At 64.7% G+C, this 40,849-nt stretch carries 36 protein-coding genes, 1 tRNA gene and 1 pseudogene (2 of these 38 cut by a window edge); 23 read left to right on the forward strand and 15 right to left on the reverse strand.

The window, feature by feature from the left end; translation table 11 throughout:
- The 4 genes from QXZ85_RS16675 to QXZ85_RS16690 form a co-directional block, all read right to left on the reverse strand.
- Window positions 1–44, reverse strand: the beginning of a protein-coding gene (locus tag QXZ85_RS16675; RefSeq protein WP_315707271.1) for an SDR family NAD(P)-dependent oxidoreductase. Its footprint begins 688 nt before the window's first position; only the first 44 of its 732 coding nucleotides appear in the window; the start codon lies at window positions 42–44; the stop codon falls past the left edge of the window.
- Window positions 37–1,431 carry a fatty acid--CoA ligase family protein gene (locus tag QXZ85_RS16680; RefSeq protein ID WP_315744280.1) on the reverse strand — a complete coding sequence of 465 codons (1,395 nt, stop codon included), beginning with the start codon at window positions 1,429–1,431 and terminating at the stop codon, window positions 37–39. Before QXZ85_RS16680 ends, QXZ85_RS16675 begins: the two co-directional genes overlap by 8 nt.
- The gene (locus tag QXZ85_RS16685) at window positions 1,418–1,663 is read right to left on the reverse strand and encodes an acyl carrier protein (RefSeq protein WP_315707301.1); all 246 of its coding nucleotides are present in this window, start codon (window positions 1,661–1,663) and stop codon (window positions 1,418–1,420) included. Before QXZ85_RS16685 ends, QXZ85_RS16680 begins: the two co-directional genes overlap by 14 nt.
- Before the next feature lie 144 nt (window positions 1,664–1,807).
- Window positions 1,808–3,625: a long-chain-acyl-CoA synthetase gene (locus QXZ85_RS16690; RefSeq protein ID WP_316174477.1), complete on the reverse strand. Its 1,818-nt coding sequence runs from the start codon at window positions 3,623–3,625 to the stop codon at window positions 1,808–1,810.
- A 177-nt stretch (window positions 3,626–3,802) separates the two neighbouring features.
- Here QXZ85_RS16690 and QXZ85_RS16695 point away from each other — a divergent pair, with 177 nt between their 5' ends.
- The gene (locus tag QXZ85_RS16695; protein ID WP_315707302.1) at window positions 3,803–4,828 is read left to right on the forward strand and encodes a Bug family tripartite tricarboxylate transporter substrate binding protein; all 1,026 of its coding nucleotides are present in this window, start codon (window positions 3,803–3,805) and stop codon (window positions 4,826–4,828) included.
- On the opposite strand, the gene htpG is transcribed toward QXZ85_RS16695, so the two are convergent.
- Window positions 4,825–6,699 carry a molecular chaperone HtpG gene (htpG, locus tag QXZ85_RS16700; protein ID WP_315768640.1) on the reverse strand — a complete coding sequence of 625 codons (1,875 nt, stop codon included), beginning with the start codon at window positions 6,697–6,699 and terminating at the stop codon, window positions 4,825–4,827. The genes QXZ85_RS16695 and htpG overlap by 4 nt on opposite strands.
- Window positions 6,700–7,437: 738 nt before the next feature.
- Here htpG and QXZ85_RS16705 point away from each other — a divergent pair.
- From QXZ85_RS16705 to QXZ85_RS16720, 4 genes and pseudogenes are all read left to right on the forward strand, one after another.
- Complete coding sequence (locus QXZ85_RS16705; protein ID WP_315707275.1) at window positions 7,438–8,094, forward strand: Mpo1-like protein; 657 nt, start codon at window positions 7,438–7,440, stop codon at window positions 8,092–8,094.
- A 152-nt stretch (window positions 8,095–8,246) separates the two neighbouring features.
- Window positions 8,247–8,657 (forward strand): hypothetical protein, encoded by a 411-nt coding sequence (locus tag QXZ85_RS16710; protein ID WP_315707276.1) that lies wholly within the window; start codon window positions 8,247–8,249, stop codon window positions 8,655–8,657.
- Between the two features lie 237 nt (window positions 8,658–8,894).
- Window positions 8,895–10,031 (forward strand): annotated as a pseudogene (locus QXZ85_RS16715) (MFS transporter).
- A gap of 75 nt (window positions 10,032–10,106) precedes the next feature.
- Entirely contained in the window at window positions 10,107–10,493 is a 387-nt protein-coding gene (locus QXZ85_RS16720; protein ID WP_315707277.1) for an MAPEG family protein, read from the forward strand.
- 24 nt (window positions 10,494–10,517) lie between these two features.
- Here QXZ85_RS16720 and QXZ85_RS16725 read toward each other — a convergent pair whose 3' ends face one another.
- The 3 genes from QXZ85_RS16725 to QXZ85_RS16735 are packed head-to-tail and all read right to left on the reverse strand — an operon-like array spanning window position 10,518 to window position 12,735.
- A complete protein-coding gene (locus QXZ85_RS16725) occupies window positions 10,518–11,090 on the reverse strand; it encodes a peroxidase-related enzyme (protein ID WP_315707278.1) in 573 nt (190 codons plus the stop codon).
- A complete protein-coding gene (locus tag QXZ85_RS16730) occupies window positions 11,087–11,578 on the reverse strand; it encodes a hypothetical protein (protein ID WP_315707279.1) in 492 nt (163 codons plus the stop codon). Before QXZ85_RS16730 ends, QXZ85_RS16725 begins: the two co-directional genes overlap by 4 nt.
- Window positions 11,575–12,735, reverse strand: a complete 1,161-nt coding sequence (locus QXZ85_RS16735; protein ID WP_315707280.1) for a PLP-dependent cysteine synthase family protein — start codon at window positions 12,733–12,735, stop codon at window positions 11,575–11,577. Before QXZ85_RS16735 ends, QXZ85_RS16730 begins: the two co-directional genes overlap by 4 nt.
- A gap of 128 nt (window positions 12,736–12,863) precedes the next feature.
- Here QXZ85_RS16735 and QXZ85_RS16740 point away from each other — a divergent pair, with 128 nt between their 5' ends.
- The 3 genes from QXZ85_RS16740 to QXZ85_RS16750 are packed head-to-tail and all read left to right on the forward strand — an operon-like array spanning window position 12,864 to window position 16,667.
- A complete protein-coding gene (locus tag QXZ85_RS16740) occupies window positions 12,864–13,841 on the forward strand; it encodes a LysR family transcriptional regulator (protein WP_315707304.1) in 978 nt (325 codons plus the stop codon).
- Entirely contained in the window at window positions 13,838–15,319 is a 1,482-nt protein-coding gene (locus tag QXZ85_RS16745; protein ID WP_315707281.1) for an NAD(P)/FAD-dependent oxidoreductase, read from the forward strand. Before QXZ85_RS16740 ends, QXZ85_RS16745 begins: the two co-directional genes overlap by 4 nt.
- A gap of 25 nt (window positions 15,320–15,344) precedes the next feature.
- Window positions 15,345–16,667 carry a citrate-proton symporter gene (locus tag QXZ85_RS16750; RefSeq protein ID WP_316228309.1) on the forward strand — a complete coding sequence of 441 codons (1,323 nt, stop codon included), beginning with the start codon at window positions 15,345–15,347 and terminating at the stop codon, window positions 16,665–16,667.
- A gap of 33 nt (window positions 16,668–16,700) precedes the next feature.
- Here QXZ85_RS16750 and QXZ85_RS16755 read toward each other — a convergent pair whose 3' ends face one another.
- Window positions 16,701–17,477, reverse strand: a complete 777-nt coding sequence (locus tag QXZ85_RS16755) for a hypothetical protein (protein ID WP_316174479.1) — start codon at window positions 17,475–17,477, stop codon at window positions 16,701–16,703.
- Window positions 17,478–17,734: 257 nt separating this feature from the next.
- On the opposite strand from QXZ85_RS16755, the gene QXZ85_RS16760 reads away from it, so the two are divergent.
- Window positions 17,735–18,961, forward strand: coding sequence for an MFS transporter (locus QXZ85_RS16760; RefSeq protein WP_316174481.1), 1,227 nt, complete (start codon window positions 17,735–17,737; stop codon window positions 18,959–18,961).
- Between the two features lie 36 nt (window positions 18,962–18,997).
- Here the strand turns inward: QXZ85_RS16760 and QXZ85_RS16765 are convergent, their stop codons facing one another.
- Entirely contained in the window at window positions 18,998–19,801 is an 804-nt protein-coding gene (locus QXZ85_RS16765; RefSeq protein ID WP_315744266.1) for an MBL fold metallo-hydrolase, read from the reverse strand.
- A 309-nt stretch (window positions 19,802–20,110) separates the two neighbouring features.
- On the opposite strand from QXZ85_RS16765, the gene QXZ85_RS16770 reads away from it, so the two are divergent.
- The 3 genes from QXZ85_RS16770 to QXZ85_RS16780 all read left to right on the forward strand — a co-directional run bounded on the left by QXZ85_RS16770 (window position 20,111) and on the right by QXZ85_RS16780 (window position 23,771).
- On the forward strand, window positions 20,111–21,007 hold the full coding sequence (locus QXZ85_RS16770; RefSeq protein ID WP_315707286.1) for a LysR family transcriptional regulator: 897 nt from the start codon (window positions 20,111–20,113) through the stop codon (window positions 21,005–21,007).
- 151 nt (window positions 21,008–21,158) lie between these two features.
- Complete coding sequence (locus QXZ85_RS16775; protein ID WP_315767076.1) at window positions 21,159–22,088, forward strand: AEC family transporter; 930 nt, start codon at window positions 21,159–21,161, stop codon at window positions 22,086–22,088.
- A gap of 417 nt (window positions 22,089–22,505) precedes the next feature.
- Entirely contained in the window at window positions 22,506–23,771 is a 1,266-nt protein-coding gene (locus QXZ85_RS16780; protein ID WP_315767075.1) for an alkaline phosphatase family protein, read from the forward strand.
- A gap of 142 nt (window positions 23,772–23,913) precedes the next feature.
- On the opposite strand, the gene QXZ85_RS16785 is transcribed toward QXZ85_RS16780, so the two are convergent.
- Entirely contained in the window at window positions 23,914–25,908 is a 1,995-nt protein-coding gene (locus tag QXZ85_RS16785; protein ID WP_315768654.1) for a tetratricopeptide repeat-containing sulfotransferase family protein, read from the reverse strand.
- A gap of 138 nt (window positions 25,909–26,046) precedes the next feature.
- Here QXZ85_RS16785 and QXZ85_RS16790 point away from each other — a divergent pair, with 138 nt between their 5' ends.
- The gene (locus QXZ85_RS16790) at window positions 26,047–28,356 is read left to right on the forward strand and encodes a phosphocholine-specific phospholipase C (protein WP_315764765.1); all 2,310 of its coding nucleotides are present in this window, start codon (window positions 26,047–26,049) and stop codon (window positions 28,354–28,356) included.
- 307 nt (window positions 28,357–28,663) lie between these two features.
- Here QXZ85_RS16790 and QXZ85_RS16795 read toward each other — a convergent pair.
- Window positions 28,664–28,740: transfer RNA gene (locus tag QXZ85_RS16795), tRNA-Met, on the reverse strand.
- 457 nt (window positions 28,741–29,197) lie between these two features.
- Here QXZ85_RS16795 and QXZ85_RS16800 point away from each other — a divergent pair.
- Genes QXZ85_RS16800 through QXZ85_RS16810 form a run of 3 tightly spaced genes read left to right on the forward strand, consistent with a single transcriptional unit; the run spans window position 29,198 to window position 32,418 of the window.
- The gene (locus QXZ85_RS16800) at window positions 29,198–30,631 is read left to right on the forward strand and encodes a coniferyl aldehyde dehydrogenase (protein WP_316174484.1); all 1,434 of its coding nucleotides are present in this window, start codon (window positions 29,198–29,200) and stop codon (window positions 30,629–30,631) included.
- 52 nt (window positions 30,632–30,683) lie between these two features.
- Window positions 30,684–30,809, forward strand: a complete 126-nt coding sequence (locus QXZ85_RS16805) for a hypothetical protein (protein WP_315706377.1) — start codon at window positions 30,684–30,686, stop codon at window positions 30,807–30,809.
- 10 nt (window positions 30,810–30,819) lie between these two features.
- Complete coding sequence (locus QXZ85_RS16810) at window positions 30,820–32,418, forward strand: GMC family oxidoreductase (protein WP_315767073.1); 1,599 nt, start codon at window positions 30,820–30,822, stop codon at window positions 32,416–32,418.
- Window positions 32,419–32,482: 64 nt separating this feature from the next.
- Here the strand turns inward: QXZ85_RS16810 and QXZ85_RS16815 are convergent, their stop codons facing one another.
- Window positions 32,483–33,244 carry an SDR family oxidoreductase gene (locus QXZ85_RS16815; protein WP_315706379.1) on the reverse strand — a complete coding sequence of 254 codons (762 nt, stop codon included), beginning with the start codon at window positions 33,242–33,244 and terminating at the stop codon, window positions 32,483–32,485.
- Window positions 33,245–33,354: 110 nt separating this feature from the next.
- Between QXZ85_RS16815 and QXZ85_RS16820 the strand changes: the two genes are divergently transcribed.
- Both QXZ85_RS16820 and QXZ85_RS16825 read left to right on the forward strand, forming a co-directional pair.
- Window positions 33,355–33,870 carry a CvpA family protein gene (locus QXZ85_RS16820; RefSeq protein WP_315706380.1) on the forward strand — a complete coding sequence of 172 codons (516 nt, stop codon included), beginning with the start codon at window positions 33,355–33,357 and terminating at the stop codon, window positions 33,868–33,870.
- 152 nt (window positions 33,871–34,022) lie between these two features.
- On the forward strand, window positions 34,023–34,805 hold the full coding sequence (locus tag QXZ85_RS16825) for an SDR family oxidoreductase (protein WP_315706381.1): 783 nt from the start codon (window positions 34,023–34,025) through the stop codon (window positions 34,803–34,805).
- A 24-nt stretch (window positions 34,806–34,829) separates the two neighbouring features.
- Here the strand turns inward: QXZ85_RS16825 and QXZ85_RS16830 are convergent, their stop codons facing one another.
- Window positions 34,830–35,288, reverse strand: coding sequence for a DUF3775 domain-containing protein (locus tag QXZ85_RS16830; protein WP_315706382.1), 459 nt, complete (start codon window positions 35,286–35,288; stop codon window positions 34,830–34,832).
- A gap of 113 nt (window positions 35,289–35,401) precedes the next feature.
- Between QXZ85_RS16830 and QXZ85_RS16835 the strand changes: the two genes are divergently transcribed.
- The 4 genes from QXZ85_RS16835 (at window position 35,402) to QXZ85_RS16850 (ending at window position 38,861) form a co-directional block, all read left to right on the forward strand.
- Entirely contained in the window at window positions 35,402–36,250 is an 849-nt protein-coding gene (locus QXZ85_RS16835; RefSeq protein ID WP_315767072.1) for an MBL fold metallo-hydrolase, read from the forward strand.
- Between the two features lie 136 nt (window positions 36,251–36,386).
- Window positions 36,387–37,229, forward strand: coding sequence for a fumarylacetoacetate hydrolase family protein (locus QXZ85_RS16840; protein ID WP_315706384.1), 843 nt, complete (start codon window positions 36,387–36,389; stop codon window positions 37,227–37,229).
- 128 nt (window positions 37,230–37,357) lie between these two features.
- A complete protein-coding gene (locus QXZ85_RS16845; protein WP_315706385.1) occupies window positions 37,358–37,972 on the forward strand; it encodes a glutathione S-transferase family protein in 615 nt (204 codons plus the stop codon).
- A 19-nt stretch (window positions 37,973–37,991) separates the two neighbouring features.
- The gene (locus tag QXZ85_RS16850; protein WP_315744260.1) at window positions 37,992–38,861 is read left to right on the forward strand and encodes an MBL fold metallo-hydrolase; all 870 of its coding nucleotides are present in this window, start codon (window positions 37,992–37,994) and stop codon (window positions 38,859–38,861) included.
- Window positions 38,862–38,876: 15 nt separating this feature from the next.
- On the opposite strand, the gene QXZ85_RS16855 is transcribed toward QXZ85_RS16850, so the two are convergent.
- A complete protein-coding gene (locus QXZ85_RS16855) occupies window positions 38,877–39,419 on the reverse strand; it encodes a methylated-DNA--[protein]-cysteine S-methyltransferase (protein ID WP_315744259.1) in 543 nt (180 codons plus the stop codon).
- 153 nt (window positions 39,420–39,572) lie between these two features.
- Here QXZ85_RS16855 and QXZ85_RS16860 point away from each other — a divergent pair, with 153 nt between their 5' ends.
- Window positions 39,573–40,849, forward strand: partial view of an NAD(P)H-dependent oxidoreductase gene (locus QXZ85_RS16860; protein WP_315744258.1) — the 5' portion only. Its footprint extends 28 nt past the window's final position; 1,277 of the gene's 1,305 nt are visible here — the first part of the coding sequence; its start codon is at window positions 39,573–39,575; its stop codon lies off the right edge, out of view.

The following is a 40,849-nucleotide window of genomic DNA, read 5'->3' on the forward strand; positions in this document are numbered from 1 at the left end:
AGGCCGATGCCGCGGCTGCCGCCGGTGACCAGGACGTTACGCATCGGTGCGCGCCAGCTTGCCGGCCGGCGTGACGTCGAGCGCCGGCACGAAGCGGATCATCGCCGGCACCTTGTGCGGCGCGAGGCTTTCACGGCACGCGGCCATGATCTCATCGCGGATCCCCGCCGCGCGGCTCGCGTCACTCTCCTCCGTCAGCACAACGTCGGCGACGACGATGCCGCCGGTGATCGGGCTCTTCCGCGACTTGGCCCGCGACATCCGCACCTCCGGATGACGGTTGATGACGGCTTCGATCTCCTCGGGGTGAACCTTCAAGCCACCGACATTGATGATGCCGTTGCGGCGGCCCACGAAGTAGTACCGGTTGCCGCGCAGCTCCACCATGTCGCCGGTATCGACAAAGCCATCCGCATCGGTGAGTTCGGCCGCATTGCGGCCGATATAGGCATGCGCAGCGCGCTTGGAACGGATGCGCAGCGAGCCGTCGACGACCTTCATGTCGACGCCGCGCGCTTGGCCAGCACCTTCATCCACGAAGCTCGCCGGAAACCCTTCACGCCCGTCATTGACGGCGAAGCCGACCCCCGCCTCGGTGGAAGCATAGGCGTGCCCGATCGAGGCGTGCGGAAACGCTTGAGCCAACGCGTCGAGCACCGCCTGGTCGGCGATCTCGCCGGACAGGCGCACATAGCGCGGCGCGAAGTCTTTGGCGGCGCCGCTCATCAGCAGCTTGCGCCAATGCGACGGCGTGCCGGAGATATGGGTGACGCCGCGTGCTTTCAGCCGAGCGACATGATCGGACAGCGCCTCATCCGGATCGGACAGCACCATCGAGCCGCCGCCGACGATCGCACGCAGGAATATCTGCAGGCCGCCATAGCGGCGGATGTCATAGAAGGTGGCCCAAACCGGCGTTGCGCCCGGCGCCGGACTGTCGCCGATGATCGCGCCGCAGAGACCTTCGAGCGTGTGACCGACGATCTTCGGCACGCCGGAGGTCCCCGACGTCAGCATCAGCCATTCGGTTGCGCGCGTCGATTGCACGGGGCTGTCGGCGGGCTGCGGCAGGCCCACCGTGAGCACACGATCGGAGCCGAATTCCGCAAAGCGCTCCGGCTGATCGGTCACGACCGTATCGATTTCGGCATCGGCGATCACGCTCGCCAGGTGCTCGGGGTTGAGATCGGGCGGGCAGAGCAGCATCCGGCTCGCCACGCCGTCGATCTCGATCATCGCAAAGCCGGCCAGCAGTTGGCCGGAGGTGGCGAGCAGCACCGCGCGCCCATCGAGTTCGCCGCCGCGGCCGCCAATGCAGCTCCGCGCCGCGAGTTCGCCCAGCGACAACGGCTGCCGCGGGTCGGAAATCGTACGCTCCGTCAATCCGGCGCCGAGATGGTCGCGCAGCGCAAAGACCTCACGCGGGGACATTCTCATAGGCCTTGATGAAATCGCCCACGGTGTACGGGAAGATCGCATCTTCGGCGAGCGTGAAGGGATCGACGCCGAGATCATCTTCCAGGCGCGCCACCAGGATCGCGAAGGCAAGCGAATCGAAGCCGGTTTCGTTGAGCGTCAGATCGTCGGTGAGCGGGGGCAGCTCGACCTTCTGCTCCTCGGCAATCTGCTTCATCGCCGCAATGATCTTTAACCTTACTGACATGGATGAACCCGCTTTTGCATCAAAATTGACCGGACGAATCATAGGCGGAAAAGGTGAAGGGAACACGGGACCAGCCCGAGCTTTCATCGCCTTGGTAAATGCATTGCAGCGCTTGCTACTGAAGGTGGCCCTCGCCCGATCTCGTCATAGCCTGATCTCCCCGGCTGCGATCCTCCCATAGGTCGCCGCATCGAGCGGATGGTAATTCCCGGTCGCGGCATTTCTGACAAACAAAGGATCGCGGACGATTCCCGGATCGAAACCGTCGCCCATCAATTGCTGCTTCTTCTGCTTGAAAGTCTCGGTCGCATCGAGCGAAGGGACGATGCGCAAGGCGACCGGCTGGGCATAGGCCGGCAGCCGGCGCGCAAGCTCCACGGCGAAGGCTGAGAGATCGAAATCACCGCCGGTCACCAGTGCGGCCATGCCGGCACGCCCGTCGGCGCCCGGCACGACCACGCCGTAAGTTGCGGCTTCGATCACACCGGGACATTGCAGGATCGCGGCATTGACCTCGCCGGTCGCGACATTTTCGCCTTTCCAACGAAAGGTGTCTCCAACCCGATCGACGAAATAGAAGAAGCCCTGCTCGTCCTGCCGCATCAGGTCGCCGGTGCGAAACCAAGCGTCGCCGTGTGAAAAGACGTCACGCAAGATTTTCTTCTCGGTCTCGCCGGCGTCAGTATAGCCCTCGAAGCGGCCGCCGCCGGAATCGGCCGTGCCGATGCGTCCGATCGCCTCGCCTATTTCACCGCGCGCGCAAGGAATGCAAAGCCCATCCGTGCCGCGCATCGGTCCACCCGCATCCTGGTCGATCCGAACGATCGCGGCCGGGAAGCGATGAGCGAGCAGCGACGGCACGCGGCCGATCGAGCCAGGCCGGCCCTCGACATTGTAAAGCGAGAAATTGCCCTCCGTCGCGGCGTAGAATTCGAGCATCTGCGGGACCGCAAAGCGGGCCTGAAAGGCCTCCCAGATGTCGCCCCGCAGGCCGTTGCCGCAGGCGAGCCGCAAACGATGGGCGCGATCGAGCTCCGACGGCGGCGCCTTCAACAGATAGCGGCAGAGCTCGCCGATATACTGAAACAGCGTGCAGTCGTGGCGAACGATGTCGCGCCAGAAATGGCGCGCGGAAAATTTCTCGGTCAGAACGGCACTCGCGCCGGCACGCAGCATGCTGCAAGGCGCGACGATGCCGCCGACCGAGTGATAGAGCGGCAGGCAATCATAGAGCCGGTCCTCCGGCGTGGCGCCGGTGAGCCCTGCGAACCAGCCGCCCCAATTGAGGATGCGGCGGTGACTGATGCTGGCGGCCTTCGGCAGACCTGTCGTGCCGGAGGTGTAGATCAGCAATGCGCGGTCGTTGATGGTGGTGCCACGCCGTTCCGCCGCAGATAAGGGTCTATCGTCGATCAGCGCGAGCGCCGCAGCGATGTTTGTCGCGCTACGATGCTCGCCATAGGTCCAGATCGTGGGGGCAGCCGGGATCAGCGGCGCGGCCTCCTGATAGGACTCCGCGAAGTGGTCGGCGAGGATGACGTGCAAGGGCTTGGCGACGTTGATGCAATGCGCAAGCGAGGCGCCGACGAGATTGGTATTGATCAGCGCGACCACAGCGCCGACCCGGCTGATGCCAAGCCATGCCGCCAAATAGTCCGGCCGGCTCGGCACCATCAGGCAGACCGTATCGCCCGGCGCGATGCCGGTTGCGAGCGCCCAGCGTGCATATTGGTTGATGCGCGCCGCAAGCTCGCGATAGCTGAAGCTTTCACCTTCCGATATCAGCGCCGGCCGCTGCGGCGCCGCTTCCGCCCATCCGTCGATGATGTCGGCGAACAGCCGCGCCGGTTCGGCCTCGATGCGCGAGGTCAGCTCGATTGCCTTCAGCCAGGTCTTCGCCGTCGACGGCAGCCCGCCTGACCGCGGCCGTTCCGCCGATCGATCCCAAAGCCCTGAATTCATTGCCGACCACCACCTGTCTCGCCCCGATATAGGCGGCCACGGCCTGCATAGCCGTTAACCGGCAGGGTTAACCCGGAACGATCAGGCCAGACGCGAATGCGACGTCCTTCCTTTACGAAGTTGAGGGAATTCGCGTGTAGGCTGCATATCGGTGAAACATGCCAAAGCAAGGCCGGCATGCGCGATGGAACCTTAACGGAAACCACCAAGGATGTGACGTTTACCAGACGTGCCTGGCTGCGTTCCGCAGCGTGGGCCACCATGGCCGCGAGCCCCGTTGCCGCTGCGCTTCCGGCTTGGGCCCAGCCCTATCCCACCCGGCCGGTCACCTGGGTCATTCCGTTCGCACCCGGCGGAGCCACCGACCAGCTGTCCACCCCCATCAGCAAACTGCTGACGGCGCGTCTCGGCCAACCCTTCACGCTTGAACATCGTCCAGGTGCCGGCGGCAATGTCGCCACCCGAAGCGTGGTCGAGGCCGCGCCGGACGGCTACACGATCCTGGCGACCTCGACCGCCAATCTCATCGGGACCTCGTTCGATCCGTCGCTGCCGTTCGACGTCACGAAAGACCTCGCGGCGGTCGCCGGCATGGCCCGGATGCCGCTGCTGCTGCTGGTCAATAACGATCTGCCGGTGCGCAACCTGGCCGAGTTTGTCGCCTATGCGAAGGGCAATCCCGGCAAGCTCAGCGTCAGCACCGCGGGGCCCGGCACCGTCCAGCATCTGTCGGCAGAACTGTTCCGCAGCAAGGCCGGGATCAAGTGGACGATCGTCCATTATCGCGGCTCCTCTCCCGCGCTGGTCGATGTCGCCTCCGGCCATGTTCACGCCGCTTTCGACAACGCTGCATCCGCCTTGGAGACGGTCAAAGCCGGCAAGCTCCGCGCGATTGCGGTCACGACCCAGACCCGATCGGAGAGGCTGCCAGACCTGCCTCCCATCGCCGACGTGCTGCCTGGCTTCGCAACGTCGGGCTTCTATGGTGTGGCGGTGCCGCGCGATACGCCGCGACCGATCGTCGAGTTGCTGAACCGCGAGATCAATGCGGCACAAGCCGATCCCGCGATCAGGCAACACTACGCCGAATTGGGCGCAATCCCGCTCGCCGGCACTGTCAGCGAATACAACGCCGTCGTCGCTGCGGAATCGGTCCGCTGGCGCAACGTCGTCGCGCTGCTGGATGTCCGCAAGACGGATTAGGCCGTAACGCCCTGCACCACCAACCGGTTGAGCCGGGCCGCGAACGCCGCGGGGTCCTCGGGCAACTCGCCATCCAGAATCTGGGCCTGCTCCAGCAGCAGGAACGACATGTCGTCGACCTTGGCCTTGTCGGCGGCGGCCTTCGCAATGGCGACCACGAGTGGGTGACGCAGATTGATCTCGAGGATCGGCTTGGAGCGTGCACCGCGTGCCTGCTGCGACAGGATGCGCTCCAGCTCACGGTCCGGACCATGGCTGCCGGCGACGAGACAGGAGGCACTGGTGGTAAGCCGGGTCGAGACCTTGACGTCGGTGACGCGATCGCCCAGGCTCGCCTTGATCAGCGCGATGGTCTCGGCCTCATTGGCGGCCGGCTTGGCCTCGTCCTCGGTCTTGTCCTCGGTGAGTGGGATCAAATCGAAATCGATGTCGCCCTGGCTCAGCGACTTCAGCGGCTTGCCGTCATGCTCCAGCCGCGCCGAGGTCCAGAAGGCGTCGACCGGATCGGTCAACAGCAGCACCTCGATGCCGCGCGCTTTCGCTGCCTCCAGCCGCGGATTGGACTTCAGCCGCTCGACGCTGTCGCCGACCAGGAAGTAGATCTCGGTCTGGTTGGGCTTGAGGTCCGCGACGTACTGTTTCAGCGACCGCCGCTCGCCTGTCGTCGTCGTGAAGCGCGAGAGCGAAAGCAGCTTGTCGCGCCGCTCGAAATCTTCATAGAGGCCTTCCTTGATCACGGCTCCGAAGGCGTCCCAGATCTTGTCGAAGTTGTCGGCGTCCTTCTCGGCGAGTTGCTCCAGCTCGCCGATCACGCGGCCGGTGACGGCCTTTCTGATCTGCACGAGCTGCGGATTGTTCTGCAGCATCTCGCGCGAGATGTTGAGCGGCAGATCCTCGCTGTCGATCACGCCGCGGATGAAGCGCAAATAGGCCGGCAGGATATCCGCCTCGTCGGTGATGAAGACGCGTCGGACGTAGAGCTTCACCTTGCCCTTGCGCGCCGGCTCGAACAGGTCGAACGGCTTGGTCGAGGGCGCAAACAGCAGCACCGCGTAGGAGTAGCGGCCCTCGGCGCGGTAATGCAGCGTCAAGGCCGGTTCGTCGAATGCGTTCGCGATCGAGTTGTAGGCCTGCTTGTAGTCGTCGGCCGAGAGTTCCGATTTCGAGCGCTGCCACAGCGCGCTGGCGGAGTTGATCTGGCGCGGCTCGCCCTCCTCCGGCACCAGTTCGATCGGAAACTGGATGTTGTCCGAATAGGCGGTGACGATGCGCTCGATCTCGTAGGTCTCGAGATATTTCTTGGCGTCCTCCTTCAGATGCAGCACGATCTCGGTGCCGCGGGTGACGCGCTTGGCGTCCGCCTCGAAGGCCGGCGCAACCTCGAACCCGGCACCACCGGAGGACGACCAGGTCCAGACCTCATCCGTTCCGGCGCGGCGACTGGTCACGACGATGCGGTCTGCGACCATGAAGGCGGAATAAAACCCGACGCCGAACTGGCCGATCAGGCCGGTGCCGTCCTTGGCCTCAGCCAGTTTCTGCACGAACGCCTTGGTACCGGAACGGGCGATGGTGCCGAGATGGTCGATCAGCTCCTGCCGGTCCATGCCGATGCCGGTGTCGGCGACGGTCAGGGTATCGGCCGCCTTGTTCGGGATGATGCGGATCTTCGGCGCTTCGCCGCCGCCGATCAGTTCCGGCTTGGTGATCGCCTCATAGCGCAGCTTGTCGCAGGCATCGGAGCCGTTGGAAATCAGCTCGCGCAGAAAGATCTCGGTCTCCGAGTAGACCGAGTGCACCATCAGATTCAGGAGCTCGGAGACCTCGGCTTGAAATTGGTGGGACACGGTGGCGGTGTCGGTCATCGTCATGCGTCAGCTCAAGGAAATGGTTTTGGAAGGCACCGTCGATATAGCGCGGCGACCACCGGGATCAAGCCTTGGTATCCAGGCAATGCATCCAAGCCGCGATATCCAAGTCCCGACATTCAAGCCTTGACATCCAGGTTTGGCATCCAGGCATTGACATGCGGACTTGGCATCCGGACTTGGCATCCACCCGCTCAGCGAGCCCCCTCCCCGTTCGTACGGCGAATGGTGAGATCGACTGCAACCGCACCGGGCGCCGGCGGGCTGGCACCGACGGAGTGCCACATGGAGCTGTTGACTGCATCGCGGATGCGCCCGCCCACGCGCGGCGCGCCACACCGACCGAGAACGCCGTGACCTCGGCGCTGGAGGTGCCGGCCTTGACCAGCCGGTTGAAACCAATAGCGCCGGCTGCAACGACGCCTCACCGAGACCCACCGAGAGAGAAGCCGTTCGACCGCTCCCTCGTCTTCCGACCTGACGACCCGACTGCAGCAGCCATTTTCTTCGATGCCGCGGTCGCTTTGGCCGACGTCCTTTGACCTGGATCAATGACGGGATTGCTCCGCTGCGGGCACTTTGCCTGATCGGCGCCTCGATAGGGACCAGCTACTTAGTTGCATATGCAACAAATAATCCACGGCGCGATCGCTTTCATTGTGACAACATCATAATGTCACGCAACCTTCACTGAAGCGCTTTACGGCTCGCCTCGCACTCCACAACGGCACGGGGATTCGCATGGCGAGCTACTACAGGACCCTGCAAACGCAGCGTTTCGACGACTACCGCTACTATCATCAGAGCCGGATCAATCAGACGCTCCACCTGATCAGCGCGGTGATCTTCCTGGTCACCTATGCCCTCCTGTTCAAGGATCCGGCCATGGCCGGCCTGATCGGATGGCTCGCGATGCTGACACGGCAAACCGGCCACTTCTTCTTCGAGCCGAACGGCTATGACAAAGTGAACGAAGTCACCAACGAGTACAAAGAGACCATCAAGGTCGGCTACAATCAGAAGCGCAAGATTGTGCTCTTGCTGGTCTGGGGCATGGTCCCGGTGATGCTGTTCGTGTTTCCGACCCTGTTCGGCCTGTTCTCCTCGCCCGTGAGCCGGATGGACTTCGTCCGTCATGTCGGCCTGCTCTGGCTTGCGGTCGGGATCGGCGGCGGCCTGTTCCGGACCATCCAGCTGTTCGCGATCAAGGACGTCGGAACGGGACTGACCTGGGCGTTCAAGGTGCTGACCGACCCGTTCCACAATATCGCACTGTACTGGAAATCGCCTCTCGCACTTGCCCGCGGCGAACTGATCGATCCGACCATCAAGGACGCCTCGCATTGGGGCGCGGTCGATGACGAGATCGAGGCCGAAGAAGCCGCGCACCTGACCTGAGGGCGCGATCCGATCGCCCCGCCGCTGGCAAGCCGGCGGCGGGAGCGGTATCCGGCGAGAGCGACGGCGCCGAAAAGCTCGCTCTACATGGAACAACTCCCGATGTCTGCCGTTGCGGCCTTCAGTGCTGGTGGCATGAGGAGTTCTTCGCCATGTGTGACTACAGCTTGCATACCGTCTCGTCCCGCGATGCCGAAATTTCCGACGTGCTGATGTCCTGCCGCTTTCCGGGCACCGAGACCCGCGGCTTCTGCAGCAAAGAAGACCCTTTGACCGCGGTTTGCCTGCGTCCGGGGACCGAGCTCGCGTTCGACGACGACGTCCGCATCAAGGGCCTGTTCTTCCGGCGCAAGGTCGGTGCGCATCTCGCCCGCTTCCGCAAGGTCGATACCAATAGGCCGACCGAACATCACGACGCGCTGGAATTCTCCAACGGCCGGATCGTCAAGGTCACGGACCTCGCCACCGGCCAGCGCGCCCGCGTGCTGCAACTGCCGGCCGAGCACGCACCCAAGCGCACCGCCAGCCCGGTGACGATCGAGCTGCGGGCAACGCAGCCCTGAAGGCAAACGCCAGCGCACCGGTGTCAGGCGCAGCGCCTCAACGCAACGCCTGACCCGCGGCCGTTGCCCGCCGCAGGCTCGCGGCGCGGTGATCGGGTGGTGGCGCCAGGATAGGGGGACGGCCGCCGCATGCCGACGATCGCCGGTCACGTTTCCGCATCCGAAGCGGCGGCGCCCGTCGCCGGCTGGACCAGCGAGCAGAGACACGTCGTCGCGGCGAGCTTTCTGGGCTGAACGCTGGATGCATTCGACTTCTTCCTGCTCGTCTTCGTGCTGAAGGACATCGCCGCCGAGTTCCGCACCGATATTGCCGATGTCAGCTTTGCCATCCTGCTGACGCTCGCGATGCGACCGATCGGGGCGCTGCTGTTCGGTCGCGCCGCGGACCGTTGGGGCCGCCGTCCGACCCTCATGATCGATGTGCTGTTCTACTCCATCCTCGAATTTACCTCCGGCTTCGCGCCGAGCTTGACCGCGCTGCTGTTGCTGCGGGCGCTCTACGGCATCGCAATGGGCGGCGAATGGGGCGTGGGGGCTTCGCTTGCGATGGAGACGGTGCCGCCACACGCGCGCGGCCTGGTTTCCGGCCTGCTGCAATCCGGTTATCCCACCGGCTATTTCCTCGCCTCGATCGTCTACGGGTCGTTGTTCCCGCTGATCGGCTGGCGCGGCATGTTCATGGTCGGCGTGATTCCGGCGCTGCTCGTGCTCTATATCCGCCGGAGCGTGCCGGAATCGCCAGCCTTTGCGAAAGGCCGCGCCGCTGGCGGCGCAGGCACGCTGCAATTGCTGCGCTCGCATTGGCGGCTCGGCCTCTACGCGGTGGTGCTGATGACCGCGTTCAATTTCTTCAGCCGCGGCACCCAGGACATCTACCCGACCTTCCTGGAGCTGCAGCACAAGCTCTCGCCGCACCAGGTCAGCCTGGTCGCGATCATCTACAATATCGGCGCCATCTGCGGCGGACTGCTGTTCGGCGTGCTCTCCGAACGCTATGGCCGCCGGCGCTGCATCATCGCCGCCGCGCTCCTGTCCCTGCCGGTGGTCCCGCTCTGGGCCTATGGCAGCAGCATCGCACTGTTGGCGCTCGGCGCATTCCTGATGCAATTCATGGTGCAGGGCGCCTGGGGCATCATCCCCGTGCATTTGAACGAACTGTCGCCCGCCGATGCCCGCGGCACCTTTCCGGGCTTCGTCTACTAGCTCGGCAATCTCATTGCCTCGGTCAATGCGCCACTCCAGGCCGGCATCGCCGCGCATTACGGCGGCAACTATGCCTTCGCTCTCGCCTGTGTCGCGGCGGTGGTCGCGGTTCTGATTGCAGTATTCACGGCGTTCGGCCGCGAGGCGCGCGGCATCAGCTTCGTGAACTAGACGGCCGGACTGGCAACTCCGGTTCCGATCCTGCTATGTCTCCGGTTGCGTCCGTCAGACCGGGGGATTTTAGCCGTGACCATTGCCATCACCTGTACCGCTGTGCTTGGCCTGCTGCTGTTCGGGCTCGGCCTCAACGTCTCCATCACGCGCAGGCGCCACGCCAAGGGCATCGGCCACGATACCGAACCGACCGATCCGGTGCACCGCGCGGTGCGGGCACATGGCAATACCGCGGAATATGCGCCATTCCTGGCAGTGCTATTCCTGTGGTACGCGGCACATGGCGCCCCGGCCTGGATCAATGCGGTGATCCTCATCGCCACCGCCGCCCGCGTTTTGATCGTGGCGGGGCTGCTGTGGGGCGGGCCACTGAACCGGGCCAACCCGCTGCGCGCGATCGGTGCATTGTTCACTTACATTTGCGGATTCGTGCTCGCCGCCGCGCTCGTGGTGCTGTGAGGTCCCGCAGCTCCGGCAGGCACCTCAAGCCAGCGGTTCGCCGAGCGTATGCATCAGCCGGTTGGCCCAGCCGAAGATCGCCACCGAGAGCACCAGATCGAGCTGCTCGAGCTCGCTCAGCCCCGCTTCTTTGAGGGCGCGCACGTCCGCGACGGTGGCCTCGATCGGCGTCGTCGACAGCTTGGCGGCGAAGTCGAACAGCGCCTGGTGACGCGGCTCGAGCTTGGCCTCGCGCTCATCGGCAAAGATCGCCTCGATCACATCATTGCGCTTGGTCAGGTTGAGAAAGCGCGAGGCGTGCACCGCCGTGCAATAGATGCAGCGGTTGACGACCGAGGCGCCGGTCGCGCCAAGTTCGCGTTCCGCGGAGGCAAGGCCGTCCTTGCCATACATGATCAGGTTGAACAGCGGCGAGCGGACCTCGAGCGATTCAGGATCGTGCGCCAACGTGAGGACGTAGGCCGAGACGCCCTTGTTGGACGGTGTGACCTTCATCGCAGCACGCTGTTCCGGCGTGGCCTGCGCGATGTCGACCGGGGTCACATAAGGCGACCACTCCGGAACCTCGGCCGTGAAGTCGTGGACCGGCTTCTTCATTGCCCCTCAACCTCCTTCAACAGCTCAAGGCCGGCAATCACGCGCAGCTGATAGTTCACGAACGCGGCAAGCTCGGAGAGCCGGACGATATCGGGCTCGCTGACGCCGGCCGCCTTCAAGGCCTCGATATCGTTGCGCGTCGCTTGCCGCGGCGCTCTCGTCAGCATGTCGGCGTGAACAGCCATCGCATCCTGCCGGGGATCGCCGCTCACCGCGCCGGGCTGCGCAAGCACCGCGACCTCGGCGTCTCCGGCATGCGCGAGATAGCCCTCATAATGCGCAACCAAGGCGTCGTTGCCGACATGGCGACACATCCGCGCCGCCAATGCCGCGCGTAAGGCGTGGCTCAGGCCACCGGGATCGCGCGGCACCAGCACGGCATCATGCGCCGCCTCGCTCAACCGCATCACCTCGGCGCGGATCTTGAGCGCCTCGCCGAGCCTGGAGCCGGGCGGCACGCCCGCAAGCTTTTCGATCAGCGTGGTCATGCGGCACCTCTCGAATGGCAGGGATTGTCGGCATCCTGAACCGAAACAGTCAAAGACTGCCCCGTCTCCAGGAAGGCCGCCAGCGCGGCCTCGTAAGGCGCGGGATCGAGCCCGCGCGCAGCGAGCCAGCTCGGCTCATAATAGGTCTGGCGATAGCGCTCGCCGGAATCGCAGATCAGCGTCACCAGCGATCCGGTCTGCCCGGTACGGCGCATCTCCGCCGCAAGCCGGCACAGCGCCAGGAAGTTCGTCCCCGTCGAGCCACCGACGGAACGTGGCAGCCGCCGCGTCAACACGTTCATGGCCGCGATTGACGCGGCATCCGGCACCTTCATCATGCGATCGACCACGCCCGGAACGAAGGACGGTTCGCAGCGCGGGCGCCCAACGCCTTCGATCAGCGATGGTCGCTCGCACACGCGCGTGCAATCACCGGCGCAAAAGGCATCGAAAAACGCCGAGTGCTCGACATCGGCGACACAGAGCCTGGTCGGATAGCGCCGGTAGCGCAAATAGCGCCCGATCGTGGCAGAGGTGCCGCCGGTGCCGGCACCCATCACGATCCACTCCGGCACGGGGTGCCGCTCGCCGGCGAGCTGCGTGAAGATCGACTCGGCGATGTTGTTGTTGCCACGCCAGTCGGTCGCCCGTTCGGCGAAGGTGAACTGATCCATGTAGTGACCACCGAGGTGACCCGCGAGCGCGGCGGCCTCGGCATAGAGCGCGCGCCCGTCGTCGATCAAATGGCAGTTGCCGCCATAATGCGCGATCGCGGCGATCTTCTCGGCCGAGGTGGTGCGCGGCATCACCGCATAGAACGGCACGCCGATCATCTGCGCGAAATAGGCTTCCGACACTGCGGTCGAGCCGGACGAGGCCTCGACCACCGGCGTGCCCTCGCGGATATGGCCGTTGCAGAGCGCATAGAGAAACAGCGAGCGCGCCAGCCGATGCTTGAGGCTGCCGGTCGGATGGGTCGACTCGTCCTTGAGATAAAGGTCGATGCCTGCGAGCGCCGGCACGATCAGCCGGATCAGATGCGTATCGGCGGTGCGGCACTGGTCAGCCTCGATCGCGGCGACCGCATCGTCGGCCCAGCCGCGGCGGAAGTTCGGTCCGGCGGCGGGATGGCGAAAGACGGGAGGTGGTGTCGACATGGGCAGCAAGGGACCATAATACGAATTGTGCATCAAGATTAATCTGTCATTCTTGTGGTGAATGATCGGGCAAAGCCCGGCTGAACTTTATGCTTCAAGCAAATTGATGTTGGTGCATAATGCCTGGAATGCATGATGACGTGATCGACATCCGGCTCCTCGAAGCCTTCGCCGCGGTGATGTCCGCCGGCAGCATCACCGGCGCGGCGAAGCTGCTCGGCCGATCGCAGCCCGTGGTGACGCGGCAGATCCAGGATCTCGAAGCCGACGTCGGCTATCAGCTGTTCTCGCGCAACGGCCCGCGCATCGCGCCGACGGCGAAAGGGGTGCTGTTCCACGCCGAGGTCGAGCGGCTGCTGCTCGGGCTGAAGCACGTCCGCGAACGGGCGGCGGCGATCGGCGCTGGCGCTCTGCCGGTGCTGAGCCTGGCCGCGATCCCCGCGCTCGCCGCCGGCGTGGTGCCGGGTGCGCTCGCCGCGATCGACGGCGATCTGCTGCCGGCCCACGTCCATGTGCAGTCGCTCTCGGCGGAGAATGTCGCGCAATCCGTGCTGTCCCAGTCGGCCGATTTCGGCCTGGCAAGCCTGCCGATCCAGCATCCCGGCCTCGACGTGCACTGGGTGTGCGAGGTGCCCTGTGTGGCGTGCCTCGCCGCCGATCATCCGCTCGCGAAGAAGAAGGCGATCCGGCTGAAGGACCTCACCGGCCGCCGGCTCCTGACCATGGCCAATCCATATCGACTGCGGCGTCGCGTCGAAGCGGCACTCGAGCGTGCAGGCGTCAGGCCGCGGGAGATGATCGAAACCAACGCCTCGCTGGCCGCGATCGCCATGGCCAAGCAGTCGCTCGGCATCGCCATCATCGAACCGGTGCTGACCGCAGGCCTCGACATGAGCGGCGTCGTCACGCGGCGGCTCGATGCGGCGATCCCGTTCCTGTTTGCTGCGATCTCGCCGGCCGGACGAGAGCTCAGCCCGACCGTGGCCGCCTTGAACCAGGCGGTGCGCGCCGCGGTGACCTTGATGCCGGGTGCCAGACTGCATGAAGGCAGCGCTGCCTTCGCCGACGCCCCCGACGCCGATCAATTCGAAAGAGCCGACCGATGACGATGACCACGCCCGATGCCGCAGGACTCGCTGCGCTGGAAGCGCGCCTGCGGCAGGACCTCGCCTGGCTGGAATGGCCGGCCAAATCATGGGTGCCGCGTCGCGTGATCGATGGGCAGGAGGTCGTCGACGTCGTCATTGTCGGCGGCGGCATGGCCGGGCTGGTGGCCTCTGCGATGCTCAAGCGCTTCGGCGTCGACAATCATTTGGTGCTGGATCGCGCCAGGGCCGGCCACGAAGGTCCGTGGGTCACCTATGCCCGCATGCTCACGCTGCGGTCGCCGAAGGAACTGACCGGGCCCGCCATGGGCCTGCCGGCGCTCACCTTCCGCGCCTTCTATGAGGCGCAGTTCGGCTACGACTCCTGGGAGAAGCTCGACCGCGCACCGCGCACGCTCTGGATGGACTATCTGATCTGGTACCGCAAGGTGCTCAATCTGCCGGTGCACAATGAGGCCGCGGTCGAGCGCATCTGCGCGCGCAGCGATGACCTGCTGGCGCTCGACATCCGCAAGGCCGGGACCTCGCGGCAGATCCTTGCACGGCACGTCGTGCTCGCCACCGGACGCGACGGTCTCGGCGGCCCGTACGTGCCTGAGATCGCCGCGCGAATTGACCGTCGTTTCCGGGCCCATACCGCCGAGATGATCGATTTCGCTCGCCTCGCGGGCAAGCGGGTCGCGGTGGTCGGCGCCGGCGCATCGGCGATGGACAATGCGGCGATGGCGCTCGAAGCGGGCGCGGCGCGGCTCGACCTGTTCATCCGCAGACCCGACATTCCGCGCATCAACAAGTTCACCGGCATCGGCAGCCAGGGCGTCGTGCACGGCTTTGCCGGCCTGCCGGACGAATGGAAATGGCGCTTCCTCGATCACACCATCAAGGCGCAGACGCCGCCGCCACGTCCCTCGGTATTGCGCGTCTCGGCCTTCGCGCAGGCGCATTTTCACCTGGCGAGCCCGATCATCGATCTCACCGAAAGCGGCGACCATGTCGTCGTGAGCACGCCGAAGGGCCGCCACGAGGTCGACTTCATCATCTTCGGGACCGGATTCGAGGTGGATCTTGCGCGGCGGCCCGAGCTCGCCGAATTCGCCCCACACATCCGCTTCTGGCGCGATCGCTTTCCGCCCCCGGAAGGAATGGAAAATGCGGAGCTGGAATCCTCGCCCGATCTCGGCGACAGCTTCGAATTCCTCGAGAAGATGCCGGGCGTCTGCCCCGCATTGTCGCGGCTGCACTGCTTCAACTATCCGGCCACGCTCAGTCACGGCAAGCTTTCCGGCGACATCCCCGCGATCAGCGAGGGCGCAGACCGGCTCGCACGCGGCATCGTGCGACGGCTGTTCGTCGATGATCGCGAGCGGCATTTCGAAAATCTGAAGGCCTTCGCCACGCCCGAGATCCTCGGTGACGAATGGACCGACGCCGACGCACCGGCCGCGCCGCAGCCGGCGGCGCTCGACGCTTCCACCTGACTTCGAACCGAACGGGCACGCGCCTATGCAAAAGACCAACAGGACGGCCGTCGTGGCGGCCATCGCCGGCAATGCGATGGAATGGTACGATTTCACGGTGTTCGCGCTGATGACGCCGGTCATCAAGACCCTGTTCTTCCCGGTCGATCCGAAAGTGCCCGGCAGCGAGATCAATGCGCTGCTGTTGACCACGGCGCTGTTCGGGACCGGGTTCTTCATGCGGCCGGTCGGCGGACTCGTACTCGGCTATTTCGGCGACATCAAAGGGCGCAAAGCCGCGATGACGCTCGGCATGGCGCTGATGGCGCTCTCGGTGGCACTCTTGGCGCTGACGCCGACCTACGCCACCGCGGGCCTCGCCGCGCCGTTCATCGTGTTGATCGCGCGGCTGCTGCAGGGCTTTTCGGTCGGCGGCGAGTTCGGCACCTCCACCGCCTATCTGATCGAGGCGGCGCCGCCCGGACGCACCGGCCTGTACGGATCCTGGCAGATCGGCGGACAATTGATGGCCAATGCGCTGGGCGCGACGCTCGGCGCCGGAATCACCCTGCTATTCACGCCGGAGCAGCTCAGCGCCGGCGCCTGGCGTATTCCCTTCATCGTCGGCCTTGCCATCGTGCCGATCTTGTTCGTGATGCGCGCCAGGCTCGCCGAGCCTGAGGCGTTCTCCCGCATCAAGACGGCAACACACAGCGAAACATTTGCGGCGGCGCTGAAATATCCCGGGCGCAATTACCTCATCGGCATGGGCATGGTGGTCGCGAGCGCGGTCTCGTTCTACATCACCTTCGGCTACACCGTGACCTACGCCAGGGAGGTGCTGAAGCTGCCGCTGATGCAGAGCTACCTGGTGCAGTTGATCGCGGCAGCGGTGATGATCGCCGTCGTGCCGCTCGCCGGCGCCGTCTCCGACCGCTATCCGCGCAAGCCGCTGCTGCTCGCCTCGCTGATCGGCTATTTCGCGTTGCTCTATCCGCTCTACGCCTGGGTGATTGCAGCACCTTCGATCGGCAAGCTCCTGATCTGCCAAATCGTGATCGGCTGCTTCAGTGCCTTTTTCCTCGGTGTCTACTGCACCACGCTGGTCGAGCTGTTCCCGGTGCGCATCCGCTCCACCTCGCTCTCAATCGTCAACAACGTGGCGGTGCTGATCTTCGGCGGCTTCGCACAGTTCTTCGTGACCTGGCTGATCGCGCTGACCGGCTCGCCACTGGCGCCGATCTTCTACGTGATGATCGGCGTTGGCCTTGGCCTCGTCGCGGTGCTCGCGATGCGCGGCGATCCGCGTGAGGTCGTGGGCGAATCGCCCGTGCCTGCAACGCTTCCGCTGCGCACGCCGAACGGCTGAGAGCGGGATGATCTCTCCCGCGCGCGTCAGCCGCTATGACAGCGCGCGGACTTTGCGTGGCCGCAGCAACAGCACGAGGACGAATGCTGCCAGCACCGCCGCGGCGGTTGCGGCAGAGAAGGCGACGAGCGAACCATAGGACAGGATCAGCTGCGCAACGACCAGGTAGAACGAGACCACGCCGATCGCGCCGATCGCATTACCGCGGACGACCCGGAGCGCGTTGGTGCGGCCACCTTCGAGATGCGCGAACAACGTGAGCGGCCAGGCGATCACCGGAACGAGCGAGACGACGCCCGAAATGTCGGGTCCGAGAAGCCGCGCAAAGCTCGTCGTCAGCAACACCATCGTAGCCGCGGTCACGAGGCGCACCGGCAGGCTGATCGCAGGGCCGCCATGGGCGCCGCGCGGCGCACCGATGTTGTCCTTGGTCAGTCCGAGCAGGATCGCGATCATCGCCAGCACGACCGCCACCGCCAGCACCGGCGATTGCAGCGCCAGCAGGGCCCAGGCAGAAGCACAGAACACGATTACGCTGAGTGCGCAGGCGAGCGCGAGCGTGCAGACACGCGTCAACAGCGCGTAAGCCAAGTAAGCGATGAGCACAGCCGCCAATCCGGCCAGCGATGCAACCGCCGCCCGCTGCGCAAACAGCTCGCCCTGCTCGACCGCGAGATACACAGAGATCGGCCCGGAGGTCAGCGGCAAGCCCGACAGAAGCCCGCTGACAAACGTGCCCCATTGCCGCGCGGCCAGCGAGATCGCCAGCATCATCAGCGGCGTCACCGCGAGCTTGATGGCGAGCATCATCCCATCGTCCCATCTGCATCCGACTCTGCGATACTCATGACGCGCCGCGGTGCGGGCCGCAAGTGGATCCGTTCCAAGCTCGGTGCAACCGCCTTATGCGCGGGAGAAACGCCTTGCAAAGCGGCCATCACAGCTGGAGTCGGACCTAAGAGCCTCCGACCGCAACCGAGTCATGCAGCTCGGGCGGTTGCCCCGGGACGCTGCGACCTATACGCACGGGCCGCAGCCGCGACGATATCTATTCAACAGAGCTTCGCATGGCCAAGCCCGCAGCAACCGAGATCGACGCTTTCGACGAGTCCGGCCCATGGAAGCGCAATCTCTGGGTCTGCGTGTTCGGCTCGTTCACGACGATCGTCGCGATGACGCTGCTGTTGCCCTTCCTGCCGCTCTACGTCGAAGAGCTCGGCGTGAGCGACCACGCCGCGATCGTGCAATGGTCCGGCATCGCCTTCGGCGCGGCGTTCTTCACCGCGGCGCTGACCGCGCCTCTGTGGGGATGGCTGGCGGACCGCTACGGTCGCAAGCTGATGCTGATCCGGGCGAGCCTCGGCATGGCGGTGGCGATGTCACTGATCGGCATGGCGCACGATGTCTGGCAATTGGTCGGCTTGCGGTTGCTGACGGGCCTGCTCGGCGGCTATGCCTCGGGCTCGACGGTGCTGGTGGCGGCGCAGACGCCGAAATCACTGACAGGATGGGCGCTCGGCGTGCTCTCGTCCGGCATCATGGCGGGCAATCTGGTCGGCCCCCTGATCGGCGGTGTGCTGCCGCCCCGAATTGGTATCCGCGCCACCTTCCTGATGGCGGGCGCGGTCATCTTCATCACCTTCCTCGCCACGACCTTCCTGATTCATGAGGAGAAGCGGCCGCCGAAAGAGCGCAAGGCGAGGTCGCGCGGCGGCTGGTCGCTGGTGCCGGACAAGCGTCCCATCGTCGCGATGCTCGCGACCGGCGCGTTGTTGATGATCGCCAACATGTCGATCGAGCCGATCATCACGGTCTATGTCGCGCAACTGGTCGAGTCCGCGCAGGTCACCTTCGTCGCGGGTCTCGTCATGTCGGCAGCAGCGCTGGGCGCGGCGCTGTCATCGTCGCAGCTCGGCAAGCTCGCAGACCGCATCGGACATTGGAACATCGTGATCATCTGCCTAGCGATATCGGCCGTCCTGCTGATCCCGCAGGCCTTCGTGACCACGGGCTGGCAGCTCATCGTGCCGCGCTTCCTGATGGGGCTGGCGCTGGGCGGCCTGCTGCCCTGCATCGCCAGCGTGATCCGGCACAACGCGCCGGAGGCCGTCACCGGCACCCTGCTCGGCTATTCGGTGTCGGCCCAATATGCCGGGCAGGTGGTCGGGCCGGTGGCCGGCGGCTTCATCGGCGGCCATATCGGCATGCGATCCGTGTTCTTCGGCACCTGTGTCTTGATGGCGCTCGGCGCGGTCGGCAACCTCATCGTCGCCAGAAGCGTGAAGGACGGCTAGTCGGGACAGCGGCGTTCGGAGTTTACGCCGGGGCGTTCACGCGATCGCGGCGAGATAGCGCTGCACCGACACATTGAATGCGGCCTTGGCATCCGAGGCAATGTTGCGGTCCCACCAACCGCCATAGATGCGATCGAAGGCGAGCGGTGCAACGACCTCGGCGATGCGGCGGACGGCTGCCGGACCGAGCGGGATGTAGTTCGGATAGGAGTACATGAAGCTGACGTGGCGACGGTCCATCGCCACCATCGCGATGTCACCGACGAACAATGCGCCTTGTCCATCGGCGCCCTTCTTCCAATGCAGTACGGTGGCTCCGGGAAAGTGTCCGCCGGTGCGATGGAGCGCGATATCGGCCGAGAGCTGGACGCTTTCGCCCGACCACGGCACGATCGAGGCGTGTGGCCGGGTGACGAAGGCGCGGTCGTCGCCATGCAGATAAATCGGCGCGCCGCCGAATGCTTCGCTCCAATCGGCAACCGCACCATAGAAGTGCGGATGCGAGACGGCGATCGCCTTCAGCCCGCCGAGCGAGCGCACATAGGCGATGGCGGCGTCGGTGGCGAGCGGCACGCAATCCCACATCACGCAGCCGTCAGCTTCGCATAGCAGCAAGGCGCGCTGGCCGATGGCAAAGCGAGGCTCGAGCTGAAGGCCGGGGACTCCGAGGTCGTCGCGCCAGATCAGCCGATGATCGCGCAACATCTGCTCGCAGCTGACGAAGCTTTGTCCCTCCCAGTTCACGAACTGCCGCTCGTCCTCGCAGATGGTACAGGCGGCGGGCGGCGCTGCCGTTTCGGGAAACTGCGCACCGCATTGGGAACAGGTCCAGAGGGGCATGGATGAACCGATCAAACAGACGCAAGCTGCGCCAGTGCGGCGGATTGCACGCTTCTATCACGAGATGCCCCGGCCGCCGAGCCGATCAAGACCTCAATTTGGTTGCAACGAGCTGACCGGAAACGAGCCGGGCGGATTCGACTTCACATCTCGACAGGCCGGCGCCGCCTCGAATCCGCTCTATCGCACCACGCTCGTCCCCGCCGGAAGCAGCGGTCCCCCCGGAGGGTTGCTTTGCACCGCGTGACGATGTGAGTATCAGCTGCAGCCGCAGCGCTCGCCTCAGGCACGAAATCCGAAACCGCTTTGATGTCACTTCGCGCTCTCCGCACCTTCCTCGCCATCGCCAAGCACGGAACGTTCGCGCGGGCGGGGACCGCGATCGGGCTGACGCAATCAGCCGTGAGTCTGCAGGTGAAGGCGCTGGAACGGGAATTCGGCACGCCCCTGTTCGATCGATCGACCCGCCACCCCCGCCTGACCGAAGCCGGACGCAGGCTGCTGAGCCGTGCCGAGAACCTGGTCTCGCTCTACGACACGATTCCGGAGACGCTGAGTGATGAGCGGAATCTGACCGGGCGCCTGCGTCTGGGTGCAATCCAGACGGCGCTGGCCGGGCCGCTGCCCGAGGCGCTTGCCACCCTGCGTCAGGCACATCCGGGTCTGCGGATTCACGTGTCGGCCGGCATGTCTGCCGAGCTTGCACAGCGCGTCGCGGCCGACGAGCTCGATGCCGCGATCACCACCGAACCGGTGCGGCCCCACCCGGGTGGATTGACCTGGACCGCCCTCTACGAGGATCGGTTCTGGGTGCTCGCGCCGGAGAGCCAGGCTGGGCGCCCTCTGCAGGCGATGCTGCGTGATCTCCCCTTCATCCAATTCGATCCGCGGGCCTGGGCTGGGCGCACCATCGCTCGGGAGCTGCGGCGGCAGGGCCTGGAGCCTCAGCAAGGCATGGTGCTGGACAGCCGGGACGTGATCGTCCGCATGGTCGAGCGCGGCCTCGGCGTCGCCGTAGTGCCGGTCTCGGAAGCCATGCTGCCGGCCTTACCGGCGATTCACCGCGCCCCGTTCGGCAAGCCGCAGCTGCGGCGCGACGTCGTGCTGTTGGAACGACGCGAGCGGCCGGCCAAGAAGCTGGCGGAGGCGATTGCCGAGGCAGTGCGCCAATCGATGAGGATTTCTCAAGTAAAGCAAAAGAAATAAGAATTTTTCATCAAGCCTGCTGCCGGCTAATCAGTGCCGTCGTCGCAGGAATCGCTATGCTCTCATCCACGCTCATCCTGACCGCAACGCCGGGTTCCCTGTTGCCGCAGGTCGATTGCCGTAGCTTCGCAGTGAAGCTGGAGCGACCGGCATGACCGGCGCCGTCCTCCTGGCCCTGGTGCCGGTCATTATCCTGATCGCGCTCGGTGCTTTCCTGCGCCGGCGTGTCTTTCTCGCCGAGGCATTCTGGCCGCAGGCCGAGCGCCTCGGCTACTACGTGCTTTTGCCGTCTCTGTTCCTGCACGGGCTGGCGACTGCGCGGCTTGACGCGCTGCCGGTGTTCGGGATGGCGTCCGTGCTGGTCGTCTCCACCATCCTGGTGGCCGGCCTGGTCGTGCTGCTGAGACCGTTGCTGCCGATCGATGGCGCCGCCTTCACCTCGGTGTTCCAGGGCAGCGTCCGCTTCAACAACTATGTCGGCGTATCGATCGTCGCCGGATTGTTCGGCGCCAAAGGCATCGCACTTGCGGCGATCTGCAACGCCGCCATCGTGCCGACCGTAAACGTGCTCTGCGTCATGATCTTTGCAGCCTTCGGCGCCGCGCGCATGAACGCGACTGCGATGCTGCGGCAGATCCTGGTCAATCCGCTGGTGCTCGGCTCAGCCGGAGGTATCTTGCTGCAGGCGCTCGGCCTCGGCCTACCGTCCATGCTCGAACCCGCGCTGCGTTCGCTCGGTGCCGCATCACTGCCGCTCGGCCTGCTGTGCGTCGGCGCCGCGCTGGAGTTCGGCGCGATTCGATCCTGGGTCGGTCCGGTCGCGGTGTCATCGCTCGCCAAGTTCATCGCCATGCCGTTGGCGGCCGTTGCGGCGGCTGCAGCCACCGGGCTCACGGGCCAGGGCCTCTTCACCGTGCTGCTGTTTCAGGCGCTGCCGACGGCCTCTTCGGCCTACATCATGGCACGGCAGCTCGGCGGCGATGCACCGCTGATGGCCGGCATCACCGCGACTCAGACACTCCTGGCGATTCCGGCGATCCCGATCGTGCTGGCTCTGCTTGGAGCGGCAAGAGACTTTTGACGAGACGCCTGGAAAGCGGCGAACTGCAGCGTCCGCGCACCGAAGCAACGTCGCTCGAGATTCCGTCGGACGAAATGTGCTGACCGACTCGATGAAGCCGGCGCATGTCGAACATACGACCCGTGCCACAACGACTGAGTGCCTGATTGCACCTTGAGCGTCGCGAGCGATCACGTGTGGCGGCGCGCCATTGAACGCGCTCTCAGTTATTCGCTTCCGAGTCACTCAGCCGTCACGCAGCCGTTACACGATCAGAGTTCATTCGTCGCGCTGCTCCCAGCAGCAATCGCGACATGGGCAACGCGTTGCACGCGGCGGCTCGATTGCGCCGTGCATCGGGGCCGGCTCTCGTCGCATCCTCTTCACGCATCACACTCGGCTGTCATTGCTTACCAGCCATCAGGAGGCACCATTTAAATGAAAAAGACTGTTATCGCCCTGCTCGCCGGAGTCGCAACGGCGTCGGTCGCAGCGACCGCGTTCGCGAAGGAAGGCCCGGTCCCCTATGGCATGCGCCATCTCGATCACGTGTTTCTGATCATGATGGAAAACCACGGCTACGCGGAGATCATCAACAACCCGAACATGCCGTTCACCAACAAGCTAGCGAACAAGGCCGGGCTCGCGACCAATTATTTCGCCGTCGGCCACCCCAGCCTGACGAACTACCTGGAAGTCGTCGGCGGTTCGAATTTCGGCGTGCTGAACGATCATTCGCCGGATTGGCACAATGGGAGCTGCCAGACCAACCTCAGCACCGGCCAGCCGGCTTTGGATCAGAGCTCGTATCCGAACATCTGCCCTTTCCGCGGCGCGGGAAATGATGCGGCGACCCCTGCGATCGACACCGGCAACCTCGAAGGCAACCAGCCGGGGCCCGTGATCAACATCAATGGCTCGGCGTCGTACCCGGCGCAACCGACCGTCGCGAAGACGATCGCGCATCAGATCGTCGCGAAGGGCGGCACCTGGAAGACTTATCAGGAGAGCCTCCCGCCGACCGGCGCCGACAACGTCAACAGTGCCGACGGCGTGTTCTCGAACCTCAACCCGCCAACCAGCGCCGGCGTAACCGACGGCGTCGTCGGACTGTATGCCGTGAAGCATAATCCGTTCGCCTATTTCCTGGACATCCAGAACGGGACGCATCCCGGGCTGAGCCTCGGCAATGTCGCAAGCTTCGACGGCAACACAGGCCTGTTTGCGGACCTCCGCAAAGGTCACGTGCCGACGTTCTCGTTCATCGCGCCGAACCAGTGCAACGATCAGCATGGCCGCAGCGGCGCCGGCCCGCAGTGCGATTACGATCCGAACGATGTCGGAACGCAGAAGGGCCTCAACCCGGCCTTGATGTATCAGGGCGACGTCGCACTGGAGAGGATCGTCGGTGCGATCAAGGCCTCGCCGTCATGGAACGAAGGCAGGAACGCCATCGTCATCGTCTGGGATGAAAGCGACTACGCCAACGCTCCGATCACCAACCAGGTGGCGCTGATCGTGGATACCAATGACGGCGACCACGATCACGACGCCGATGATTCGCATGCACGCAAGAGCGGTCGTTACTATACGCACTACTCGCTGCTGAAGTCGATCGAGGGGGCGCTCGGGCTGCCCTGCCTCAATCACGCATGCGATGCCACGACCGATACGATGAACGATCTCTTCGACGGGCGGAAGTAATATCGCATTCGTCGCATGTCCACGCTCAGCCGCCCGTCTCGACACATATCCAGCACGGGCGGACCGCGCCGAAGGCGACGAATTCCGCCATCACCGCCTCACGATCGACGAATGGAAGACCGCCCGCGAGGCGGTCTTTCTTTTAGTCCCGATACCGATTGATTGCATCGCCCAGACTGTCCTTCAACGGATCGAGCCAGGGCGCGTAGTTCCGCCACTGCGAAAGTCCGTCGCGGAACAGCGGCCGGCGCACCTGCTCCGAGCTTGGGGTATTGATCGCACGGCGGTTGCTGTGGAATTCCAGACAGGCGGCGTCGAATGCGAGCCCACAATGCGCAAGGATCCGACGCACGCTGCCATCGAGATCTTCGACCAGGTCTTCGTAACTGACCCGCAGCACCCGGCCCGGCAGGACTCGATCCCAGTGACGCATCAACTCCAGATACGTCCTGTAATAGCTCGCGATCTCCTCGATTCCGTTGCAGAACTCCTGCCCTCTCGCGAAAAATTGCTTGAGGTTGCTGACACAGCAGGCCATCGGCTCGCGCCGGATGTCGATGATAGTCGCATTCGGCAGCATCAGGTGGATCAGGCCGATGTGCCAGAAATTGTTCGGCATCTTGTCGATGAAACGCGGCCGCCCACACCGATAGACGCGCGTCTCGTCCACGTAGCGCCGCCCGAGGCGTTCGAACAGAAGCGGGTCGAGCCCTGGCAACAGATCCGGATAGCGTCCGCGGAATTCCGAAACGGCGCGCGGAATGTCGTGCAGTTCCTGCGTCCCGTCCACGTCCGGGTGCGAGGCCAGGATCTGTTCGAGCAGCGTCGAACCCGAGCGTGGCAGGCCGACGATGAAGATCGGATCGCGGTCGGCGGCGCCGGCACCGCTGCGGGCCGCAAGGAATTCCTCGCTGCAGGTCTCGATCAGGCGACGTGCGCGATCATCCGTGACCTCGGCGCGATAGCCCCTCTTCGCTCGCACCAGCAAATTGCCGCGTTCGTAGAACGACCAGGACGCGCCAAACTCGGCCCGATCCTCCAGCGCCTTGCCGAGCGCGAAGCAAAGATGTTCGCGATCCGGCAGCCCCGGAGCCGGTAGCGCCTCGAGCTCCCGCATCCGCCTGATCTCGTCGCCGCTGAACCGATATGTCTTCAGGTTGGCGAGGCTCCAATATGCATCGCCGATATCGGCTCGGCCGTTGGTCGCGTCCTGATAGGCTTGCACCGCCTCGTCGGCCCGGCCGAGCGCCTTCAGCGAATGCCCAAGCACGATGCGCAGATGATTAAGCTCCGGCGTCTCCGAGAGCAGTTCGCGGAAGATCGGCACCGCAACGTCATGGCGACCGAGGCCCGCGAGGCTCGTGGCGCGCAAAAATCGGGCATCGGAATCGGACGGCTCCGTCTGCAGGCGCGGCTGGATCTCGTCCAGCGCCGCCGCGTATTTCTGGCGCTCGATCAAAATGCGCACAAGATCCAACCGCGCGGCGGAATAACCGGGTGCATTCTGCACCACTTCGCGGAAAAGACTCTCGGCCCGATCCGTTGCGCCGCGCCGCTGCGCGATCCGCCCGAGCAGGCGCAACGCCTCGACATGCCTTCCATCCTGCTCGATGTAGCTCGTCAGAAGGTTCTCCGCTGCCAAGTACTCGCCGTCACAGAACCAGCTGCCCGCCTCCACGACCGCGCGCGGCAATTCGCTCAGTTTCGAAAGGTGCTGTGATGCCACCTGCGCTCTCCGCCTCTGGCCGGCAGCGCCGAGCAGTCGTTCGAGCATCGCCCAGCTCGATCCGAGTGCAGGATTGAGTTCGACCGCGCGTTCGAACGACTCGATCGCGGACGCCGGATTTCCCAGCGCCACTTGGCAATGACCGCGCTCTTGGAACAGCAGGCTGAAGCTTGGCTGAGCGCGCTCGAACCCATCCAGCGCCTGGAGAGCTTGCTTCGGCTGATCGAGCAAACGAAGGTTCAGGGCCGAAAAATAAAGCGCGCGCCGCTGCGATGGCGCCCGCTGCAGCACTGCGCGGGCCGCGGCCAGCGCTTCCGTGTGCCGACGAGCGGAGGTCAGATCCTGAACGTGACGCAGCTCCGCGGCTAACGTATCGGCATTCGTATTGCGGCGATCGAGCTCGGTCACCATCACTTCACTCTCGCTTCATAGATATTTCATCTGCGCGCAATGATCGGTTCCTAGCGTGCGCCCCTCACCTGATTTCGAGCGATGCCGTTCGGCTTGCCTCGATCAATCTTCGCACAGCATGACTTGGGGGCTAGCTCGTTGACCAATACCGATCGTCGTCAGTTTCTGCAAATGTTGGGGGCGGGCGCCGCAGCGACCACGCTCAGCACAAACGTCGCGAAGGCGCTCGCGATTCCCGCTCATCACCGCACAGGCACGATCAAGGATGTCGAGCACATCGTGATCCTGATGCAGGAGAATCGTCCGTTCGACCATCACTTCGGCACGCTGCGCGGCGTCCGCGGCTTCGCCGATCCGCGCGCCGTCAAGATCAACCTGCCGCTTCAGACCGGAGGCGCCGTGAAGGCGTCGGTCTTCCTGCAGCCTGCCAGCGCGGCAAATATCGCAGCCGGTTATTCCGTTCCGCCGAATTACGGCAACCTCGGCGGCCCGGCCAACGGCGTTCCCGTGATTCCGCCGCTGCGCATCGACCCGCAAAAGATCAGCGCCGGCCTCAACAGCCTCGGCCTCACCTATCTCGGCGGCACCGACCATGGTTGGAGCCGTAACCACATCGCCTGGAACATGGGGCAGTACGACGGCTGGGCAGCGCAGAAGGGCGCAGTCGCGATGGAGTACTTCACGCGCGCCGACATTCCCTATCACTTCGCGCTGGCCGACGCCTTCACGGTACTGGACAACTACTACTCTTCGATCTTGGGCCCGACGAATCCGAACCGCTGCTACATGTGGACCGGCAGCATCGGAAACGTCGATTACGTGGGCGCGGGCGGAACGGACGGCTTCGGCGCAGGCCCGATCACCAGCAATGGCCTTCCTCAGGGGCACTACCTGAGCTGGGAGACGTTTCCCGAGGTGCTGACCAAGGCCGGCGTGAGCTGGAAAGTCTATCAGGACCTGGCGGGTAGCACGTTCGCGCCGGACTTCGGCGACGGAGGCCCGGCCGGCGATTTCAGCGGCGACTATACGGATAATTCGCTGCTGTATTTTGCCCAATACGCGAACTCTAGCGCCGGCAACCCGCTGTTCGACAATGCCTGCACCGGCACACAGCTGGCCTACAATCAGCCTGCGGCCAACGCTCCGGCCTCCGCCTGGACAGCCTGGGCTCTCAGCCAGTTCGACCAGTTCAAGGCCGACGTGCAGAACGGGACGCTGCCCCAGGTCTCCTGGATCGTCGCGCCGGCCGGCTACACCGAGCACTCCTCCTGGCCCGTCAACTATGGTGCCTGGTACATCTCGCAGGTGCTCGACATCCTGGTGTCGAAGCCGGAGGTGTTCAGCAAGACGGTCTTCATCATCAACTACGACGAAGCCGACGGCAGCTTCGACCACGTCGTTCCGCCCTCACCGCCGCCGGCCGTGTCGGCCACGCCCGACATGGGCGCCTCGACGGTCGACTACCACAACGAGATCGTCACGACCGCATCGCCGGCCGGCCCGATCGGACTGGGGACCCGGGTGCCGTGCCTCGTGATCTCGCCGTGGAGCAAGGGCGGTTACGTGAACTCGCAAGTCTTCGATCACACGTCGACGATCCAGTTCATCGAAAAGCGTTTCGGTGTCTACGAACGCAACATCTCGCCCTGGCGCCGCGCCGTCTGCGGCGACCTGACTTCGGTGTTCAATTTCAAGAATCCGGATCGGGATCGGGACGACGACGATCAGGTCAAGCTGCCGTCCACCGCCGGCTATCTGCCGTCGGTCGGCGAATTGTCGGGCACCGTCAGCCCGCCGACGGTCGCAATCAAGCCGAACAACGTGATCATCGGTATTCCTGAGCAGGAAAAGGGCATTCGCCCGGCGCGCGCCCTGCCCTACGAACTGAATGTCTATGGCAAGGTCGACGTTACCGCCGGCACGATCGCGTTGCAGTTCATCAACAGCGGCAAGGCCGGCGCGGTGTTCCACGTCCGCTCGGGCAGCACCACCGACCCGGTCCGGACCTACACGGTCGAGGCCGGCAAGACCCTGTCGGGATCCTGGACCGTCACCGGAACGTACGACCTCACCGTCTACGGCCCGAACGGGTTCACCCGCTCGTTCAAGGGCAGCGTCGGCTCTGGCGCGGTAGCGCTCGATATCCGCTCTGGCTATGGAGATGACGACGACAACTTGATCTCGCTGTCGGTGCGGAACACGCGGCCGCAGAAGGCCACCGTGACCCTGTTCGATGCGTATACCGGCGAAAAGATGGTCCGCACGCTTGGCCCGAACGGGCGTGCCGACGGCAGGCTGCCGCTTGAGCGTTTCCACGGCTGGTACGACCTCGTCGTCACGGTCGCGGAAGACCCGCATTTCGAGTACCGGCTGACCGGGCATGTCGAGACCGGACGCGACAGCAAGTCGGACCCGGCGATGGGCGGTCTGCTGGCGTTGAAGGCCTGAGGGGGCGCCGCGCGTCGAATAACGGATGAAGCTGATTTGACGTTTGCTCCGCAGTTCGCGGGACTGCTCAGGCGAACGTCAAATCCTACGCTTCACTAGACTAAGCGTTAGAACGGCCGTGCCGGTAGGCGCGGCCGTTCTTCTTGCGTGCGGAATCGCGGAAGCACGAGAGCAATGGCACCGCGCTGGTGCGGCGAACTGGCGTGAGACTCGTCGTGCATGACACGGCCGGCAAATCATCTCGCCAAACAAAAATGGCCCGCGCAATGCGGGCCATTTTCGTATCGGAACCGGTGATGTCCGAATTTGGTTGCGGGGATAGGATTTGAACCTATGACCTTCAGGTTATGAGCCTGACGAGCTACCGGGCTGCTCCACCCCGCGATAAACCGAAGCGCGCTTGCCAACAAACCGAAGAGACAAATGATCCTGGCTAACGCTCCTCGCGCGCCAGTCATCCGTCTATTAAGGCTTCCTGAGAAGGCTTAGGCCCCGACGGCCGGGTCGGCTGTGGGGCGCGGCCGGTATGTACCAACGCCGGGCCGGTTTGGAAAGGGGCTTGGCGCAAGTTTTTTTCCAGATTTGTGACACTCGGGGACGGCTGGGGCCAGGATCGAATTCTGATGATACGTCAATAGGATACGACCGGCACAGGCCTCCGGCACGGATCGGCTTGAAGCGCATGCCTCAGCACCGCGCCTGGCTGAACCCGCCATTGCCTGGCCACGCCCTTCCCCTCCCCTTGCCAACGGTTCCGCAAAGCGCGAGCTTTCGGCGCAAACGACGGTCGCGCAGGCCGAGACGATAAACGCATCCGCAGGAAACGGTGAAGGAGACGTCCATGGACCGGTCGCTGAAAAGCCCGCCTTTATCCGCGCTGGACGACACTTTCCACGCCATGGTCGAGGCATCGCGGAGCGCGCCACCGCCCGCTTTGCCGGCGCGACTGTCGCGGCTGAAGAGGCTGCGCAAGCTGCTCGCCGATAATGAGCAGCGCTTCGTCGCGGCGATCTCCGAGGATTTCGGCCATCGCTGCGCGATCGAGACCACCATTGCCGAGACGCTGTTTCTGCAGAGCGAGCTCCGGCATACCATCAAGATGCTGCCGCGCTGGATGAAGCCGCGCTGGATTGCCACCGCGCTGCAATTCTGGCCGGCCGCCAACCGGCTGATGCCACAGCCGCTCGGCGTGGTCGGCATCATTGCGCCCTGGAATTATCCGCTGCAGCTGACGCTGGCGCCGGCGATCGGCGCGATCGCCGCCGGCAACCGCGTCGTGATCAAGCCGAGCGAGCTCACTCCGCGCTTCTCGGCGCTGTTGAAGGAGCTGATTGCCGCCGATTTCGAGCCGGCGGAACTGACCGTCACCGGCATCGAGGATGGCGTCGCGGAAGCCTTCGCACGCCTGCCGTTCGATCACCTCGTCTTCACCGGCTCGACCCGGGTGGGCCGCATCGTCGCGGAAGCCGCCGGAAGGAATCTTACGCCGGTCACGCTCGAGCTCGGCGGCAAGTCACCGACCATCGTCGATCGCTCCGCAAATCTCGACGAAGCCGCGCAACGCATCGCCTATGCAAAGCTGCTCAATGCCGGGCAGACCTGCATCGCGCCGGACTATGTGTTCGTGCCGGAGGCCTCGCTGGCTGAGTTTGCCGGCAAGGTACATGGGCACATCCAGGCGATGTTCGGCACCGATCCCGCCAATAAGGACTACACCGCGATCATCTCCGAGCGCCATTACAGCCGGCTCGAGAGCCTCGCCAATGACGCTGTGGCGAAAGGCGCGAAACTGTTGCAGCCGGCAGCTGCCGGCGATCCCGCCTGGAAAGGCTTGCGTAAATTCCCGCCGACCGCGGTCGTCGGCGCGACGCCAGAGATGGCGATCATGCAGGAGGAAATCTTCGGGCCGCTGCTGCCGGTCCTGATTTACCGCGAGCCGAAGGAGGCCGTCTCCTACATCAACGCGCATGACCGGCCGCTCGCGCTCTATTGGTTCGGCACCGATGACGCCGCGCGTGACGAGGTGCTCTCGCGCACGGTCTCCGGCGGCGTCACCATCAACGACTGCCTCCTGCATTTCGCGCAAATCAACCAGCCGATGGGCGGGGTCGGCGCCTCAGGCACCGGCTGCTATCACGGCCAATGGGGCTTCGACACTTTCAGCAAGCTGAAACCGGTGTTCTACCGGTCGCCGCTCAACCGCATGGCCGATCTCTATCCGCCCTATGGCGCCAAGATCGCGCGGATCGAAAAACTGCTGCGTTGGCTGAGCTGAGGAAACCCATTCATCGTTCCGAGGAACGCGAAGTCCGAACTCGGGATCTCGAATGCACGACGTCGTCATTGCGAGCGAAGCGAAGCAATCCAGTCTTGCCGAGAAAGCTGGATTGCTTCGTCGCTTTCAGCTCCTCGCAATGACGACGGAAGCAACACAAGAAAACTGGTACACCTAGGGAGAAATACGTGGCGAACGAGGTCGATTTCATCGTGGTCGGCGCCGGTAGCGGCGGCGCCACCGTGGCCGGGCGGCTGTCGGAGGATTCCGGAACGTCCGTTGCGCTCCTTGACGCCGGCGGGCGTTGCGACAATTGGATCGTCACCACGCCTTATATGCTGTTCCTGATGGTGGCGGGTCCCGTCAACAATTGGGGATTCACCACGCTGCCGCAGAAGGGCCTGAACGGCCGCACCGGCTATCAGCCGCGCGGACGCGGGCTCGGCGGCTCTTCCGCCATCAACGCCATGGTCTATATCCGTGGACATCGCGCCGATTACGACCATTGGGCCGCGCTCGGCAACACCGGCTGGTCGTTCGCCGACGTGCGGCCCTATTTCAAGCGTGCCGAGAACAACGCCGATTTCGACGGCGACTATCACGGGACGACCGGACCGTTGCATGTCAGCCGGCTGCGCACGGACAATCCCGTGCATGAGATTTTCCTGCAGGGGGCGCGGGAAGCGCAGTTTCCGATCCGCGACGATTTCAATGCCGAGCATCAGGAGGGACTCGGCCTCTACCAGGTCACCCAGCACAATGGTGAGCGCTGGAGCGCGGCGCGCGCCTATGTGCAGCCGCATCTGGGCAAGCGCAGCAATCTGCGCGTCGAGACGAGCGCGCGCGCGACACTGATCCTGTTCGACGGCAAGCGCGCGGTCGGGGTGAAGTATCGGCAAGGCAAGGAGGTGAAGGAAATCCGCTGCAGGCGGGAGGTGATCCTGGCCTCCGGCGCCTTCCAGACGCCGCAACTGTTGATGCTATCGGGCGTCGGCGATGCCGCCGAGCTGTCACGGCTCGGCATCGCGAGCGTGCACGATCTGCCCGGGGTCGGTAAGAACCTGCAGGACCACCCCGATTTCATCTTCGCCTACACCTCCGACAATCCGAACTTCTCCTCGCTGTCGCCGAAAGGGCTCGCGCGGCTGATCCGAGGCATCGGCCAATACCGGCACGAACGCCGCGGGATGATGACGTCGAACTTCGCCGAGTGTGGCGGTTTCCTGAAGACGCGGCCGGACCTCGACGTCCCGGACATCCAGCTGCATTTCGGCATGGCCGTCACCGAGGATCACGGCCGCAAGCGGCACGGCAACGGCTTCTCCTGCCATGTCTGCCTGTTGCGGCCGAAGAGCCGCGGCACGGTGACGCTGAAGAACGCCGATCCGCTCGCGGCCCCCCTCATCGATCCGAACTTCCTCGGTGAAGACGAGGATCTCGCGACCATGGTCGCCGGCTACAAGACGACACGCCGTCTGATGGAAACCCCGGCGATGCGCGGGTTGCAGACGCGCGATCTGTTCACCGCCGACGTGAAAACGGACGATGACATCAGAGCCATCCTGCGCGCCCGCGTCGACACGGTCTATCACCCGGTCGGCACCTGCAAGATGGGCGTGAACGATCCACTCGCCGTCGTCGACCCCACACTCAAGGTGCGGGGCATGTCAGGATTGCGCGTGGTCGATGCCTCGATCATGCCGACGCTGATCGGCGGCAACACCAACGCGCCAACCATCATGATCGGGGAGAAAGCGGCCGATATGATCAGAGGCGAGATGCGGTGAGCGATAAAGCTGCGACTGCGCCGTCATGGCCGGGCTTGACGGAGAGCTTTGAATCAGCGGCGCACTACGTCAGCAAGAACCCGCCATCGACGGTGACGACGCTGCCGGTCATGTAGCGTGAGGCGGGGGAGGCGAGCAGCATGATGGCGCCGTCGAGATCGCTTTCGTGGCCGACGCGCCGCTGTGGGATGCGCTTGATCAGCTTCTCGCCCGCCGGCGTATTCCAGATGTCGTGGTTGATCTCGGTGTCGATATAGCCGGGCGCCAGCGCGTTGACGCGGATGTCGTTGGCGGCCAGCTCCAGAGCGAGCGCCTTGGTCGCCTGGATCACGGCCGCCTTGGAGATCGCATAAGGCGAGACGAACTTCACCACGCTCGAGCCAAGCACGGAGGCGATGTTGATGATGTTGCCGCCCGACTGCCGCGCGATCATCCGGCGCGCGATCTCGGTGGCGGCGAAATAGGCGCCTTTCAGATTGGCGCCGATCACGGCATCCCAATCGGCCTCGCTCTGCTCGATCGCGAGCTTCTCCACCGCGATGCCGGCATTGTTGATCAGCACCGTGACCGGGCCGAGCGTGGCTTCCGCCGCATCGATCGCTTGCGCAATCGACGCCGTGCTGGTGACGTCCATCTGCACCGCCGCAGCGCGGCCGCCCTTCGCCTTGATCTCGTCCTCGAGCGCTTTCAGCTTGGACGTCTGCCGGGCCGCGAGCGCCACGGCCGCGCCATGCGCCGACAAGACCCGCGCGAATTGCCGGCCAAGGCCCTGGCTCGCGCCGGTGATGAGGATCACTTCCCGGCTGACATCGAACAGATCGGACATGGGCGACCTTGCGTTTCCTTTATGTGTTGGCGCGGATTGATACAGACGATTTGAAGGCGCGCAAAGGCGAATTGTTTACGCACGCCGCGTACAACCCAGGCGGATCAGCCATGAACAGCTTCGACCTCGCCGTTTACGTCGCACTTGTGATTGCCGTCTATAACGGCTTCAGCACCGGGCTGTTGCGCAGCGCCGTCAACATCCTCGCTTATCTCCTGGCCATGCCGCTCGCTGCGGCGGCGACCGCAAGCCTCGGGCCAATTCTGCAGGCCCAGCCGGTCTCGCCCTTCCTGCAGAATTGGGTGCTGTTCTTCGCCGCCTTCCTCCTGATCGGGATGGCCTTCGGCCAACTCGCGCGCATGCTCCTGGACGAGGCGATCGGGCCGGAGGCCGGATTCGGCGACCGGCTCGGCGGGGCGGCGCTCGGCGCGGTGCGCGTCGGCATGGTCGCAACCACCCTGGTGCTGGTATTCGATCAGCTGGTGCCGGCCGAACGCCAGCCAGGTTTTCTCACCGGCTCGCAGCTGCGGCCGCTGTTCTCGCTGGCGGCACAGCGCGGTTTCCGCTCGCTGCCTCCGGAAGCCGCCGCGGCGATCGAGCGCCTGAAGCAGCAACAGCGCATCTGATGCCGCGTTGCGGCACGGCATCGGCGTGCGAGGCGAGGCCTGCAATGAGGCATGCAATTCGGCAGGGGCCGTTTGCGCTTATCAGCGCCGCCTGCCTTGGCTAGAATGCCAACCTCTTTCAAGCCTCAACTGATATCGTGGAGTGATCAATCGTGGATCTCGGGATCAAGGGCCGCCGGGCCATCGTCTGTGCTTCCAGCAAGGGACTGGGCCGCGCCTGTGCCTTCGCGCTCGCCAATGAGGGCGTCGATGTGACGATCACTGCCCGCGGCGCCGAGGCGCTGGCCAAGACGGCATCCGAGATCCGCGCCGCCTCGCCCGGCATCACCGTGACCGAGGTGGTCGGCGACATCACCACGCTGGAGGGGCGTGCGGCCGTGCTGAAGGCCTGCCCGGAGCCGGATATCCTGGTCAACAATGCCGGCGGTCCGCCGCCCGGTGATTTCCGCAACTGGACCCGCGACGACTGGATCAAGGCGCTCGACGCCAACATGCTGACCCCGATCGAGCTGATCAAGGCGACGGTCGACGGCATGATGGCGCGCAAGTTCGGCCGCATCGTCAACATCACTTCGGCCGCGGTGAAGGCGCCGATCGATATTCTCGGCCTGTCCAACGGCGCCCGCGCCGGCCTCACCGGCTTCGTCGCAGGCCTGTCGCGCAAAACCGTGATCAACAACGTCACCATCAATGCGCTGCTGCCGGGGCCGTTCGAGACCGACCGCCTGATCGGCACCGCGAAGGCCGAATCCGAAAAACGCGGGATCCCGCCGGAGCAGATCCTCGCCGATCGCGCCAAGACCAATCCGGCGGGCCGCTTCGGCAATCCGGAAGAGTTCGGCCTTTTCTGCGCCTTCCTGTGCGGGGCCAAGGCCGGCTACATCACCGGGCAGAACATCCTGCTCGATGGCGGCGCTTTCCCGGGCACCCTGTAACGGGACGCGCGAGCGGCGCGACGATCACGACCGCTTGGTGATCTCGTCCTCGTCGCGCTCGCTCGGACTGGCGGAGTCAGCAGTCGTGCGCTCCTCGGTCCAATCGACGCCGAACGCTGCGAGCCCCTCGGCGAGCAGATCGCCGAGCATCGGCTCGCCGAGCAGATAGCGCGCGGTGTGACGATCGCGCTGTCCGGCCGCCTCGGCCCGCAGATCGTCCCAATCCTCGATATCGCCGTCGCCGCGGCCAAGCCGCATCAAGGCGACGAGATCGGTCTGCTCGTCCTCGGTGAGCGCATTGATGAAGCCGGTGATCTCCCGTACCACCGGATCGTCGGGGGTATCCTCGAGCACGTCGACCATGTCGTCATCGGCGGCATTCGATCCCGATTCCGGATCGCTCGCGTCCTCCTTGACGTCAAACTCCCGCGCCTTCTCGATCAGGAACGCGACCTTCTCGGGCGATATGGTCAGCTCTGGCATCTCGCTCTCCTCTTCGCCGATAACGCCGGCTTTCGAAAGATGATCCATTGCACGGGCCAGCATAAGCCCGCATCGTCGCGGTTCAACGACAAGATGAGATCGGGGAGGAGATCATGCAATGGACGGTCGGGCGGGTGCGGATCACCAAGCTGGTGGAGCTGGAGACGATCGGCCACACCCGCTTCATCCTGCCGCAGGCGACGCCTGAGGAAATCGCGAAACTGCCCTGGCTGATCCCACATTTCGCCAATCCCGAAGGCAGGCTGAAGCTCTCGATCCATGCACTGGTGCTGGAAACTCCGACCGACCGCATCCTGGTCGATACCGGGCTCGGCAACGATAAGCAGGACCGCAGCGTGCCGGCCTGGAACAACCGCAGCACGCCATTCCTGGAGATGATGGACGCCGCAGGCTTTCCCCCAGAGAGCATCGACATGGTGGTCTGCACGCATCTGCATGTCGATCACGTCGGCTGGAATACGCGGCTCGCTGACGGCAAATGGGTGCCGACCTTCGCCAACGCGCGCTACGTGTTCGGCCGCACCGAATATGAGGATTGGCGCGACCATAGCGAAAGGCCGGAGCAGATCGCCGTCTTCAAGGATTCGGTGCAGCCGGTCATGGAAGCCGGCCGGGCGGAGCTCGTCGCCAGCGACGCCCGGCTCACCGACGAAATCAGCCTCATTCCGACCCCGGGCCACAGCCCGGGCCATATGAGCCTGCATATCCGCTCCGCCGGCGAACAGGGGCTGCTGACCGGCGACGTCGCCCATCACCCCTGCCAGATGGCCCATCTGGACTGGTCGTCCACGGCGGATTCGGACCCCGCGCAAGCGGCAGAGACCCGGCGCGCGCTGTTCGGCCGCGTCGCCGACCAGGACGTGCTGGTGATCGGCGGCCATTTCGATGCCGGGCACATCAGGCGGGATCACAGCGCCTTCCGCTTCGAGGCGCTGGCCTGATCCTCGGGTCGGCGTGGGATGCGGAAACGCCGGGCAGCCAGGGCCAGCCATGCGCGGCTGCGATTGAATTTCATGTCCTCTTGCTCCATGACAATGCCCTCTGGAATGCCAGAGACGGTCTAGGGAGAGAAACCAGATGAAGCTTGTGCGTTACGGCGACAAAGGCGCGGAGAAGCCGGGCCTGATCGACACATCCGGCCAGCTGCGCGACCTGTCGGCGCATGTCAGGGACCTCGACGGCGCCGCCTATGCGCCGGAATCGTTGAAGAAGCTTGCAGCGATCGATCCCGCTTCCCTGCCCGCCGTCTCCGGCAATCCGCGGCTCGGCGCGCCCGTGACCGGCATTTCGAAATTCGTCGCCATCGGCCTGAACTACTCCGACCATGCCAAGGAGACCAATAATCCGATTCCGGCCGAGCCGATCTTCTTCCTGAAGGCCAACACGGCGCTGTGCGGCCCGAATGACGCCGTCGAGAAGCCGCGCGGCTCGACCAAGCTTGACTGGGAGGTCGAGATTGCAGTCATCATCGGCACCCGCGCCAAATACGTCTCTGAGGCCGATGCTCTCAATCATGTCGCCGGCTATTGCATCTGCAACGACGTCTCCGAGCGCAATTTCCAGATCGAGCGGCTCGGACAATGGACCAAGGGCAAGTCGCATGACACCTTCGGCCCGGTCGGCCCCTGGCTGGTCACCAAGGACGAGATTGCGAACGTGCAGAACCTCTCGATGTGGCTCGACGTCAACGGCCAGCGCCGCCAGACCGGGACCACGGCGACCATGATCTTCTCGATCGCCAAGTGCATCTCCTATGTTTCGCAATTCATGACGCTCCTGCCGGGTGACATCGTCACCACGGGGACGCCGCCGGGCGTCGGCATGGGCATGAAGCCGCCGACCTTCCTCAATGTTGGCGACGTCGTCACGCTCGGCATCGAAGGGCTGGGCGAGCAGCGCCAGGTGATCATCGAGGCCTAAGCCGACGCCGTCATTGCGAGCGAAGCGAAGCAATCCAGAACTGTCACCGCGGAAAGACCCAGGATTGCTTCGTCGCTGACGCTCCTCGCAATGACAACGTTCTGCTCGCGTCAGTAAGGGGCACCATCATGAAACTCACCTTCTCTCCCGCTTCACCCTTCGCGCGCAAGGTGCGCATCGCCGCGATCGAGCTCGGGCTGATCGATCAGATCGAGTTCGTGCCGGCGGCGGTCACGCCGGGCCAGCCGAACGACGAATATTCTCGACTGACGCCGCTGAAGAAGCTTCCGGTCCTGATCCTCGATAATGGCGATGTGATCCTGGATTCCTACGTGATCGTCGAATATCTCGACGAGCTCGCGGGCGGCGGCAAGCTGATCCCCGCATCCGGCCCTTCGCGCTGGAAGGTGAAGACAGAGCATTCGATGCTGCAGGGCATGCTCGATTCCATGCTGCTGTGCCGTTACGAGGCGCTGGTGCGCCCGGAGGCGTTGCGCTGGAAGGCCTGGAGCGATGATCACTGGAACCGGGCCTGGACCGGCATGGCGCGCTTTGCGCAGCAGGCGGATCTGTTGTCACGTCCCTTCGACGTCGCAGCGATCGGGCTGGTTTGCGTGCTCGGCTATGCCGATTTCCGCTTTGCCGATTGCGGCTGGCGCAAGGCCTATCCCACGCTCGATGCGTTCTATCAGAAGATGCAGGAGCGCGAGTCCGTCAGGGTCTCGGCGCCCCCGGCGGCGTAACAGGCGAAGGAAGCGGCTCGTGAGCGCGACATTGTCCGTCAACGATCTCACCATACAGCGTATCGTCGAGCAGGAAGTCCCCTTTCTCGCAGCACGCGAGATGTTTCCTGATCTTACGCCTGACATGCTCGATGAAAGCCGCGAGAGCCTGAAACAGGCGAAGGCGATCGACGATCGCGATACGCTGATCCTCTGCTTCCAGTCCTATGTGGTGAAGACGCCGCATCACACCATCCTGATCGACAGCTGCATCGGCAACGACAAGCCGCGACCGGGGCGGCCGGCCTGGAACATGAAGACCGACGACACCTATATGCGCGCGCTCGCCGGCGCCGGCGTCTCCGTCAATGACATCGACTTCGTGATGTGCACGCATCTGCATGTCGATCACGTCGGCTGGAACACGCGGCTCGACAACGGTCGCTGGGCGCCGAGCTTTCCGAACGCTCGCTATATCTTCGGCGCGCACGAATACGACCATTGGACGGCGCAGAACGCGAAGGCTGAGGTCCCACCGTTCACGGACAGCGTGCTGCCCGTGGTCGAGGCGGCCCGCGCCGATATCGTCGGCGATGATTTCTCGATCGGCGATCACGTGCGGATCCTACCGACCCCCGGCCACACGCCGGGCCACGTCGCCATTGCCGTCGGCAAGGGCCGGGACGAGGCGCTATTCGGCGGAGACCTGATGCACTCGCCGCTGCAGCTGCGTTATCCGGAGTTGTCGCCGAAATTCGACGTCGATCCGAGACAGGCCGCAACGACGCGACGGCAATTCCTGGAGCGCTGTTGCGACAGCGGCGCATTGTGCTGCCCGGCGCATTTCCCCTCGCCCTCGATCGGCCGGATCCGTCGCAGCGGCAACGGCTTCAGCTGCGAGTGGGTGTAAGCGCGCGCTCCGCGCTCACCCGAACAGGCTCGGCGTGTAATTCACGGCGGCGCCTTCGATGGCCAGCATCTTCAACTTGGTCTCGACGCCGCCATTGGCGGAGAAGCCGCCCGGCTTGTTGCCGGCCGCGAGCACCCGATGGCAGGGCACGACGATCGGGCACGGATTGCGGCCCAACGCCTGACCGACCTCGCGCGACAGCTCGACGCCGCCCAGCTTCTTGGCGATTTCGCCATAGGTCATGGTCTTGCCGGGCGGAATGGTGCGCGCGATCGCATAGACCCCGCGATGGAATGCCGGCACGCCGTCGAGATCGAGCGGGATGTCGCTGAGATCATCGGCCTCACCGGCCAACAGACGCGTGATCCGCGCGATCGCGAGACTGACCTGCGAGCTCGGCGCGGCCTCCCGGATCTCGCCGAATCGCTGCCGCATCCGCACGCGCGTCTTCTCCGGAATGCCCATCGGCAGCTGCACGCCGTTGATGCCGCGCGGTCCCCAGGCGATCGCACAGGCGCCGACCGCGGTGTCGAACAATGCGAAATATTCATCTTGCATGGCGGGCTCCATCGTTTGCTGCCCCCTATCAACATGGACAGAATCTAGTCTTGGAGAATGTTGCGATCCACCCGGATTCTGCCAATCTTGGCCGGCCGTCCCGCCGTTTTGAGGACCACGCGACCCAGGAATCACGCCAATCGGAATGATCCCATGAACCTCTTCTCCCTCCTGCAGGCCCGCAACGCCACCGGCAAGCCGGTGCGCGTGGCGCTGATCGGCGCCGGCAAATTCGGCTCGATGTTCCTGGCGCAGGTCCCGCATGTGCCCGGCCTGGACGTGACGGCGATCGTCGATCTCGATCCGCAGCGTGCGAAGGACGCGTGCAAGACCGTGGGGTGGGACGAGGCGTTGATCGCCGCGACCGCGTTCACGTCCGATGCGGCAAAGGCGATGAGTGCGGATGTCGAGGTGGTGATCGAGGCCACCGGCAATCCAGCGGCTGGGATCCGGCATGCGCGCGCAGCGATCGCCGCCGGCAAGCATATCGTGATGGTCAACGTCGAGGCCGACGTGCTCGCCGGCCCGCTGCTGGCGCAAGAAGCGCGCAAGGCCGGCGTGGTCTATTCGCTGGCCTATGGCGACCAGCCGGCGCTGACGGCCGAGATGGTGGATTGGGCCCGCGCCACCGGCTTTCGCGTCGTGGCCGCAGGCAAGGGCACCAAGTACCTGCCGGCCTACCACGACGTGACGCCGGAAGGCGTCTGGCAGCATTACGGATTGACCGCCGCAGCGGCGCAATCCGCGGGCATGAACCCGCAGATGTTCAACTCATTCCTCGACGGCACCAAATCCGTGATCGAGATGGCGGCGATTGCGAATGCAACGGGGCTGGGCGTTCCCGGCGACGGGCTGTTGTTTCCACCGTGCGGCGTCGACGATCTCCCCCATGTGCTGCGACCGCGCGAGGCCGGAGGCATCCTGGAAAAAGCCGGCATGGTCGAGGTGGTCTCTTCGCTGGAGCGCGACGGCCGCCCGGTGTTTCGCGATCTGCGATGGGGTGTTTATGTCGTGCTGGAAGCACCGAACGATTACACTGCCGACTGCTTCAGGCAATACGGGCTCAAGACGGACGCCAGCGGACGCTACGCCGCGATGTACAAGCCCTATCACCTCATCGGCCTCGAGCTGAACATTTCGGTGCTGTCGGCCGCACTGCGCAAGGAGCCGACCGGACAGCCGCTTGGCTTCCATGGTGATGTCGTGGCGGTGGCGAAGCGCAATCTCCGGAGCGGCGAAATGCTCGACGGTGAAGGCGGGTACACGGTCTGGGGCCGGCTGATGCCGGCAGCGACGAGCCTCCAGCTGGGCGCGCTCCCGATCGGACTTGCGCATCGCGTCAGGCTGACCCGCGACATCGTGCATGGCGCCGTGGTGCGCTGGAGCGATGTCGCGATCGAACCGAACGATGAGACGGTGAAAGTCCGAAA

The organism is Bradyrhizobium sp. SZCCHNGR1005 (assembly GCF_032489995.1).
In the GTDB taxonomy this organism is placed as follows: Bacteria; Pseudomonadota; Alphaproteobacteria; order Rhizobiales; family Xanthobacteraceae; genus Bradyrhizobium.

Bases quoted from the DNA above. Each gene is read 5' to 3' on its own strand.
- QXZ85_RS16735 (WP_315707280.1), bottom strand. From the start codon at position 12,735: ATGTCGACACCACCTCCCGTCTTTCGCCATCCCGCCGCCGGACCGAAC.
- QXZ85_RS16770 (WP_315707286.1), top strand. From the start codon at position 20,111: ATGTCACTTCGCGCTCTCCGCACCTTCCTCGCCATCGCCAAGCACGGA.
- QXZ85_RS16680 (WP_315744280.1), bottom strand. From the start codon at position 1,431: ATGTCCCCGCGTGAGGTCTTTGCGCTGCGCGACCATCTCGGCGCCGGA.
- QXZ85_RS16730 (WP_315707279.1), bottom strand. From the start codon at position 11,578: ATGACCACGCTGATCGAAAAGCTTGCGGGCGTGCCGCCCGGCTCCAGG.
- QXZ85_RS16690 (WP_316174477.1), bottom strand. From the start codon at position 3,625: ATGAATTCAGGGCTTTGGGATCGATCGGCGGAACGGCCGCGGTCAGGC.
- QXZ85_RS16740 (WP_315707304.1), top strand. From the start codon at position 12,864: ATGCATGATGACGTGATCGACATCCGGCTCCTCGAAGCCTTCGCCGCG.
- QXZ85_RS16765 (WP_315744266.1), bottom strand. From the start codon at position 19,801: ATGCCCCTCTGGACCTGTTCCCAATGCGGTGCGCAGTTTCCCGAAACG.
- QXZ85_RS16820 (WP_315706380.1), top strand. From the start codon at position 33,355: ATGAACAGCTTCGACCTCGCCGTTTACGTCGCACTTGTGATTGCCGTC.
- QXZ85_RS16835 (WP_315767072.1), top strand. From the start codon at position 35,402: ATGCAATGGACGGTCGGGCGGGTGCGGATCACCAAGCTGGTGGAGCTG.
- QXZ85_RS16760 (WP_316174481.1), top strand. From the start codon at position 17,735: ATGGCCAAGCCCGCAGCAACCGAGATCGACGCTTTCGACGAGTCCGGC.
- QXZ85_RS16830 (WP_315706382.1), bottom strand. From the start codon at position 35,288: ATGCCAGAGCTGACCATATCGCCCGAGAAGGTCGCGTTCCTGATCGAG.
- QXZ85_RS16685 (WP_315707301.1), bottom strand. From the start codon at position 1,663: ATGTCAGTAAGGTTAAAGATCATTGCGGCGATGAAGCAGATTGCCGAG.
- QXZ85_RS16755 (WP_316174479.1), bottom strand. From the start codon at position 17,477: ATGATGCTCGCCATCAAGCTCGCGGTGACGCCGCTGATGATGCTGGCG.
- QXZ85_RS16785 (WP_315768654.1), bottom strand. From the start codon at position 25,908: ATGGTGACCGAGCTCGATCGCCGCAATACGAATGCCGATACGTTAGCC.
- QXZ85_RS16840 (WP_315706384.1), top strand. From the start codon at position 36,387: ATGAAGCTTGTGCGTTACGGCGACAAAGGCGCGGAGAAGCCGGGCCTG.
- QXZ85_RS16710 (WP_315707276.1), top strand. From the start codon at position 8,247: ATGTGTGACTACAGCTTGCATACCGTCTCGTCCCGCGATGCCGAAATT.
- QXZ85_RS16855 (WP_315744259.1), bottom strand. From the start codon at position 39,419: ATGCAAGATGAATATTTCGCATTGTTCGACACCGCGGTCGGCGCCTGT.
- QXZ85_RS16800 (WP_316174484.1), top strand. From the start codon at position 29,198: ATGGACCGGTCGCTGAAAAGCCCGCCTTTATCCGCGCTGGACGACACT.
- QXZ85_RS16780 (WP_315767075.1), top strand. From the start codon at position 22,506: ATGAAAAAGACTGTTATCGCCCTGCTCGCCGGAGTCGCAACGGCGTCG.
- QXZ85_RS16750 (WP_316228309.1), top strand. From the start codon at position 15,345: ATGCAAAAGACCAACAGGACGGCCGTCGTGGCGGCCATCGCCGGCAAT.
- QXZ85_RS16725 (WP_315707278.1), bottom strand. From the start codon at position 11,090: ATGAAGAAGCCGGTCCACGACTTCACGGCCGAGGTTCCGGAGTGGTCG.
- QXZ85_RS16705 (WP_315707275.1), top strand. From the start codon at position 7,438: ATGGCGAGCTACTACAGGACCCTGCAAACGCAGCGTTTCGACGACTAC.
- QXZ85_RS16775 (WP_315767076.1), top strand. From the start codon at position 21,159: ATGACCGGCGCCGTCCTCCTGGCCCTGGTGCCGGTCATTATCCTGATC.
- QXZ85_RS16845 (WP_315706385.1), top strand. From the start codon at position 37,358: ATGAAACTCACCTTCTCTCCCGCTTCACCCTTCGCGCGCAAGGTGCGC.
- QXZ85_RS16815 (WP_315706379.1), bottom strand. From the start codon at position 33,244: ATGTCCGATCTGTTCGATGTCAGCCGGGAAGTGATCCTCATCACCGGC.
- QXZ85_RS16695 (WP_315707302.1), top strand. From the start codon at position 3,803: ATGCGCGATGGAACCTTAACGGAAACCACCAAGGATGTGACGTTTACC.
- QXZ85_RS16805 (WP_315706377.1), top strand. From the start codon at position 30,684: ATGCACGACGTCGTCATTGCGAGCGAAGCGAAGCAATCCAGTCTTGCC.
- htpG (WP_315768640.1), bottom strand. From the start codon at position 6,699: ATGACGATGACCGACACCGCCACCGTGTCCCACCAATTTCAAGCCGAG.
- QXZ85_RS16745 (WP_315707281.1), top strand. From the start codon at position 13,838: ATGACGATGACCACGCCCGATGCCGCAGGACTCGCTGCGCTGGAAGCG.